General features: G+C 69.8%; 47 protein-coding genes and 6 pseudogenes (1 of these 53 only partly in view). 25 read left to right on the top strand and 28 right to left on the bottom strand.

The genetic code is table 11. From position 1 onward, the window contains the following. Together FNH09_RS01555 and FNH09_RS01560 are read right to left on the bottom strand one after the other, a co-directional pair. Window positions 1-320, bottom strand: partial view of a hypothetical protein gene (locus FNH09_RS01555; protein WP_162467979.1) — the 5' end (the start) only. 1,075 nt of this gene lie to the left of the window's left edge; the window shows 320 of its 1,395 coding nt (coding positions 1-320); it begins with the start codon at window positions 318-320; its stop codon lies beyond the left edge, outside the window. Further along, window positions 317-1,033 carry an FCD domain-containing protein gene (locus tag FNH09_RS01560; protein ID WP_162467980.1) on the bottom strand — a complete coding sequence of 239 codons (717 nt, stop codon included), beginning with the start codon at window positions 1,031-1,033 and terminating at the stop codon, window positions 317-319. Before FNH09_RS01560 ends, FNH09_RS01555 begins: the two co-directional genes overlap by 4 nt. Before the next feature lie 324 nt (window positions 1,034-1,357). Between FNH09_RS01560 and FNH09_RS01565 the strand changes: the two genes are divergently transcribed. After that, on the top strand, window positions 1,358-1,843 hold the full coding sequence (locus FNH09_RS01565; RefSeq protein WP_152884264.1) for a DUF5959 family protein: 486 nt from the start codon (window positions 1,358-1,360) through the stop codon (window positions 1,841-1,843). Between the two features lie 164 nt (window positions 1,844-2,007). On the opposite strand, the gene FNH09_RS01570 is transcribed toward FNH09_RS01565, so the two are convergent. Both FNH09_RS01570 and FNH09_RS01575 read right to left on the bottom strand, forming a co-directional pair. Continuing rightward, a complete protein-coding gene (locus tag FNH09_RS01570; RefSeq protein ID WP_152884266.1) occupies window positions 2,008-3,570 on the bottom strand; it encodes a DUF4139 domain-containing protein in 1,563 nt (520 codons plus the stop codon). Window positions 3,571-3,578: 8 nt separating this feature from the next. After that, entirely contained in the window at window positions 3,579-5,702 is a 2,124-nt protein-coding gene (locus FNH09_RS01575) for a DUF4139 domain-containing protein (RefSeq protein WP_152884268.1), read from the bottom strand. Between the two features lie 345 nt (window positions 5,703-6,047). Between FNH09_RS01575 and FNH09_RS01580 the strand changes: the two genes are divergently transcribed. After that, window positions 6,048-8,861 carry a TIGR03767 family metallophosphoesterase gene (locus FNH09_RS01580; RefSeq protein WP_152884269.1) on the top strand — a complete coding sequence of 938 codons (2,814 nt, stop codon included), beginning with the start codon at window positions 6,048-6,050 and terminating at the stop codon, window positions 8,859-8,861. Window positions 8,862-9,231: 370 nt separating this feature from the next. On the opposite strand, the gene FNH09_RS01585 is transcribed toward FNH09_RS01580, so the two are convergent. Next, window positions 9,232-11,211, bottom strand: a complete 1,980-nt coding sequence (locus FNH09_RS01585) for a hypothetical protein (RefSeq protein WP_202919562.1) — start codon at window positions 11,209-11,211, stop codon at window positions 9,232-9,234. Window positions 11,212-11,505: 294 nt separating this feature from the next. Further along, window positions 11,506-11,943, bottom strand: coding sequence for a VOC family protein (locus tag FNH09_RS01590; protein WP_162467989.1), 438 nt, complete (start codon window positions 11,941-11,943; stop codon window positions 11,506-11,508). A 216-nt stretch (window positions 11,944-12,159) separates the two neighbouring features. Between FNH09_RS01590 and FNH09_RS01595 the strand changes: the two genes are divergently transcribed. The 7 genes and pseudogenes from FNH09_RS01595 (at window position 12,160) to FNH09_RS01625 (ending at window position 18,923) form a co-directional block, all read left to right on the top strand. Further along, window positions 12,160-13,074 carry a LysR substrate-binding domain-containing protein gene (locus tag FNH09_RS01595; RefSeq protein WP_162467981.1) on the top strand — a complete coding sequence of 305 codons (915 nt, stop codon included), beginning with the start codon at window positions 12,160-12,162 and terminating at the stop codon, window positions 13,072-13,074. A gap of 738 nt (window positions 13,075-13,812) precedes the next feature. Next, the gene (locus tag FNH09_RS47500; protein WP_202919563.1) at window positions 13,813-14,106 is read left to right on the top strand and encodes a hypothetical protein; all 294 of its coding nucleotides are present in this window, start codon (window positions 13,813-13,815) and stop codon (window positions 14,104-14,106) included. A 1,037-nt stretch (window positions 14,107-15,143) separates the two neighbouring features. Then, window positions 15,144-15,353, top strand: coding sequence for a hypothetical protein (locus FNH09_RS48065; protein WP_238426369.1), 210 nt, complete (start codon window positions 15,144-15,146; stop codon window positions 15,351-15,353). A gap of 109 nt (window positions 15,354-15,462) precedes the next feature. Then, entirely contained in the window at window positions 15,463-15,759 is a 297-nt protein-coding gene (locus FNH09_RS47505) for a transposase (RefSeq protein ID WP_202919564.1), read from the top strand. 63 nt (window positions 15,760-15,822) lie between these two features. Beyond that, window positions 15,823-16,683 (top strand): annotated as a pseudogene (locus tag FNH09_RS48070) (transposase); the annotation flags it as partial. Between the two features lie 210 nt (window positions 16,684-16,893). Next, window positions 16,894-17,979 carry a hypothetical protein gene (locus FNH09_RS01620; RefSeq protein WP_152884379.1) on the top strand — a complete coding sequence of 362 codons (1,086 nt, stop codon included), beginning with the start codon at window positions 16,894-16,896 and terminating at the stop codon, window positions 17,977-17,979. A 311-nt stretch (window positions 17,980-18,290) separates the two neighbouring features. Next, on the top strand, window positions 18,291-18,923 hold the full coding sequence (locus FNH09_RS01625) for a hypothetical protein (RefSeq protein ID WP_152884271.1): 633 nt from the start codon (window positions 18,291-18,293) through the stop codon (window positions 18,921-18,923). A 40-nt stretch (window positions 18,924-18,963) separates the two neighbouring features. Here the strand turns inward: FNH09_RS01625 and FNH09_RS01630 are convergent, their stop codons facing one another. The 4 genes from FNH09_RS01630 to FNH09_RS01645 form a co-directional block, all read right to left on the bottom strand. Next, entirely contained in the window at window positions 18,964-19,242 is a 279-nt protein-coding gene (locus FNH09_RS01630; RefSeq protein WP_152884273.1) for an SDR family NAD(P)-dependent oxidoreductase, read from the bottom strand. Window positions 19,243-19,285: 43 nt separating this feature from the next. Next, the gene (locus tag FNH09_RS01635) at window positions 19,286-19,720 is read right to left on the bottom strand and encodes a GNAT family N-acetyltransferase (RefSeq protein WP_152884276.1); all 435 of its coding nucleotides are present in this window, start codon (window positions 19,718-19,720) and stop codon (window positions 19,286-19,288) included. Further along, on the bottom strand, window positions 19,717-20,214 hold the full coding sequence (locus FNH09_RS01640) for a YbaK/EbsC family protein (RefSeq protein ID WP_162467982.1): 498 nt from the start codon (window positions 20,212-20,214) through the stop codon (window positions 19,717-19,719). The genes FNH09_RS01635 and FNH09_RS01640 overlap by 4 nt, the downstream gene beginning before the upstream one ends. Window positions 20,215-20,533: 319 nt before the next feature. Further along, window positions 20,534-21,508 (bottom strand): helix-turn-helix transcriptional regulator, encoded by a 975-nt coding sequence (locus tag FNH09_RS01645; RefSeq protein WP_152884280.1) that lies wholly within the window; start codon window positions 21,506-21,508, stop codon window positions 20,534-20,536. Between the two features lie 80 nt (window positions 21,509-21,588). Between FNH09_RS01645 and FNH09_RS48075 the strand changes: the two genes are divergently transcribed. Together FNH09_RS48075 and FNH09_RS48080 are read left to right on the top strand one after the other, a co-directional pair. Further along, window positions 21,589-22,695, top strand: coding sequence for an alpha/beta fold hydrolase (locus FNH09_RS48075; RefSeq protein ID WP_238426370.1), 1,107 nt, complete (start codon window positions 21,589-21,591; stop codon window positions 22,693-22,695). A gap of 7 nt (window positions 22,696-22,702) precedes the next feature. Next, a complete protein-coding gene (locus tag FNH09_RS48080; RefSeq protein WP_238426371.1) occupies window positions 22,703-22,969 on the top strand; it encodes a DNA glycosylase AlkZ-like family protein in 267 nt (88 codons plus the stop codon). Between the two features lie 99 nt (window positions 22,970-23,068). Here FNH09_RS48080 and FNH09_RS01660 read toward each other — a convergent pair whose 3' ends face one another. Beyond that, a complete protein-coding gene (locus FNH09_RS01660) occupies window positions 23,069-23,944 on the bottom strand; it encodes an ion transporter (protein ID WP_152884283.1) in 876 nt (291 codons plus the stop codon). Between the two features lie 108 nt (window positions 23,945-24,052). Between FNH09_RS01660 and FNH09_RS01665 the strand changes: the two genes are divergently transcribed. Then, on the top strand, window positions 24,053-24,313 hold the full coding sequence (locus FNH09_RS01665) for a twin-arginine translocase TatA/TatE family subunit (RefSeq protein WP_238426372.1): 261 nt from the start codon (window positions 24,053-24,055) through the stop codon (window positions 24,311-24,313). A 53-nt stretch (window positions 24,314-24,366) separates the two neighbouring features. On the opposite strand, the gene FNH09_RS01670 is transcribed toward FNH09_RS01665, so the two are convergent. The 4 genes and pseudogenes from FNH09_RS01670 to FNH09_RS49420 form a co-directional block, all read right to left on the bottom strand. After that, complete coding sequence (locus FNH09_RS01670; protein ID WP_152884285.1) at window positions 24,367-24,621, bottom strand: CBS domain-containing protein; 255 nt, start codon at window positions 24,619-24,621, stop codon at window positions 24,367-24,369. Between the two features lie 158 nt (window positions 24,622-24,779). After that, on the bottom strand, window positions 24,780-25,403 hold the full coding sequence (locus FNH09_RS01675) for a histidine phosphatase family protein (RefSeq protein ID WP_152884287.1): 624 nt from the start codon (window positions 25,401-25,403) through the stop codon (window positions 24,780-24,782). 122 nt (window positions 25,404-25,525) lie between these two features. Beyond that, window positions 25,526-25,678 (bottom strand): annotated as a pseudogene (locus FNH09_RS01680) (IS21-like element helper ATPase IstB); the annotation flags it as partial. Window positions 25,679-25,753: 75 nt separating this feature from the next. Next, window positions 25,754-25,882 carry a hypothetical protein gene (locus tag FNH09_RS49420; protein WP_274390192.1) on the bottom strand — a complete coding sequence of 43 codons (129 nt, stop codon included), beginning with the start codon at window positions 25,880-25,882 and terminating at the stop codon, window positions 25,754-25,756. Window positions 25,883-25,982: 100 nt separating this feature from the next. Between FNH09_RS49420 and FNH09_RS01685 the strand changes: the two are divergent. Then, a pseudogene (locus FNH09_RS01685) lies at window positions 25,983-26,318 on the top strand (transposase); the annotation flags it as partial. Between the two features lie 14 nt (window positions 26,319-26,332). On the opposite strand, the pseudogene FNH09_RS48085 reads toward FNH09_RS01685, so the two are convergent. Continuing rightward, window positions 26,333-26,539: pseudogene (locus FNH09_RS48085) on the bottom strand (transposase); the annotation flags it as partial. 62 nt (window positions 26,540-26,601) lie between these two features. Here FNH09_RS48085 and FNH09_RS01695 point away from each other — a divergent pair. Continuing rightward, a complete protein-coding gene (locus FNH09_RS01695; RefSeq protein WP_152884291.1) occupies window positions 26,602-26,961 on the top strand; it encodes a hypothetical protein in 360 nt (119 codons plus the stop codon). A 902-nt stretch (window positions 26,962-27,863) separates the two neighbouring features. Next, window positions 27,864-29,216 (top strand): hypothetical protein, encoded by a 1,353-nt coding sequence (locus tag FNH09_RS01700; RefSeq protein ID WP_152884293.1) that lies wholly within the window; start codon window positions 27,864-27,866, stop codon window positions 29,214-29,216. 392 nt (window positions 29,217-29,608) lie between these two features. Here the strand turns inward: FNH09_RS01700 and FNH09_RS01705 are convergent, their stop codons facing one another. The 3 genes from FNH09_RS01705 to FNH09_RS01715 all read right to left on the bottom strand — a co-directional run bounded on the left by FNH09_RS01705 (window position 29,609) and on the right by FNH09_RS01715 (window position 32,333). Continuing rightward, on the bottom strand, window positions 29,609-30,382 hold the full coding sequence (locus FNH09_RS01705) for a DUF2071 domain-containing protein (protein WP_162467983.1): 774 nt from the start codon (window positions 30,380-30,382) through the stop codon (window positions 29,609-29,611). A gap of 93 nt (window positions 30,383-30,475) precedes the next feature. Beyond that, a complete protein-coding gene (locus FNH09_RS01710) occupies window positions 30,476-31,378 on the bottom strand; it encodes a hypothetical protein (protein WP_152884295.1) in 903 nt (300 codons plus the stop codon). A 337-nt stretch (window positions 31,379-31,715) separates the two neighbouring features. Next, a complete protein-coding gene (locus FNH09_RS01715; protein ID WP_152884297.1) occupies window positions 31,716-32,333 on the bottom strand; it encodes a VOC family protein in 618 nt (205 codons plus the stop codon). A gap of 295 nt (window positions 32,334-32,628) precedes the next feature. Here FNH09_RS01715 and FNH09_RS49705 point away from each other — a divergent pair, with 295 nt between their 5' ends. Further along, on the top strand, window positions 32,629-32,796 hold the full coding sequence (locus FNH09_RS49705) for a hypothetical protein (protein ID WP_338017430.1): 168 nt from the start codon (window positions 32,629-32,631) through the stop codon (window positions 32,794-32,796). Window positions 32,797-33,061: 265 nt separating this feature from the next. Here FNH09_RS49705 and FNH09_RS01725 read toward each other — a convergent pair whose 3' ends face one another. The 4 genes from FNH09_RS01725 to FNH09_RS01745 all read right to left on the bottom strand — a co-directional run bounded on the left by FNH09_RS01725 (window position 33,062) and on the right by FNH09_RS01745 (window position 37,053). Further along, window positions 33,062-34,042, bottom strand: a complete 981-nt coding sequence (locus FNH09_RS01725) for an aldo/keto reductase (protein ID WP_152884299.1) — start codon at window positions 34,040-34,042, stop codon at window positions 33,062-33,064. Window positions 34,043-34,849: 807 nt separating this feature from the next. After that, complete coding sequence (locus tag FNH09_RS01735; RefSeq protein ID WP_152884303.1) at window positions 34,850-35,227, bottom strand: SgcJ/EcaC family oxidoreductase; 378 nt, start codon at window positions 35,225-35,227, stop codon at window positions 34,850-34,852. Window positions 35,228-35,260: 33 nt separating this feature from the next. Continuing rightward, on the bottom strand, window positions 35,261-35,986 hold the full coding sequence (locus FNH09_RS01740; protein WP_152884305.1) for an SDR family NAD(P)-dependent oxidoreductase: 726 nt from the start codon (window positions 35,984-35,986) through the stop codon (window positions 35,261-35,263). A gap of 128 nt (window positions 35,987-36,114) precedes the next feature. After that, a complete protein-coding gene (locus tag FNH09_RS01745) occupies window positions 36,115-37,053 on the bottom strand; it encodes a LysR family transcriptional regulator (RefSeq protein WP_152884307.1) in 939 nt (312 codons plus the stop codon). A 109-nt stretch (window positions 37,054-37,162) separates the two neighbouring features. Here FNH09_RS01745 and FNH09_RS01750 point away from each other — a divergent pair, with 109 nt between their 5' ends. Together FNH09_RS01750 and FNH09_RS01755 are read left to right on the top strand one after the other, a co-directional pair. Continuing rightward, a complete protein-coding gene (locus FNH09_RS01750; RefSeq protein ID WP_152884309.1) occupies window positions 37,163-37,465 on the top strand; it encodes a muconolactone Delta-isomerase family protein in 303 nt (100 codons plus the stop codon). A gap of 56 nt (window positions 37,466-37,521) precedes the next feature. Beyond that, entirely contained in the window at window positions 37,522-38,709 is a 1,188-nt protein-coding gene (locus FNH09_RS01755; RefSeq protein WP_152884384.1) for a YbfB/YjiJ family MFS transporter, read from the top strand. A gap of 631 nt (window positions 38,710-39,340) precedes the next feature. Here FNH09_RS01755 and FNH09_RS01765 read toward each other — a convergent pair. Continuing rightward, complete coding sequence (locus FNH09_RS01765) at window positions 39,341-39,940, bottom strand: TetR family transcriptional regulator (RefSeq protein WP_162467984.1); 600 nt, start codon at window positions 39,938-39,940, stop codon at window positions 39,341-39,343. Between the two features lie 569 nt (window positions 39,941-40,509). Here FNH09_RS01765 and FNH09_RS01770 point away from each other — a divergent pair. The 3 genes and pseudogenes from FNH09_RS01770 (at window position 40,510) to snpA (ending at window position 44,380) form a co-directional block, all read left to right on the top strand. After that, a complete protein-coding gene (locus FNH09_RS01770) occupies window positions 40,510-42,369 on the top strand; it encodes a DUF2029 domain-containing protein (RefSeq protein ID WP_152884311.1) in 1,860 nt (619 codons plus the stop codon). A 412-nt stretch (window positions 42,370-42,781) separates the two neighbouring features. Further along, window positions 42,782-42,959, top strand: a pseudogene (locus tag FNH09_RS01780) (transposase); the annotation flags it as partial. A gap of 656 nt (window positions 42,960-43,615) precedes the next feature. After that, window positions 43,616-44,380 carry a snapalysin gene (snpA, locus tag FNH09_RS01785; protein ID WP_152884315.1) on the top strand — a complete coding sequence of 255 codons (765 nt, stop codon included), beginning with the start codon at window positions 43,616-43,618 and terminating at the stop codon, window positions 44,378-44,380. Between the two features lie 465 nt (window positions 44,381-44,845). Here the strand turns inward: snpA and FNH09_RS01795 are convergent, their stop codons facing one another. Next, window positions 44,846-45,055, bottom strand: a complete 210-nt coding sequence (locus tag FNH09_RS01795) for a hypothetical protein (protein ID WP_152884319.1) — start codon at window positions 45,053-45,055, stop codon at window positions 44,846-44,848. 234 nt (window positions 45,056-45,289) lie between these two features. Here FNH09_RS01795 and FNH09_RS01800 point away from each other — a divergent pair, with 234 nt between their 5' ends. Both FNH09_RS01800 and FNH09_RS01805 read left to right on the top strand, forming a co-directional pair. Then, window positions 45,290-46,570 carry an ATP-binding protein gene (locus tag FNH09_RS01800; RefSeq protein WP_152884321.1) on the top strand — a complete coding sequence of 427 codons (1,281 nt, stop codon included), beginning with the start codon at window positions 45,290-45,292 and terminating at the stop codon, window positions 46,568-46,570. 151 nt (window positions 46,571-46,721) lie between these two features. Further along, the gene (locus FNH09_RS01805) at window positions 46,722-47,120 is read left to right on the top strand and encodes a YunG family protein (RefSeq protein WP_152884323.1); all 399 of its coding nucleotides are present in this window, start codon (window positions 46,722-46,724) and stop codon (window positions 47,118-47,120) included. 13 nt (window positions 47,121-47,133) lie between these two features. Here the strand turns inward: FNH09_RS01805 and FNH09_RS01810 are convergent. After that, a pseudogene (locus FNH09_RS01810) lies at window positions 47,134-47,307 on the bottom strand (ATP-binding protein); the annotation flags it as partial. Window positions 47,308-47,474: 167 nt separating this feature from the next. Between FNH09_RS01810 and FNH09_RS01815 the strand changes: the two are divergent. Then, window positions 47,475-48,254: a VOC family protein gene (locus tag FNH09_RS01815; protein WP_152884325.1), complete on the top strand. Its 780-nt coding sequence runs from the start codon at window positions 47,475-47,477 to the stop codon at window positions 48,252-48,254. 610 nt (window positions 48,255-48,864) lie between these two features. Next, window positions 48,865-52,425, top strand: a complete 3,561-nt coding sequence (locus FNH09_RS01825; protein WP_162467985.1) for a choice-of-anchor D domain-containing protein — start codon at window positions 48,865-48,867, stop codon at window positions 52,423-52,425. Window positions 52,426-52,503: 78 nt separating this feature from the next. Here the strand turns inward: FNH09_RS01825 and FNH09_RS01830 are convergent, their stop codons facing one another. Continuing rightward, window positions 52,504-53,562 carry a LacI family DNA-binding transcriptional regulator gene (locus tag FNH09_RS01830; RefSeq protein WP_152884327.1) on the bottom strand — a complete coding sequence of 353 codons (1,059 nt, stop codon included), beginning with the start codon at window positions 53,560-53,562 and terminating at the stop codon, window positions 52,504-52,506. 119 nt (window positions 53,563-53,681) lie between these two features. Continuing rightward, window positions 53,682-56,615: a CBM35 domain-containing protein gene (locus FNH09_RS01835; RefSeq protein ID WP_338017431.1), complete on the bottom strand. Its 2,934-nt coding sequence runs from the start codon at window positions 56,613-56,615 to the stop codon at window positions 53,682-53,684. Window positions 56,616-57,053: the final 438 nt, after the last annotated feature.

The following is a 57,053-nucleotide window of genomic DNA, read 5'->3' on the forward strand; positions in this document are numbered from 1 at the left end:
GAGGCGAGCGGACGCTTGGGTGACATCGACTTGCAGCCGACCAGAGTGAGGCGCCGGCCTTCCATGACGAAGGTGATCCGGTAGCGGATCCAGTCGCGCGAATGGGGCGCTGTCTCCAGCTCGCCCACGGCTTCGGTGTCGTCGGCGCGTCCCGTCACGCGTACGCGTCCGGTGACGTGCGCCCGCGTCGTGCGGTGGGGCAGTGGCACCGCGTCGGCACGGACCAGCAGGTCCAGCCGGACGGGGTGGTCGCGGTCCTCGCCGGCCAGACGCACCCGGCCCAGCAGGGTCTCTTTGAACACCGTCCCGCGTAAGCTCACCGGGCACCTTCCCGGCGTCGGCGGGAGCGTGCCAGCCCGTCGAGCATCATGCGTTCCGTCGCCGACAGATAGTCGCCCGCGGCGGTGCGAGCCGCCTCCTGGTCGCCGGCGGCCACGGCCTCGACGACCGGAGTCAGACGGTCACGAGCGGCCCGGGGAACCTCGAAGGGCCCGACCAGCGCTCCGCGCACCGGCAGATACGCGTTGAACAGGGTGTTGGTCAGTAGGACGTACACCCGGTTGCCCGTGGCACGGGCAAGAGCACGGTGCACCTCGACGTCCGCCAGCTGCACGGGCTCGCCGCCCGCCGCGTCGCCGACGGCCGCCAGCAGCAGACGCAGTTCGGCGACCTGGGCCGCCGTGGCACGGGTCGCCGCGCGTTCCGCGATCAACATGCCGATGCTGCGGCGGACTTCGAAGATCTCACCGATCCAGTCGGGGCTGTGGAGCACCAGCATCGGCAGGAGGTCCGCCCCGCCCAGGCGCAGGAAATCCCTTACCCGGGTCCCCACTCCGTGGCGTGTCTCCAGCAATCCGGCGTGCGCCAGTCGCTCGAAGGCGTGCTTGAGGGAGGTGCGAGTGACCCCGAATCCGTCGGCGAGTTCACGTTCGGGAGGCAGATAGCTTCCGGCGGGATGACGCTCGGCGAGGATGTCCTCGCGCAGCCGCTTCTCCAGCGCGTCGACGATCGTCTCGCGTGGCAGTGCCTCCACGTCGGCTCCCGGTGATTGAGTGGTTCAGTGGCTGAGCCACTGAACCATCGTTGATGACGCGGCGTCAATAACTCGGGACGGGAGAGCGACGATGCCACGCGCTCGGATGCCGGTTCGTCACGATGCCGCCTCCCGACCGGGCACGGCTCCCAACACCGAGATGTGCCGACGTGCGAGGGCGGCGGTCGTGCAACCGGCGCGTGCGTCGGCGGGCAGAGCGCACCTGGGCGGGCCGCGGACGTCGGTGTCGGTGGCCGGAGCTAGCGTGTCCGGGATCGGGCCGCTCCGAAACCGCGGAGACGGACGTGTCAGAAGTGGGGGACCATGACCGAGCAAGGAGGCGTAGACCTGATTCGCCTCGCCGACGACGAGGGCAACAGCGTCGTCGTACAGGTGACCGGACGGCATAGGCCGGGAGTACTGACGGCTCACGACACCCTGACGGCGAACGTCCTGGTGACGACCGCGTTCGTCAGCGGGCAACTGGACATCTGGATCGCGCCTCGCGACCTGGTCGAATGGGAAACAGCCCTCGACTCCCTGGCGGCGGGGCAGGACATCAGTTGGATGGGAGGCCGTGGCCCCGAGATCAGGATCCAGCTCAGCGGAGAGCGTGGATGCCCCGATGTCATCGTCGATGACATACCGGGTTCCATGGCGACGGTGACAGTGCCCGTGGCCGTCGAAGAAGGCTGGATGGAGGAACAGCGCCGCCGCTTGGACGAGGTTCGCCGACGCTGGCCCCGCGAGGTCGTGGAGTCCTCCTTCGGTGTCTACGAGTGGAGTCCGCACCGGAAGCGACGTCCATAGCCGGGATGTTCCGCTTTGTGGCCGTCATCGGCCCAGGCCTTGGTGATCGGCAGTGGCGTCCGGCGACGCCGGTGAGGAGTCGGGGAGGCAGGAGTCGGGGAGGCACATGCTTCATGCCGGGGTGACGGCTTGCGGGGCCCGGGTTCGGCGGCGCAATGCCGTGCTCACAGGCCGGTGACCTTGGCGCCGGCCGACAGGTCGTAGGCCAGGGTGACCGTGCGGTGGCCGCCGGGCGGGACGGTGACGTCCCAGCGGGCGATGCCTTCGGTGTCGACCACGTCGGGTGCGGGGGAGCAGGCATCCTTGCGCAGGCGTATCTCCACCGCCGAGACCTCGGACACCGGGATGCGCTCGCGGACGACCACTGTCCGTTCGTCGCTCTCCTCGGGCGCGGAGAAGCGGGACAGATGAACCCGGACGGTGCGGGAGATCACGGTTTTCTGGGTCATCCCGACGGAGTCGCGGGACTCCTCGGCATGCCGGACCACCCGGAAGTCGTCGCAGCTGCCGAAGGCAAGCTCCACGGGGGCTCCGGGGGCGGCGAAGTCCACTGTGCCGCGGCCGGTGAATCCGCTGTCGCGGATCAGATCCACGGGCCCGGCCAGCAGCGCATGTCCGGACTCGTTGCCGAACCGGACGAGCCGGGTGACCAGCGGGGACAGTTCGGGGGAGCAGGCGTACTCGCTGCTGGTGGCCGCGGTGAAAGCGGAGACGGGCACCCGGTGCGCACGCCCGTCGCCGGGCACGGAGACCGGCGCGGGGGAGCGCAGCACCCGTGCCTGACCGCCGTCGGCCAGCCCGGGCAGGCCGAGTGTCGGTGCCGGGCCGAGGTCGCCGATCTCCTGCTCGCGCATCTCGACGTTGAGGGTGCGGCGCTCCGCGGCGGAGCGGTCCTTGAGCGTCAACCGGTCCTCGCCCAGCCGCGGGGGTTCGGTGGCCAGCGTCGACCGGGCCGTCGACAACGTCAGCCGTACGTCCGACCAGTCCTCGCCGGTGCGCTGCCAGACCACGGCGTCGGTCTCCAGGGTGAGCGAGTCCCCCACGAGCACGGCCCGGTAGGCGGGCCGCCACAAGGCGCACGGGGTGAGGTGGCTCAGTCGTAGCCCCGCCGGCCCGGCCGCCTCGGCGTCCACGGTCAGCTCGACATGGCCGACCAGTTCGAGGGGCTCATCCTCGGCGAGATCCATGGCCCGCCGGATCTCCCCCTGCTCGCGGGCGACGGCGGTCAGCCGGGCCTCCACGGCGCGCAGGTCCTCGCCGTACGTGTCGCGCTCGCCGTCCACTTGGTCCAGTCCGCGGGTCCAGCGGGGCACCTCGCTCTCCCCGGAGCCGGTCCCCTCGCCGATGTCCCGCAGCAGGTCGGCGGCGAGCCGGGCGAGCAGGTCGAGGCGGGCACGCAGACGATCGCGCCGCTGTTCCAGCGCGACCTGCTCCTCCTCCAGGGCGTGCGCGCGCAGGCGCAGGGCGGAGTCGTCGTCGGGGGACGGCACCGGCCCGCGCGGTGTCCAGCTACGGACGATCCGCACGTCGAGCACGGTCGCCGGGTGATCGGCGCTCAGCTCGGCATGCAGGGTACGGTCGACGGCCAGCGCGCTGACCGGCCCGAGCCGCAGCCGCTGAACTCCGGCCTGTAGATCGACCGCGGCGGTCCGTTCGACCTGGGCGCGATCCTCCAGACAGGTGACGGCCGTGACGGGCAGAGCGATCGGCTTCGGGGTCGTGGACATGGTGGGTGTCAGCTCCTGCGGTTGCCGCCGACCAGGGCCTTGCCGGTCGGGATGCGAATTTCGTAACCGCCTTCGAGGGCGACGGAGCCGCCGGCGGGCAGATCCACCCGCCAGACGCGGATACCGGGAGCATGCTGATCGGGGCCCGTGCCCTCCTCGGGCGCCGTCCAGTCCGCGTGCTCCACGATGCGGACGTCCGCCTCGGCGGTGACGGGTACCCGCTCGCGGACCTCGAGGGTGACGGGCCTGGCGAGATGGCTGGCCAGTTCCACGTGGACACGGTGGTCGAGCACGGTGGTGCTGTTGCGCAGGCCCGCCGTCGACTCGTGCACGTTCGTACGGCGGGCGACGCGGATGTCCTCGGCCGGCCCGAGCCCCACGCGGCGCACACCGCCCGGCGCGAGCGTGGGCAGCGCGGCGGTCGACAGAAAGCCGTCGTCGACGGTGATCTCCACCGGCCCCGCCAGCAGGGCCTGGTCGGTGGCGTTGGAAATCACCAATGTCGCGTACACGGTCTGCTCCACGGCCGGTACGCAGAGGTATTCGGTGCGCAGCCCGACCGGGATCTCGGTGACCGTGACGGTGTGCCAGGTGCCGTCCGACGGCACGTCGGCGCGGGCGGCGGCGTCGAACCGGTGGTCGAAGGAGCCGGCCGACTCGCGGGGCCGTACCGCGTGTCCGGGCAGGGGCAGCGCGGCGACCGCCTCACCGCGGCGGCGGTACTCGGCGGCCACCGGGTCGAAGGACGGGCCGGGGAACAGCCGACCCCTGCGATCGCCCGGGTCGTCGGGGCCGCACAGGACGAGGGACGCGTAGTCGAGTTCGCCGTCGCTCGGCCGCGGCGGACCGGCGGCCGGCGCCGGTGGCGCTCCCGCGGAGAGCGCCGGAGCCGGTGGCGCCACCGCCTGGCCGGGAGCCGGGGCGGCGGGGCCGGCGAAGGAGCTGCTGCGGGCGAGCGGCCGGGCCGGCTGCGCGAGGTCCGCTACCGCGCCCGGGAAGAGCATCGCGGCGCCGCTGGGCGCCTGTGGGGCCGCGGGTACGGTGGGCGGCCCGCCGTAGATCGGTGATCCCGGCGCAACGGGCGCGACCGGACCGGCACCGGCCGTCGGCCTGCCGTAGACCGGTGGAGGCGGGGGCGGCGCAACGGACACGGGCACGGCCGCACCGGCGCCGGCCGCCGCCCCGACAGCCAGGGGAGCCGCGGAGGTCGCGGGACGCGGGCCCGCCGCGTCGTATCCGGTGAAGAGGTCGGCGAGTCCCGCTGGGGGCTCGCGCCAGCCGGAGGGTGCGGGGGCGGGCTGGCGGCGCCCGATGCGGATCGAGCGAAGCTCCGGCAAGTCGGTGCGGCGCCGCAGGTCGGCGGTGGCCAGCGCGATGCGTACGCCGGTCCAGTCCTCTCCGGTGCGCTGAGCGACCGAGGCGCGTAGGACCAGTCGGCCGGTGCCGTCGCCCTGCCGGTACCCGAGACGGTAGGCCGGAACCCAGACGGCACCAGGCACCCCGTACTCGAGTTCGATCTCCGCCTCGCCGGTGCCGTCGAGGGTCAGGGCCGCGCAGACCGTCGTGTCCACGTGCGCCGACGGTGCGTCGGTGGAGGCTCGGGCGAGGTTGTCGACGGCGACCTCGAGCTCGTGCTCGACGCGGCTCAGCGCCTCCTCCAGCTCGACCAGGCGTGCGTGCAGAGTCGTCATCCGCCCGTCGACGAAATCGGCCAGCGTCAGCCAGGCGTCGACCGCGGTGCGGCGGTGCGGATCGTCGCGCCTTCGGGCCGGCGGGACCGGATGCAGGTTCGTGACTTCCTGGATCAGGTTCAACTGCCGGTCTCGGCGGTGCTGCGCCGCCGCGTACTCCTCACGCAGCCGCTCCGTCTCGCGCCGTAGTTCGTCGTGCGAGCCGGTGCCGGACGGCTCGGCGTCGACCTCCACCCGGGCCTCGACCACGCGCAGGCCGTAAGCGCCTTTGACGCGAGCCCGCAGCGAACCCGGGTCCAGGGAGCGCGGCAGCCCCGTCACGCGCACCCGTCCGTTCGACGGCACAGTTCCCCGGGCCAGTCGGTGGCAGAGCGCGCCCTGCGCGTACACCACGACAGCATCGAGGGTCGATCCCCAACTCCGTGCGTTTTCGGCTGCCATGTGCTCCCCCACCGTCTCCGTGCCGGTCACAGCCTACGCCCGGCCGCGCGCGCCCCGCCGAGTACCGATACATCGGGACCGCCCGCAACCGCTGGGGTGACAAGCCCACTTGGTGGGGCACGTGGTTCGCTTCCCCGGTCCGAGCGGAGCCCCCGCCTTCAGTTCCGGCGTCGTGTCCGATGCGCCCACGGACGGCGAGAGCCGACAGGGCGAGCGGCGTGGGAGCCCGTGGAACGAGGCGGAACGGAATGGAACGCCGGGAGAGAGACAAGTTCGACCTCTCCTGGGAGACATGGCGTGGGTATCTCGCGAAGAAGGCTACTGACGGCGACCGGAGCGGGTGTGGTGGCGGCAGCCATCGACGCGGGCGGTTTTCGCGCCGCGGCCGAAGCCGCCACCTCGATGGAGGCCGGCCGGACAGCTGCCACGGCGGCTGCTTCCCCATCGGACGTGCCGGTGGTCACCACGTGGGATCGGACGGTGCAGCGGGCGAGTTACGCCCAGGGCGCGGGCTATCAGCGGCTCGTCGCCGGGCCGGGGGAGCCGCACACCATCCGCACCGACCTCTGGTCCCGCTTCGGCCCTCCGACGATGGCGCTGGCGGCGTTCGCGCAGATGACCGACCTGCACATCGTGGACGACCAGTCGCCGGCCCGCCTGGAGTTCATGGACCGCTACGCCGACGCGGGCGCCCCGCACTACGCCTCGTACCCCACCGACTCGGCCTACCGGGGCCACGAGTTCCTCTCGACGCAGGTCGTCGACGCGATGTGCCAGGCCGTCGCCGGAATCGGCAAGGGCCCGCGAAGCCGGATGCCGCTCCAGTTCACCATCGTCACCGGCGACGCGATCGACAACTGCCAGCACAACGAGAACCGCTGGTACATCGACCTGCTCGACGGCGGCCAGACCATCGTCCCGGACTCCGGCGCCGTCGGCCTGGACCAGAGCTTCGCCGGCGGTGCCCTGACCAGCGGCGGCACCGGGGACAACCACTACTACTACCCGTCCGTGCCACCGCAGCAGGTGCCGGGCAATCGGTACACCGGCACCTCCGGCCTCGGCTTCCCCTACGTTCCCGGGCTGCTGGACGCGAGCGGTGCGGTGGGCGCGGCCCGTCGGCCGTTCGTCTCGCACGGCCTGCGCATGCCCTGGTACGCGGCGTACGGCAACCACGACGGCCTGTGGCAGGGCAACGAGCCCATCGACAACAACCTCGTCGACGTGCAGGGCCTGACGCTCGGCACGTCCAAGACCACCGGCACCTCCGCCGACCTGCCGGACAACTACAGCGACCTCGGCACCTTCGGCAAGCTGATGGTCGCCTGGGAACTGGAGGGAACCCGGGTCGCCGCGGACCCCGACCGGCGGCTGCTGTCCCGCAAGGCCTTCATCCAGGACCACTTCAACACCGCAGGCCTGCCGGTCGGTCACGGATTCCAGGGCGTGGGGATCGACAAGGCCTACTACGCGATCCCGTCCGCCTCCGGCGACCTGATCCGCTACATCACCCTCGACTCCACCAACACCAACACCGACGGATTCGGCTCCGGCGCCGCGGGCGGCTCGATCGACACCGACCAGCTCGAGTGGCTGGAACAGCAGCTCAGGGTCAACAGCTCGCGCTACATCAACACCAGCAACCACATCGTCACGCAGAGCGGTGTGCAGGACAAGATGTACGTGATCTTCTGTCACCACACGCTCAACACCATGGACAACCTGGACGACGGCATCTTCGGCGGCATCTTCGGGGACCGGCACACCGGCGACGAACTCAAGTCACTGCTGCTGCGCTACCCGAACGTGATCGCCATGGTCAACGGCCACACACACGCCAACAAGATCATCCCCCATCCGGCGCCGGCGTCCAGCCCGATCTCCGGCGGCTTCTGGGAGATCTCCACCGCCTCGCACATCGACTGGCCGATCCAGAGCCGCATCATCGAGATCATGGCGAGCCCCGACGCGCAGAACGCGGGGGAGTTCGGCTCCGCCGCCGGGCCCGCCACCCTCTCGATCTTCACCACCATGGTCGACCCCGCCGCGCCCCTCTCCTTCGGGGGCGACACCAGCACTCCCGCGCAACTGGCCTCCCTGGCACGGGAGCTGGCCACCAACGACCCGCAGGAGGTGAGTCGTGGCATCACCAACCGTATGGGCCTCAACCAGGACCGCAACACGCAGCTGCTCCTGCCGGCCCCCTTCCCGCTGCACGCTCCGCACCCGCTCGGTTCCCCGGTCGCCGCGGCCCGCAACCAGGACGGACGCCTGGAGCTGTTCGGCACGGACGCGCAGGGCAACCTGTGGAACACCAGTCAGCTGACCGCCGGCGGCGACCTGAAGCCCTGGACCAAGCTCGCCGGCGGGCCGGGCTGGCAGTCCGTCACCGCCGCCGCCCACCAGGACGGCCGGGTCGAGGTGTTCGCCATCGACCAGAACGGCTTCGTCACCCGTCGCGCGCAGACCGGCGCGGGCAGCAGCACCTACACGGCGCCCCAGCAGTTCGACTCCGCCTTCACGTCGGCGAGCGCGGTCCAGGACCAGTGGGGCGGCATGCAGGTCTACGCGACCCGCAGCGACAACAGCATCCGCCACCGCTGGCAGGACTTCCTCAACGACGACACCGCCTCGAACGGCTGGTTCACTCCCTGGACCCAGCTCGGCGGCACCGCCATCCAGCTGGCCGTCGAGACCGGCTCCGACGGGCGCGCCGTGCTGGTCGCCATCAAGGAGGACGGTCTCCTCATCCAGCGCAAGATGAACGTCGCCAACGCGCAGACGGAGAGCGAGTGGGGCGGGGTACTGCCGCTCGACGGCATCCTCGACTCCATCGACCTGGCCCGCAACCTCGACGGACGCCTGGCGATCTTCGGTACCAACCCTGACGGGATGCTCTGGCGCCGCTTCGAGACCGCCCCGGGCAGCGGGACATGGCAACCCTGGGCTCAGATACCGACGCAGGCCGGTGCCACCGCACTGAGGATGCGTCACGTCTGCGCCGAGCGCAGCGGAACCGGCAGGATCGCACTGTTCGCCGTCGACGGCACGGGCACGCTGTACCACTGCGAGCAGTCCGGTCCCAACAGCACCGACTGGTCCCCCTGGGCGGCCGGCGGCGTCGAACTGCGGGCCACGCACACCTTCGGCGGGCTGTGAAAGTCCCGGCGACGCCCGGTCCGTCCCGGTCCTCCGCCTGAACACAGGCGTCGGTCCCGCCGCTCGGCGGGGCCGACACCCCTACGGCTCTCCGTTTCCCGTACGACCGTCCCGTCACCGGCCACTGCTGCGGCCCTCGCAGGGGTGCCGGACGGGCGAGCCACGGCTGAGCGGCAGAGGAAGCCGTGGCCCGAGGGGAATCGGCACGGCGCTCTCCGGCCGCAGGATGCCGACAGCCGCCGAAGCGGCCGGCCGCGGCCACCTAGGCCGGAAGGCCAGGCACACAGAACGGCCGCGACGGCCCGGAACGGGGAGACCAGCGGACACTGCCGTAGCCCAGGATCACGCCGCAAGCAGGGCAGGGCCGCTGTCAGGCGGGCCAGTACGAGCAGCGCACCCCGGTGTGCACCGCCTGCCGCAGATGCTCACCGATCGCCGGATCGGCTGCCGCGATCCGGTCCAGCGCCCGTCGGACGGCCTTGCTCACCGCCACCCTGGAGCGCTCCTCGCTCTCGGAGAAGCGGCGCGCGCGTCCGCCCAGGCCCGTGGCACCGGCGAGCTGGCTCACCAGCCAGTCGTGTTCGGCCTGGGCCGCAGCGGCCCGCTCCTGGTCGTGGGCCGCCCGGAACGCGTCCAGATCGGTGCGCAGCCGCGCCAGACGGCTGCGGTACTCCTGCATCGCCGCCCGGTCCAGTACCGGCTGTCCGGGCGCAGCCGCGCGCCCGGCGGCCTCGCCGAGGGCGGTCAGCCCCGCCACGAGGTCGGCGGCCCGGATCTCCTGGCGCGGATTGGCGATCAGCACCACCAGGTGCAGCATTCCCACGCTGTGCTCCACCAGGACGCTGCGCCCACGCAGCCCGATCCGCCACTTGCGGCCCAGCCGGGCACACGACACCGTCGGCTGCCCTTGCCCTTGCCCTTGCCCGTCCTCGTCTTGTGGATCTGCGTCGTCACGCCCGGCGGTCCTGGGCAGCGGCTCCGCGGTCTTCTCGGCGGCCGCGGCCATCTCCTGCCGGACGGCGTCGGCCTCTGCGGGCCGCCCGGCTCGTACGAGCGCCACCGCGAGCCGCTCCCAGGAGGCATTGACCGCGGGCCAGTGCGCCAGGGCGAGATTGCGCCGGACCGCCTCCCGCAGATGGCCCACGGCCCGCTCGGCATCGCCCGTGGCCAACGCGGCGACCCCCAGCGCGTGGTGGGCCGAGCCGAAGCAGGCGACGGCCAGACTGCCCACGACCGGCAGGTGGGCGTAGGGGCTCAGCAGCTCGTAGACCCGTGCCGCCGTGGCGGTGTCGTCGAGGAGATAGGCCGCCTCCGCGACACCGTGCATCGTCACCATCCAGCTGCTCGACCGAGGCAGGTCGCCGAGGTCGCGGCCGCACAGCGTGGCCAGCGCGCCGACGGCCTTGCGCCGGTCCCCGGCCGTCACCGCGGCCACCGCCAGCGCGGCCAGCGCGTGATCGTCCACAGCGCTCAGCGTCGGCGAGTTGACCATGTCGCTGAGGAGCGGCACGAGCTCTCCCACTCGGCCCTGATACCAGCGGATGGTCACCAGTTGGGCGGCCTGCCAGACGGTGGCGTTGACGTCCCCGGCGGCGATCCCGCGCTCGGTACAGGCCCTGGCCAGCACCTCGGCCTCGTCGAGGCGGCCCGCGCGGACGGCGAGCATGACCTCCATCGCGCTCACGACGAAACCGACCGCGAGATGATCACGCTCGGCCAGCAGGCCGCGAAGCTCCACCAGGCAGCGTTCCGCGTGCGGGTCGCCGTCCAGGAACATGTCCACCGTCTGCCACAGCAGTCCCATCAACAGATCACTGCGGCGGGACGTGAGAAAGCTCTGCGCGACCAGCTCGCCGGCCAGTTCCAGGCGCAGCGTGCCGTGCTCAGGGCCGACCAGGCAGTGATGAGCCAGGCTCGATGCCTCGGCCCGCGCCAACGGATTCTGCCGTGCCCTTGCCTGTTCGAGGAGCGCGAGTACGGCCGTGTTGTCGCTGCTGCGGTAGTCGCCCTCCCCGGCCAGCCGGATCCGCAGCCGCAGTGCCAGCGAGGACTGGGGGTCCAGGAGTTCCAGGACCCCGCGTATCCGCGATTCCAGGAGAACCGAGCCGGCGACCGTGCGGTGTTCGTGCACCCACAGACCGCCGAAGCCGAGGGCGGCCACCGCCATGGACCGTGTGTCGCCCAACGACTCGGCCATCCGGTAGGCGCGTTCGAAGCGGTCCCGGCCGGCGCGCAGATCGCCGTCGTCGACGACGGCGCGGGTGCCCTCCTCGAGCAGGGTCCGAAGCTCACCGGCCTGCCGGGCGTCCGGTCCGGACGCGTCCCGAACGGGCGCATCGACATTCTTCACGGCTCTGGTTCTCTCCTGGGTGCACTCGACAACGCCAGGTGAAGCCGACCGGACCGCCGTGTCGGTCGTGATCAGTGGCCTTGCCACAGGACGCGGGACGGCGAGTGAGCCTAGCGCAGCGGCCACAGCGGGGGAACAGCCCCAGGTTGTACGGCAGATGGACACCGTTGAAAAGCACTCGCACCGGCCGGTTCGGACCGGGCCGGCAGACGCAGACCGGCCTCCACCCTTACGCGTCGGAGCCCCTCGGCGGCATCGCGGGGAGCCGCCGCGTCGGGAGTCGGCTGCGCCTGTTCAACGACCTTCAGGTTGACGAGGAGCGTGGCCTTGCTCGGCTCGGTCGTCGACGTCCTGGGGATACCAGCGGAGTTCGATTCCGTTGCCGTCCGGATCCTGGATGTAGACCGATGTTGCCGTGCCGCGTGCGCCGAATCGCGGTACGGGCCCTTCGAGAACCGTGCAGGGTGCCGATGCGATGAACTCGTCCCAGTCCAGGGGGTCGACGGTGAGACAGATGTGGTCGACGTTGGCCGATCCCCGGGTGCCGGCGACGAGGTCGATGATGGTCTCCGGGGTGATTCTGACCGACGGAAAGGGCGCCTGTGCCTGTCGCCACTCGTCGACGCGTACCGCCTCCAGCCCCAGGAGGCCGGTGTAGAACGACAGGGAGCGTTCGACGTCGGCGACGTTGAGGACCAGGTGGTCGAAGGCCTTGACCCGGAGGGAGGGCACTCGCGGTGCCTCGCTGCGGGTCTGCGCAGTGCGGTCGTGGCCCCGCGTGGAGGTGTGGGTCTCCGACGGGCCGGTGGTGGCGTTCGGTGTGATCACAGTTCTTCCCTCGATGGTGGAGTCGGTGGGGTTGTCCCAGGATCCGTCGGACCGGATGCGCCATCAAGGCAGCATTGCCATACGATCGTTGAGCCTGACTCAACGAACGGGGAGAGGGACGTGCTGGAGCGTGTGGAGATCGAGACCTTCCTGGCTCTTGCCGAAGAACTCCACTTCGGCCGTACCGCGGAGCGCCTCGGTCTCACGACCGGCCGGGTGAGTCAGGTGATCAGGAAATTGGAGCGGCACATCGGCGGTGCGTTGTTCGAGCGAACCAGCAGGACCGTTCGACTCACCCCGGTCGGCGAGCAGTTGGCCGGTGATCTGGCACCCCTCGTCGCCGCGATGGAGGCCGCACTGCGCAGAGCAGCCGACGCGAGCCGAGGTGTCACGGGCGAACTCCGGGTGGCCTTTCTCGGGGAGGGGACGGCCCCCGCACTGCTCAAGGCGGTCGCGCTGTTCGGCGAACGGCACCCCGACTGCCGGGTCGAGGTCCGGGAAGTGCAGCTGTCCAACTCCCGTGCGAGCCTGGTCGACGGTTCGGTCGACGTCCTCGTCGCCTCGTATCCCTTCGACGGGATGGCTTGCGGTCCGGCGCTGATCACGGAGAAGCGGGTGCTCGCGGTCGCTTCCGGGCATCCCCTCGCGGGTGAGCGTTCGGTGTCGGTGGAGGTGCTCGCGGACCACCCCGTAGTGCAGTACCCGGAGGTCACATCGGTGGGGTTCAAGCGGGACCGCACCCCGGACCGCACCCCGTCGGGCCGACCGATCCCGAAGGGACCGGCCGGAGCCTCGTTCTCCGAGATGCTCACACTCGTCGCTATGGGCAAAGGGGTCCTTCCGGTGGGCGAGCATTCCCGCCTGTACTACCCGCGTCCTGACGTCACCTACGTGCCTCTCCACGATGCACGCCCGATCGAGCGCGGCCCGGTCTGGCGGACGGGGAACACCAACGCGTACGTCGAGGAGTTCGTACGGGCTGTGGCGGATACGGCGAACAGCGTGAGGGTTCCCCGTGATGCGGGGAATGGGTGACAGCAGGTCAGCCGAGACCGAGGCGGACGGGGATGGGGCCGACCGGCTGCGTGCGGCCGTCGCTGCCGCGGCTGTGACGCCTGGGGGAACCGGCTGCCGCGCTCGCGGACGGGGGTGCCGTGCTCACAGGGGAGTCGAGGGAGTCCGTGCGGTGCTGTGGCCGGGCCGCGGGCTTGCGGCTGGGGAAAGGGATGGGAAAGATACGGAAAATTTCCCCAAAGGAATCGGGGTATTTCAGTCAAGAAAGACAGCCTTGTATCTGTGTGTGCTCGGGCGAGCGCAGTGGAAGCGAACCCCGTGCATCTTCCGAAGCCGGTCATTTCACGGCCGGTGAATCAGATGCAGAGCTGCCGTGTGCCGTGGCTGCTGAACTGCCGGAGCCCTGCTCCGCTGGTTTATTTGATCCTCCGGTCGAGTGCATTCGGTGCTTCATTTTCCATGGGGGAGGGGTCTGGAGAAACCCCTTACTAATGTGCTCCGACCTGCCGTTTGACTCCCTTCGGGCACGGGCTGCCCATTCGCCTTGATGAGGCCTGGTCAAATTGGACATCCGAAATTTGTGGGTAGTGTCCGTTGCCCTGACGGAGGTTTCCTTTCGTTTCGAAGGAGGATCGATCAGTGAAGAGTATGGCTGGAACTCTGACTGCCGCAGTTCTGGTGGTCGGGGCCGCTGTTCTGCCGCTTGCCGGAACGGCGGCAGCTGCTGCGGGCCCGAGTGCCGTCACATCCCCTGCGGCTGTGAGTGCGGGTCTCCCCGGTGTCGACCACGGCGGCGACCGTGACCGCGGCGGCGACCATGACCGCGGCGGCGACTGGCGCCGCGGCGGCGACCACGACCGTGACCGGGGCGGCGACCGTGACCGGGGCGGCGACTGGGGCCGCGGCGGCGACCGTGACCGTGACCGGGGCAGGGACTGGGACTGGGGCCGCGGCGGGGACTGGGATGGGCATCGCGACCATGGCCGTCACTGTTACTGGAGTCACCACCACGGCTGGGGCCACTGGGTCTGCCTGGACGGCTGGCGCCGGTAGCTTCGGCCTCTTCAAGCGGGGTGCTGCTCGCCGCCTGACCGCGGGCAGCACCCCGGGGCGGCTGGACCTGGCGAACGGGAGGGAAGGCTGCGCATACCGCTTGGCGCGCGGACTGTCCCGTTCGCCGTTGTGGTGCCCGGGCGGCGGGCTGGGGTGCCGGCCGGGAGCCACTCAATCCAGTGGTCTGCTTCGGACGCGGACCGTGCAGGCAGGCCGTACTGGTCTTCGCCGGCTGTCCCGCCGGATGGGCAGCGAGGAATTGGAGGCCTGGTCTCGCGGATGAAACTCCTGAAAATCGTCAGGGTGACGCCACTCAGTAACATGTGACGTACCTCCAGATTTCGCCGCACCGCACGCTGTCAACCGTTTCCGGAATCGACTCAGCTCGTCCACGCCGAGAACTGCCAGAGTCATGTTCACTACATCGTGCAAGGTGGAGGCTGTCAGCACTCGGAACGTTCGGCGGAGAGCAGCATCAATGGCTCCCCTGTGGTGCCGCGCACAACAGCCGTGGTGGATGATCACTGGACGGCGAAATCCTGGACTTCTCTAGCGGCGTTCCAGCATGCAATCCGCTCGGTTCCGGTGGAACATGAGGATGGCGCTAGAAAGCCTCATCTGCGCTTATTCAGTCGATCCGGAATCCGGGACAAGACCGGTGTCGGCAGCGACCCGATTTTGATCCTGGATCACTGGGACCGCGTTTGAGATCTGCAGCGAGCCAGGCCGGGCGGCACCCGTTCTGTCGTTGTCGACACGTAGGGTGCGGCCATGACCGTGCCTGACCTGATTCCCATTCGGCATGAGCCGGACTACCGAACGTCCACCATCGGGCAGTGGGACGGAGGCCAGTTCTTTGCCCACGTCAGCGGTGTTTTCGCAGGCCGGGACGGCGACGGCCGGGTACTGCGGCGGTGGTACTCCGTGCTGCACGAGTTCGACGCTGCGGGTCAACACCTGGACTCCCGCGTCAGGGCAGCGGGAACGGTCGCCGACGGGCCCGCCAAGGTCTCGGTGGTGGAACCGCGCAGCAACGCATGGGCGGGTGGCTGGACTCGCTGCCTGGCCGGCGGTTCGCAGACATCGCGATTGCCCCGTTCGCCGTGGATGCCGACGGCACGCTGTTCGGCCTGGTCCGCGAGTGCCACGGTGAGTATCCCGACGGAGAGGAGCGGGACGACTGGGCCGAGTTCTACCCGAACCGGCTCGGGTTCAGCGCGCCGTGGGACGGCTCGTACGACACATGAGGGGAGGCACGGTGTGTCAGTCTGCGTTTGAGATCGCCGTGCCCCGTGGCGGAGGTGGTCGTTGAGTCTGCAGTGACCGGTGCTGGGGGGTATCCGTCGGACCTGACCGATGAGCAGGTGGACGTTGGTGGAGCTGCTGCTCCCGCCTCCGCGGACGGGGCCGAAGGGCGGGCGACGCGAGAAGCACCCGCGACGACGGATCGTGGATGCGATCTTCCACGTGGTGCGGACAGGCTGCGCCTGGCGGCAACTGCCGCACGACTTCCCGCCGTGGCGGACCGTGTACTGGTGTTTCGTACGCCGGCACGACGAGGGCACCGTCACCCGCGTCCATGACGCCCTGCGTGCCCAGGTCCGCCGGGCCGAGGGGCGAAGCGAGGAGCCGAGCGCCGGGCTGATCGACTGACAGTCGGTCCGCGCTGCCGACACCGTCCCGGCGGCCACCCGCGGCTTCGATGCAGGCAAGAAGGTCAAGGCCCGCAAGCGGTTCCTGGTCACCGACACTCTTGGTCTCCTGCTGGCCATCCACGTTGTGAGCGCGAGCATCCAGGACCGCGACGGAGCCAAGCGCCCGCTGCTGTGGGCCCGGCTGGACCACTCGTCTGTGCGAAAGGTCTGGGCGGATCAAGGCTTCGCCGGCCGCCTGGTCGTCTGGACCGCCCAGACCCTCAGCCGCGAGCTGGAAATTGTCCGCAAGGAACCCGGCCAGCGGAGTTTCCAGGTCCAGTCCAAGCGGTGGGCGATCGAGCGGACCTCTTCCTGGCTGACCGCCCACCGCCGCCTGGCCCGCGACCATGAGCACCATCCCGCTCACGCCGAGACCGTGATCCGCTGGTCCATGATCAGCGTTATGGTCCGCCGGCTCGCCCGGGGACGCCCAGCCACGCGACCAGGGTCCTCGCCCCTTGCGTCGTACCGCTACGGAGTGACCAGAACCATAGGCGATGATCTCCGCATGGAGCGTGTCGTAGACCTCGATGAAGCCGCTTCCGCCGTCGCGGACCGCCAGCCTGCTTGGCAGGCCGCGGGGCTGCTCGCCGAGCCCGTAACCTGGCGCGACGAGGCGGCTGCCCCGTGGCCCCAGCAACTGACCGCAGAGCGCTCCCAGATCAACGACCCTGACTCGGTGGGCATTCATCTGCGCAGTCTGAATGAAGCCGAACTCCTCGTTGTCCTCTACCGCGGCGGGTGGGCCGACATCGACTACATCGTTGATGCCGACGACGCCGGTGTAATCCCTTCTCCGAAGGTGACTTCCGTTCAGGCGTTCGCCTCCCTACTCGACGCCTGCATCACTCGCGTCTTCGGCATCAGCTACGACGTCAAGTAGAGAGCAGATCTCAAGCGCGGTCTGAGCTTTTTCGGAGTGGCCACTGATCGAGTGATGGCTGGGCCGAAGCACGCTGGTTGTCACATAGCCGGGCGTGCTGTCGCTGTGGCCGGGGCTGCGTGCGTTGGACTTGACCAGCTGAACACCGTTGTCACCGAAGCTGGTTGAGGCAGCCAGGGGTTGTCAGTGGCTGGTGGCAGGATCACCGGCATGGTTTTCGTACGTACTACTCCGCCGCGGCCCGTGGACGTGACCGCGGTCTTTCCCGAGCTGGCGCCGTTGGCACGTCCTGCGATTCGGCTGCACCCTCGTCCCGGGTCGCCTTCGGTCGGGGAGAGCTCGGTCGGGGGGCCGTTGCTGTGGCCGGCCGATGAGCCATGGCCGCACTGCGAAGCCTCGCACCTGCACGTGGACAGCGGGTTTCGCGAGTCACCGGACGACGTGCGGCTCAAGAGGCGCATGCAGGCCCGGTGGCACGGCGATCACGATGGTCCTGGGACAACGTCCGAGGAGGCGGCGAGCAAGGAACGGAACGCCGCGAGACTCGCGGAGCGATTCGCCGCCGGCCCGCCGCCCGCGGACTGCCCGGTCCCCATGCTGCCCGTGGCCCAGCTGTATCTGCGCGACATACCCCTGCTGCGGCCGCCCGGACAGGCCGATCTGCTTCAGGTGCTGTGGTGCCCCTACGACCACGATCCGGATCACAAGCCGTCGACCGCACTGTTCTGGCGGTCCGCCGCCGCGGTTGCCGACATCCTCGCCACACCGCCCGAGCCGTACGAGGTGAACGATGACGGCTATCTGCCGGAGCCGTGCGTGCTGGCACCGGAAGCGGTCACCGAGTACCCCAACAGCCTCGATCTGAGCCCGCAGATGCGGCTGATGGTGGAGGACTGGAGCAGATGGCAGGCGGCCGGCGCCAGCGTGGACAGCTCCGAGCACGCGGACTGTCCGCGGGACTTCTATGACGTCCATCTGGCTGACGTGCCCGGATGGAAGGTCGGCGGCTGGCCTCCGTGGGGCCGCACCGACCCCAACCCCCGGTACTGCACGGTCTGTGAGGTGCAGATGGTTCCGCTGCTGACCATCGCCTCCTACGAATGGGACGGCGGCGAGGGATACAGCTGGGCACCTCAAGAGGACCAGGCCGCCGCCTACGCCGCCAACACCGTCGGCAGCTGCTGTGGCCAGAGCCCCTCACAGCCGACCAAGGTCGAAGTCGGCAGCACCGACAACATGCAGATCTACGTCTGCCCGACCTCTCCCGAGCATCCGCACACCGACCTGATCCAATGAGCTGCCGGGCCTGTCACACACCCTCCGCAGCCGGAGACAGAAGTGCCGCCGCGTCAAGGTGTGTGACAAGCCGTCTGCCTCATGGCGGCGGGACCCACAACGCACGAGGCTCCTGTGCCGCTGCGCAAGCACGACACCCTCGCGCAGATCGCCGCCGGCTTCGGTATCCGAGTGGGGCGAAGAATATCCCTGATGGTTTCAGGGCCCTGTCCGCATTTCCGTGAACGATCTTGAGCTTGATGTAATGCCAGGGTGATGCTGAGCGCCGGGAACTGGGGCGGCTCGGTGTGTAAGGCGGGGACGGTGGAGACATGGCGGCAGCAGAGCTTCGGAGTGCCGTGAAGGTGTCGGCGCGCTTGGACTGGGACCTGATGCCGCTGGAAGGTGTCGGGCCGCTGTGTTTCGGCATGCATGTCGCTGAGGTCGCTGCAGTACTGCCCGGCATGACCGAGCTGCGGCGGTTCCAGGCTGAGCCTTCATTCGGGGAGGCCCTCGGCGTGGAGTTCGGCATGGGACAGGCGAAGCCTGCCGTGTACGCCTACTTCGTCGACGGCCGGTTGTTCTGCGTCGCGGCCGACGCGGTCCACGGCCCTCAGGTGACCCTCTGGGGAAGGGAGTTGACGGCGTGCGTCCCTGCCGATCTGGAACGGTTCCTTTTGCACGCTCACTGGTGTGAGGTGGTCGATGTGTCCTACGGCCCGCGGGGCAACCCTGGAGTCAATGAACTCGGTCTGGTGGTGCGAGTGCAGGAGGTCGCCAGCGGCGTGGTGACCCGGCCGGTGATGGTGGGCCGGACCTGGGCCGACCGGTGCACCGATGACTGGGAAGGCGCGATCCCGGAGTGTGAATGGGTGGGCCGTTCGTGGCCCCGACCAAGTGGAGCGGAGTCCTGGCCCCCGCCCGGCCACAAGACGCACTGGGGCAGCTGGCAACCCCCCTTCTAGCCTGCTCCCTTCCGGCAATGAGCTTCCGGCGCCGGCGGATTCACGGAACTGGTGCGGCCAGCAGGGGGCTGTCGGTCAGGACGCCGGCGTTGTTGACCAGCAAGGTCACGTCGGAGCGCGTCTCGGTTGCCGCGGCTACCTGGGCGGGATCGGTGATGTCGAGGCGAACCGGGATCACGCCGGGCTCGCGGACGGACCGCGGGTCGCGGGCCCCGCCGTGGACGCGGTGTGCGCCGCATTGCAGGAGTGACCGGGCCATCACCTGTCCGAGCCCCGGGTTCGCGCCGGTCACCAGTGCCGTTGCCCCCTGGATCTGCATGGTTTCCCCGTCTCGTCCGGCCGATGGTTCGACAGATTCCCGATCACGCGGTGGGCCATGTGAGATGAACGGCGCTCTCCTGGAACCCCAGAGCGCGATAGAAGGCGGCCGCTCTGCGGGTCGGCACGCTCACCTCGACGTCCTTCGCCACACGGGCCTTCGCCTGTGCGGCCCGGATCAGCGCAGAACCCGTACCGCGACCGCGCAGGGGCTCGGCCACGGTGAGTTCGAGCAGTTCGAGGACGGTGCCACCGGCGAACAGGGTGGGCATGCGGACCGCGAGCAGGTATCCGACCACGCAGGAGTTCTGCTCGGCGACCAGGAACTCGGCGCCGCCCGCCGAGGCGACCTCGATGATCCGGGGGAACGTGGCGTCGTCGAAGACCGCTCGGTCGGGCCGGTAGCTCGTGACGAACCCGCTCAGCAGACGGTAGATGTCATCGGCGTCCGAGGCCGTGCCGTCGCGGATGGTCGTCATGGCGGCCCGTCCGCCGGGAGGGCGGCGATCGGCGCCGTAGTGATCCCCGGGACAGCTGCCGTGAGCTGTGCCGCCTCGATCTCGATGCTGCTTCCGGGTCGGCCGCTGCCGCAGTGCACACGTCCCAGGCCGCTCACCGTCCCGTCGAACACCACCATCGCGGACCGGTCCGCGGACACGGGAGACACCCCGCCCGGCTGCATCCCCGCCCGCGCCAGCCGCCCGGCATCGGCGGGAGACAGGTCGCTTCGGCGGACCCCGGCCGCGCGGGCGAGGGCGCCGTACCGCAGCCGTGCATGACCGGGCACGGCCGCCAGCAGGAGACGGTCCTCGGGGGTGACGAAGGCCAAGGTCTTGACGGTCCGCTCCAGCGGAACACCCAACGCGGCGCACACCTCTACCGGGCTGGTGACGTCAGGGTGTTCGTGCAGACGGAAGGACACACCGAGCGAAGCGAGGATCTCCGGTGGGCCAAGGGGTGAGAGACCATTCACCCCGCCGAGACTACCGCGCGCAGTAGGGGAGTTGATTGCCGTCAGCCGGGCAAAGCCGGCCGCACCGCTCACTCAGCGGTCCGGTTCTACGCGATCAGTGCCGGCAGACGGAATCCCACGCCGATTGCTTCGGGATCCGCCTCGTAGGCGTTGTGGCGCCGGGTGTGGCGGTCCAGGGCGTGGTGGTGGCTGTGGGCGCTGCCGCGGGTGATGTTCCGGTCGGAGCTCCCGCGGCGGTGATCACGCTCGATCGAGCACGCGAGGCTTTTGGGAGGGTGCTGCTGTGACGGTAGACGCTCTGTTGCGGTACATCCGGTATTTACTGCGAAAGTGATCCAGGCTGCCGTTCGGCGGCCTCGGCGAGTCGACCCGCCAGGTCCTTGAGGGTTTGGCGCAGTTCGTCGGGGGTGTGGATGGTGAAGGGCCATTCCAGGGAGGCGAGGAGGTGGGCCATGCCGTCGAGCCGTTCGGCTCGGGCGCGCATCAGGACGCCGCCGGGTTGGGCGGTGAGCGTGGCGACGCCGCTCGGTAGCCGCCGTGCGATCTCACCGAGAGGGCCGTCGATGAGGACTTCGACCTGCCACCGGTAGGGCGCCTGCGCCAGGGTGGCGGTGAGGTGGGTGACCGGGTCGAAACCTGCGGGAAGGGTGAACACCGCGCCGCGGGGGGCGATGGAGGCGATCCGGTCGATGCGGAAGGTGCGCAGGCTGTCGCGGTGGTGGTCGTGGCCGATGACGTACCAGCGCCCGGCATGGAAGACCACGCCGTACGGGTCGAGGTCGCGTTCGCTCTGCTCCTGGCGCCAGGACTGGTAGCGCAGAGCAACGGTGTGGCGGGAGCGGGAGGCCTGGGCCAGGGTCAGCAGAACGCCGGTTTCGGGTGCTTGTGCGTTCACGCTGTCGGCGGTGAAGGAGAGGGTGTCGCGCATGGCGGCGAGCGGTTCCCGCAGGGCCTGTGGCAGCACCCGCTCGATCTTGGCCAGGGCGCCGGCACCGGCCGGTGCGGTGCCGCTCATGCCCAGCCGTTCTCCGGCGAGCAGACCCAGGACGACCGCGAGGGCCTCGTCGTTGGTGAGTACCAGGGGCGGCATCCGGTAGCCACGGGCCAGGCGGTAGCCGCCGTGACGGCCGCGATCGGACTCCACGGGAATGCCCAGCTCCCGCAGGTGCGCCGTGTACCGGCGCACCGTGCGGACGTCGGTACCCAGGCGGTCCGCCAGCTGGGTGCCGGTGAGTCCGGCGTGTGTCTGGAGGAGTTCGAGCAGGGCGAGCACACGTGTCAGAGGGTGAGACATGGGTCACTCGTCATATCAGGGCGGAAGGTGTCCTGTATTGATCCTACGCTCCCTTCGACATCTTCCAGAAGGAGAACTGCATGGCTACCTTCGTACTCGTTCCCGGTGCTTGGCTTGGTGCCTGGGCATGGGAAGACACCGCCCGTGCGCTCCGGGAGCGCGGACATACTGCGCTGCCCGTGACACTGACGGGCCTCGGGGAACGCGCTGGCGAAGCGACCAGGGAGACGGGCCTGGACACCCATGTCGAGGACGTCGTCGCGTTCGTCGAGCAGCATGACCTGCGTGACGTCACCCTGGTGGCCCACAGTTACGCGGCAGCTCCTGTCTCGGGGGCTTCCGGGCGTCTGGGATCGCGGCTGGAGCGTCTGGTCTACCTCGACAGCGCTCCGTTCGCCGAGGGCATGCGGCTGCTGGACCTCATGCCGCCCCAGGCGGCGGAGCAGTTGAGCAAGCAGGTTGCCGAGCAGGGGGAGGGGTGGCGACTGCCGATGCCGTCCTTCGAGGTCCTCGGCTCGTTCGGCAGTATGGAGGGACTCGGTGAGGACCAGCGCGATCTCATGCGCGCGCAGGCGATGCCGCAGCCGTTCGGCACGTACGAGCAGCGGCTCACCGGCTCCGTCGATGTCGGCTCCGGCGTGGACCGTGTCCTGATCGCCTGCAATGACTTCAGGGCGCTGCTGGCGGCACCGGGCATTGGCCCATGCTGTCCGCGCCCGTTGAGCTCGCCGATGTCCTCCATACGGCCGTCTCGTGACGCCGGCAGGCTGGCGGCCTCTCCGACGCTGACCCAGGAAGACATCCGCACAGCGCGGGCCCGCTCGCAGGCCTTGGGCGGCGGGGTTCGGGAGGCCTCCGCCGAGGCGGTCGTGCGCCGGGTCTTCGCCGTCCAGTCGCAGGATGCCGTGGCGGCGGACCTGGGCATCCGGGTGCGCGGACGGGACATCACGGCCGCCGGCATCCGCGCGGCGTACGAGGTTCATCGGAGCAATGTGCGCGGCTGGTTCATGCGGGGCACCCTGCACACCATCCCCAGCGCGGATGCCCGCTGGGTACTGCGGTTGCTCGCTCCCCGCGTCCTCGCCGCAACGAGCCGCCGCCACCACCAGCTCGGCCTGAACGACGGCTTGCGTGAGCGTGCCGACCGAGCACGTGGAACAACTTCGGGACAGCCCCGGCACCCTTGATGTGCGGATGCTGCCTGCCTACGACAACTACCTCGTCGGCTACCGCGGCCGGGAGTCGTCCGTTCCCGCTGCCCGTCATGGCCGGGTCCGGCCGGGTGGCGGCGTCATCCGTCCTACGGTTGTCGTGGATGGCCTGACGGTCGGCACGTGGGCCCGCCGCGATGGCGGCCGAGTTGTTCAGGTGGACGCGTTCGGACCTCTGTCGTCGCAGGTCCAGGCCCTGGTCGATGCGGAATCCTCGGCTGTCACGCGCTTTCTGCATCCTGCCACCTGAACATGCCGGGGCCTCCCGGCAGGAGCAGGTGCGGAGCTGACCCGATGGGTGCCTCTGGTCGAAACCATATCGGCGCGACGGGAACGCCTACGGGCCTGCTCAGGAGATCAGATCGCGTTCGAGGTCGTCCAGAGCCTGCCGGGCCGCCGTGATACGGGCGAGTACTTGGCGACGGTCCTCCGGCTCGGCATCCGGGTGCGGACCCTCCTGTACTGCCTCCTCCTTCTCCATCTCCCGGGCCTCGTCGAGGGAGGTGATGACCACCCCGATCAGGACGTTGACGAGGACGAACGAAGCGAGCAGGACGTAGGAGGCGTAGTAGACGAGGCTCCAGCGGGAGATCTCCAGACCGGCGTGGACGGCCTCGCCGATACCGTCCAGCGTCATCAGCAGGAACAGGGTGAGCACCGCGCGGCCGATGGAGCCGTAGTGCTCGGGATCGTGGCGGCCGAAGAAGACCCAGCCCACCATCGCGTACACGTACAGCAGGAGTGCTCCGACGAGCAGGAAGCTCAGCGTGCCGGGCAGGCTGCGGGCTACCGCGGCGAGCACGATGCGCAATTGGGGGAGGAAGCGGGCTGTGCGGAGCACCCGGGCCAACCGCAGTAGCCGTAGCACCGTGGTGTTCTCGCGCACGACGGGAAGGAATGCGCACAGGACCACGGCCAGGTCGAAGAGGTTCCAGGGATCCTTGAAGAAGTCGCGGGGGCGATCGGCGTGCGCGCCCAGGCGCAGGAGTATCTCCACGGTGAACACGGCCAGGCAGCCGTGCTCGGTCAGCCGTATCCAGCGGTACCACTCTTCGACCAGCCCGGAATAGGTCTCCAGGCCGAGCAATGCCGCGTTGAGGAGGATCACGGCGAAGACGGTCAGGGCGAACCACCTGGCCTCCGTGATGATGCGGCACCGGCGTGCCAGTTGCAGACGAACGGACCGGGACTCGACGTCGCTCGTCTGGTTGTGCTGCTCCGGCATCCTGTTGCCTTGGCTCCTTGTCGTGCGCGGACGCCTCCCGGCCAACTCGGCTGGACGGCCGACTTGTTGAGTGATCGCCTTCCGGGAGAGACTTCTACAGCACTGTAGATGAGTCGGGAGCGACAAGCCCTGATGTTCGGCATGAGTGAACGGGTCGTGATCCTCTTCGTCGCCAGCGTGGTCCACGGGATCAGGAAACCGCCTGAGCTGAAACGTTCGGCAGGCACAGCGGGCCGGATCTTCAAGAGCGAGGTCAAGGCGCTCAAGGAACAGGACTCTCAGGGCTCGGCGGCCGGGTCCGATATGTGGTCCCTGGCACTGGGGTCCGCCGGGACGAAGGATCCCCGCGCTCCTGAAGGCTCGGTGTGAGACAGAACTGCCGGGCACCCAAGGAAGCCGGGCGCCCGGCAGGAGCCTTGCTGTTACGCCGTCTGCGGATGCGGGAGGCGGGCCGGCAGGTTGTCGAGGCTGACCATGCCGATGAGCCTGCCGGTCGCGTCGCGCACCACCGCCAGGGACGTGCGGCGCTGACGCAACAGCTCGATGGAGTGGCTGCTGGTGTGCTGTTCGGTCAGCTCCGGTACGGGGCGCGCCGGGTCGCGGGCCGTCACCGTCTGTCCCCGCGTACGGGCGATCAGCGTGTCGCGGGCGCGGGGACGGCAACTGGCTTCGTTCATCTCCACGGACAGCGTTTGTCGATGAGTTCAAGCAGCGTTGTCGATCAAGGTGTATGGCTTTTGACGGCGGGATTTGACGGCGCCTGGCTGCCCCGTCGGCCGGGCGCCGTCGCTCGATCTTCGTCTGGTGACTGCCGGTTGGTGGAGGTTTGCCGCACTCAGATGTGGAGGTCGGGCGGGAAGCCGGTCCAGCGAAGGTCGGTGGGCAGGTGGCCCATGTCGTTGTAGAACAGCACGGATGGGGGCCGACCGGGTGCATAGCGGATGACGGTCAGCGCGGCGTTGGCGTGGTTGATACCCATCCAGCGCCACTTCGGGGCGTCGAGGGCGGCCCGGACGAGCCAACCGATGAGGAAGTTGTGCGTGACGACGAGTTCGTGGCGTGGCTCGTCACCGGCGACGGGTCCGGTGAACTGCGCGAGAGCCGCCCGGGCCAGGTCCGGCCCTTTTTCGCGCTCCTCGGCTGGGAACTGGGCCAGGTGACCGAGCATGGCATCGGCCGATTCCGACGGCAGTTCCTCGCGCTGCGGCAGGTAGGGGATGTAGTCGCCGGCCAGTTCGGACGGCAGCAGGGGGACACCGTCGAGCTGCTCGCAGACCAGCTGCGCCGTCTGCTCCGCGCGCGCGAGCGGGCCGTGGTGGATTGCCGTGAGGGGGGCCTCACGAAGCCGCTTCCCGAGCAGGACGGCCTGGCGGCGGCCGTTGTCCGCCAACTTGCTCTCGTCCTCGGATGCCTCACCGTGCCGCGTGAGGTAGAGGTAGCGGGACGCTGTTGCCGTCATGGGCGAGTCCTCCGTCAAGGTTCATGATCTTACGAACGTCTGGACGGACGTTGGCATGCGCCGTGCGGTTGCGTCGCCGACAGACGCATCCTGTAGAGGCACCCGTCAACGACGCGCTCTGGTCAGCTGACCTTGGCGGGTTCCTCGGCCCGGGCTCGGGTGCTGGCGAGGCGGTAGGAGTCGGTGCCGGTCTCGATGACGGTGCCGTCGAAGGTGAGCCGGGCGATGATGGCCCCGTAGCGCCGGGGATCGGTGAAGGTCTTGGTCCAGCCGCCGAGCATCGATGGTTTCCGGCGGCGTATCCAGGTGGCTGGTGTAGGCGGGCAGGGCTTCCGGCGCGGCGGTGACGATCACAGCAGACGAATGGCCACGACCACACCTCTGACCAGCAGTGCCGTGACCACGGCTCGTCCCAGGGAGACGGTGCCGATCGCGCCCGCGATGGGGTGTCTGGACGCCCACCAGGACGAATAGGGCATTGTTGAGGATGAAAGTGCTCACCTCCCAGAAGCCGGTGATCTGAACTCTGGCGCCCGCGCTGATCGCATTGGGGCCGGTCTGGCTGCCGATGAGACGGCAGGTGACCACCGCCACCACGCCGGAGACGCCCAGGGCATCCCTCTCGCAGTCTTCCTGACCGGCGGAAACCGCAACGACGTCACCCAGCTCCTGCCTCTGATCGACAAGATCCCGGCCGTTGCCGGCGCCGTCAATCGGCCCGGACACCGACCCGACGCGCTCCTTGGCGACCGCGGCTACGACCACGACAAGTACCGCAGACTGCTCTGGCAGCGCGGCATCCGACCGGTCATCGCCGAACGCGGCGTGGAGCACGGCTCCGGTCGGGGAACATTCCGCTGGGTGGTCGAACGCACCATCGCCTGGCTGCACGGCTTTCGCCGCCTACGCATCCGATGAGAACGGCGGCGCCAGGCCGTGACCCCGGAGCGACCCACCTCCTGACGTGGCACATCGCGCCAGGTCACGCCTGTGCGCAGGACGAAGGTGATGCCTACCAACGCGATGCGGTCGCATGTCCGGTGTCGTCCTGCATACCGATGCCGCCGCTGTGGACGGCGTGGCAGCATCGGGGCGATGCGCGTCCAGAGGTCATCGGGCACGAGATCGCTGTTCATGCCCGGAACCGTGGCGAAAGATCCCGGTTGAGGTGGACCGATGGACCCGGCAAACTCGCCTGATGAGTCAGAGCAGGCAGTCGGGAGCCTGGGACGGCCCCTTCTATCGAGTCCATACAGAGCATTTCGAGGCCGCGTTCCTACCGAATGCCGGTGAGGACCTGGAGTCCGTGGACAACGTCGACGTCTTCGTCGACCTCCCGGACGGCTCGCGATGGACCGCGACCGTCATCACCCTCGCCCAGGTCGAGCTGGTGATGAAGAGATGGGCGGCAAGCGGGGAAGCCCTGGGAGGTCGCTACTTCTGGGTCTCGGACGGTCTCATCGTCCGCGATGCCGGTATCAGCAACATGACCCAAGTACTTGTCGGTCTGGTTGAGAACGATGAGTTCGCGCAGGTCTTTCAGCGACTCGACGGCTGACAGGCACCGGCGTCACGAGAACCTGATTCTGAAGCGATCAGTCGGAAGACCTGCGGTCGCGGGTGCGTCGCAGAAGGTGCCGTGCCAGCAACACCACCCAGGCCGCCAGCATCAGCGTCGCGGCGACCCTCACCCAGGGCGCCGTGCTGCTACTGGCTGCCGTCCACCCAAAGAACAGGATGCTCACACACATCCAAGCGGGGCCATCAAGGAAATCGGTCCTCGGGTTTCGTGACACCCCACGCTCCTCCTGCCCAATACCGCGGCCCGTTCGCCACGGCAGAAGGATATGACAGCGCATCGAGCGATCCCGGATCACGGCCGCACACCTCCACGTCCCCCACGTGCTCCGGCGGTGACTTCATTTCTCGTGAACATCCTTGAGCCTCAAGGTCGCCGACTGCTGCTCAAATCGGTAGACAAGCGCTGCTGCTTGAAGTGAACGAAGCCAATGCGGGTCATTGAGACAATGCGACGACGCTGGGCGTGGCCGGGCAGCACTCCACCGACCGTTGGGTCGCCGCGGTCGCGGTCGGTGCCTTCCTGCTGCTGGTTCCGGTCCTGCGTGTATCGCCGACCTGCCGGCCGGTCGTTTCCTGACCTTGCCGTGCCGAAGTGTCCTGCGACTGTTCAATGAGCGGCGTACGCCGTGTGACCGATGAGCGGCGTACGCCGTCTGATCGACGAGAGAGGCAGCCGAAGTGCCGCAGACCGAGGGTTTGCAGTGGTGGGTACCGCCGTTCTATCTGCATCCGAAGCAGTTCGGTGTCCGGGAGAGGTACGGCCCGACCGTTCCGCCGCACGTGGTGAAGGTGCGCGCCCAGAGCAGCCGGGGGCGTGCGAAAGTCGAGAACTCCGGTGCGGGAACGGGCCCGTGGCGACGGCGGTGGACCGGGAACAGCGTGCCCATTGATGTTCTCGTGGGCCCGGCCGGCGCGGGTAAGACTCTGCTGGCGCTGGACCGGACCAACACCGGTTCCCGCAGCTACTTCGACCCCTACCACTGGAACGAGGGAGCGGACGTCCACTTCGTCAGCGCCCATGACGAGTCGTCGCTCGCGGCAGGTCTCACCGACCTGGCCCGCCGCCTGGCGGCCAAGGAGGCCGCGAGAGACGGGGGCGACCGGTGGCACGGGCGGCGCACCCCGGAGGACCGGGCGCTCAGTGCTCTGATGCAGAGCCCGGGGAACTGGGTGCTGCTGCTGGACGGGCTGGACGACCCGCGGATGGTTGCCCGGGCCTGGACGCCTGCCGGCCTGCTGCGTCGGAATCTCCGCCGGGCATCGCGGAACGGTTTCGGTCAGATCATTGTGACGTCGCGGCTCGGCGACCGCGAGGCATGGCCCCCGTGGGTCACGGTGGCCCCGGTCGGCCCGCTGTCCGCCCCATCCGCGGGCGAGCAGCTACGGCGCCACGGCGGGGCAGCCGCCGGGACCTCGAAGGAGGTCGAGCAACTGGCCGTTCGGCTCGGCGGCCATCCGCTGACGCTGCGTATCGCCGGAAACCACCTCCAGATCGGTTCGACGCGGAAGACGGGGGTGAACGCCGACGCCTACCGCGACTACGAGGCCCTGCTGGATGCCGGTGCAGCACGGCGTGGAGTGCCGGGCCCAGGCACACCGCAACTGGAGACGCTGGCGGCAGTGTGCGAACTGGCCCTCGACCTGGCGGCCCGACGCGGGATACCGCGAGCCCGCCTGATCCTTCGGCTGCTCAGCTGCTTCGCCGCTGCCTCCTTCCCGAGTGAACTGCTCGTTCCCCAGGAGCTGGACCGCCTGATCCCCGGCCTTTGCGGCGACCGTCCCGACGGCGATCAGGCGCCCTCGTTCACCGGCGGCGAGCTTCAGATGACTGTCCAGACGCTCCGGAGCCTGGGCCTGCTGCACACCTTCGGCCCCGACCGGGCCATCGACAGGCAGGACCGCTACCTCGCCCTGGATCCCGCGGTGGCGCAGGCGCAGCGTGACGCCCTGGCCGCAGATCCCGCCCAGGCAGCGGTGTTGAAGGCGGCGGCGGTCGAACTGCTGCACCGCCAGGCGGTGTCAGCCACGTCGGAGCAGTCGCAGGCGTGGTGGTGGCCTGTCCTGCTGCCGCATGTGGAGGCCCTTGGCCGCAATCTGCCCGCCATGGACCGCGCTTGCGCCGAGCGCCTGAGGGACACCGCCGACCGGGTTGCAGCCGGCCTGCGCCACAACGGGCAGGTCCGTGCTGCCGTTCTGCTCCGATCGTCCATCGAGGCCCTGGGCGCAGGCTGAGCCTGTACGCCACGAAACCGGCGGCGGGCGCGCCGGGCTCGGCGGCAGAGAGCCCTTGGCGGATACGGCGCATGCGCGTCTCGGCAGCAGCTGGGCTCCGAGCCGCTGCGGGTGTGGCTGGTGACGGCGCGTGGCCGGCGCGGACAAGTCGGGGCAGGCGCACGGCGAGGGATGCGAAGCGGCAGGCGTCGCAGTCTGCGAGCGCGTTCTGACAACGAGGTGCGCGGTCTGCCGTGATGTCCTCGCCGCTTTCTTCGGCTCGTTGGAAGAAGGCGAACGGGCCACGCTGCTGGGCCTGTTGCGCCGCATCGGCACTCCGGGTGAGGGTCTCCAGGGTCAGCGGCCGTGACCACGCCGCCGCCACCCGTTTCCGCGCGGGACTTCGGCCGGGGTCAGGGGTTTCTCGGCTCCGTCGGCGGAACATGGATCCGGGGTGTCAGGCCGGTGGGCCTGCCGAGGCGTACCGGGACTCCGGGCGAGTACAGGACGCTGACCGGCGGCCCGCCGAGAGCCGGGAGTCCGGCCGCCGCGAGGAGGTTCTCCTCGCAGTCGAGCAGCTCCGCGCGGTGGAGCGGCCAGCGCGGATGGTCGTTGGCCAGGTAGCCGGTACCGCCGGCGAAGGTGTTGTGCATGCCCCAGCGGGCGGTGAGGAAATGCTCCAACTCCGTCGGCTCCGGAATGGGTCGGCCGACCGTGACGACGATCCGGCTTTGCGCCCGGGAGGTTCCGGGCCGGAGCCGGGCACTGCGGTACGTGACGGTGTCGCCGTGCGCTCGTACGTCCATGCGGGACCACAGGTACGGGAGCCGGAAGCCGAGGCGTCCCAGGAGCACCGGCACGAGCCGGGAGGCGTCCATGGACCGGAAGACGACCCCGCGACGGCCGTGCGCGTCGACCGAGTAGAGGCGCACGTTGGTCTCCGGGAAGGAGCCGAAATACGGCACCCCGGGGAGCCGTAGCCAGCCCACCTTCTCCATCCGGAAGGCGACGAGACCGACGTAGGTGACCCCGTCGTACGTGTCCGCGGTGAGCCCGTGCGGCAGCAGCGGTGCGACGTCTGCGGGATCGACGGCCCAGTGGATGAAGGTGAGGTCGAGCCACTGTTGGGTGAGGAGCGGACTGCGCACTGCGTCTGGCGCCTCGGGAGTGATGGGCGTGGGGTGCACCCCACCAGGGTGCCAGATCGCCTGCGGGGGACGGGTGCGTCCGGGGCGGTGCCGACCCGCGGCCACGGCGGCCGTTGACCGAGGGAGTGGGCTTCAGCCGTGCAGCGGGACAGTGCGGCGGCGGGCGGGTGAGGGGGGCCACCGCAGGTGTACGCCGGTCATGCGGGCGATGAGGCGCAGATGGGGGCCCGTGTTGCCGACGTACCAGAGCGGGCGTTCCGCCCTGGTCCAGACGTACGCCGGCACGCCTGCGTCCAGGAGGGTCATCAGGCGGGGCTCTTCGAGCGTCGCGGCCGAGAGTGCGTACAGCGCCGTCACTCTGGGGGCGATCACGCCGTAGTCGAGCATCCGGGCGAGGGCGTGTTCGTCGAGGATGGTGTCCTCGGTGGGCAGCGTGACGGGGTACACCGGCGGGAAGGACCGGCCGAGGTCGAGGAACCACTTCACGGTCGCGTAGCGGGGGTCGACCAGCCGTGGTCCGAACGGGGCCAGCCATCCCAGCATGAGCCGCGGTCGCACCAGCAGGGCGTGGGTGAACAGGACGCGGAGCAGGGCGACGTTCATCATGAACCGCTCCACCTGAGCTTCCGGCGCGGCCAGGTTCTCGTGGCGCAGGTAGCCGGCGACGATGCTGGCGTTGTGGGCGCGGTACCAGGCGGCGGGCGACGGTCTGCGGATGCAGTCCATCCAGTACTCGACGCTTCTGGCGCTCGCCTCCCCCGGGACACCGGCGCACAGCAGACGTGCCTCCACCTTGTCCCGGAGGAGCCCCTCGTTCACTGCACGCCACCATGCGCTGCCAGGGCGCGCACCGGACTCCGTGGCGAGCACTCCGCGTGCGGCGGACCACCGCAGAAAGCTCAGCTCGGCGTGACCGTACCGGCGCAGGGGCTCGCAGGCCTGCGCGTAGAACTCCCGCGCCAGCGCCAGGCGCGCGGCCACATCGTCCCGGACCAGCGCGATCCGCCGCTCGGCTCGGGATGCTGCATCGGACATGAGTTCAGGATCCGTGATCGCGGCGCGTTCGGCTACCGGCTCGAGGACCTCTTCCTCGGCCCGGCACCGCGACGAGACGGACAACGGCATCGTCGCGGTGTCCACGGTGCGGACCGGCCTGCGCGACGAGGCCGCTTCCAGCGCGGTGCAGATGAAGGCCGGCCTCCCGCACCTGCGGGGATGCCCCCGTCAGCATCGTTCGCCAACTGATCCGGGCCACCATCGGCCGGCCGGCGGGCGGTGGCCGCGCCCACACCACTGTCGGCGCCGGTGACCAGCGCGACGGCTCCGGCCGTGCCTTGTCGTGGACGGCTGCCTCACCACCCCGCGCGGGCGGCTACTCGGGCAGTTCCGTGCCGGCCTGTTCGGCGACCATGTAGCGCGCGTACCAGTCGGGCCAGTCCGGGTCCTCGGCGCCGGTGCGTGCCTCGTGCTCGCCGTGCGCGGCCGCGGCCCGGCGCAGGGCGCCCACCAGGTCCTCGGTCGAGGCGAAAGCCGTACTCGCGGGGTCCAGCCGGCCCGGGAGCCGGGTGGTGATCTCCTGCAGGATCCAGCCGTTTCCGTCCGGGTCGCTGAACGACAGGAACGAGCCGTAGCTGCCGCGCTGCGGGTCCGGACCGGGCACCCGGGCATCGGTCCCGGCGTGGTGGAAGACCCCGCCGGCGTCGTGGAAGACCTCGCTGGGCTCGGCGCCGCGCCGCTTCAGTTCGTCGCGGGCGGCGTCGATGTCGTCCACGATCAGGTGCAGCCCCCGTGCCGACCCCGGCGCCTGGTCGGTGACCGAGGTGCCGAAGATGACCGACGCCGGGGAGCCGGGCGGGGTGACCTGGACGACCCGGAAGTCCTCGCCGGTGGTCACGTCCGCGTCGAGCCGCCAGCCCAGCGCCGTGTAGAACTCCTTGGCCCGGTCGACATCGGACACCGGCACCACCACGACCTCGAGTTTCATGTCCATGACTTGTGCCTCCTGTGCGGGAACAACGTGCCTACGCCTACGAGACTCACCGGGCGGCCGCCGCTTCGCACCAGGAGAACTCACGGGTCGGCAGGCGGCCGGGGACACCGGGAGCAGGGCAGGGGCCCGGCAGCGGGTTCCGGGTCTCGGCCCCGAGGACTGCGGAGTGCCGGTGGCCGCGGTCGCTGCTCACCGGGCTTGAGCTGCTGGGCCAGCCCGCCCGCGAGGGCCCCTGCGCGCGCCGCCGCCCCGGTGTGCGTCCTCGGCCGCTGCCGATGGCCGGAGCGCTCCACGCATGGCCGTGGCCGCTGCGACGGGCGTGATGCATCCGGAGGCTTCCGGGATCCCGGACAAGCCCGCCCGGGAGGATGCCGTCGCCTCGCGCGGCCCCTGCTGCGGCATCCCCGCCCGCACCGCTGCGGGGCTCGCCGCCCTGCTGCGCGACCGGCCCTGGGCCACCTGATCCCCGGCCGGGCATGTGGCTCGCGCGATCCTGCGCAGACGGCGTCTTGCCTTGCCAGGAGCAGTGGGAACCCCGGAGAGGCGCGCTCGCTCGAGGTGTCCAGCGGCTTGCGGGCCAACGCCCGCATGGCGCCCTTGAGTGCTGTCCGGGAAGCGGGTCCAGGGAACCGGGAGGTCCGCTTTTCCAGCCGGACACCGTCGGGCGGCACGAGCGCTTTTGCCGGCTTGCTGTGGAGGTGCCACGAAGGATCGCGCTGGAGGGGTGGTCAGTAGCGGGCGCCGGCCGGGGCCGGGATGGCGTCGAGGTCCGCGATGTCCGCGGGGGACAGCCGGACGTCCGCGGCGGCCGCGTTGTCGGCGAGGTATTTCGGTGTCTTGGTGCCCGGGATGGGGACGACGTGCGGGCCCTGGGTGAGGAGCCAGGCGAGGGCGACCTGCGCGGAGGTGGCGCCGATCCGCTCGGCGACCTGGCTGACCTTGGCGGCGATGTCGAGGTTGGCGTGCAGATTCTCTTCCTGGAAGCGCGGCAGACGGCGTCGCTGGTCGTTCTGGGGCAGGTCGTCGAAGGAGGCGAAGCGGCCGACGAGGAAGCCGCGGCCCAGAGGCGAGTAGGCGAGCAGCCCGATGCCGTGCTCTCGGCAGTGGGGCAGCACCTCGGCCTGGACGTCGCGGGTCCACAGGGAGAACTCGGCCTGCACGGTGGCGACCGGATGCACTGCCTGAGCACGCTGGATCTGCTCGACGGTGAGGTTGATCTCGGACAGGCCCAGGTGGCGGGCCTTGCCGGCCGCGACCGCCTCGGCCATGGCGCCCCACGTCTCCTCGATGGGGACCTCGGGATCGACGCGGTGGAGCTGGTAGAGGTCGATGTGGTCGGTGCCCAGGCGGCGCAGGCTGGCGTCGATGGCGGCACGGACGTGTTCGGGCCGGCCGTTGGGCCTGACGATGGGGGAACCGCCCGGGCCGCCGGTGGGATCGACGGCCTCCAGGCCGACCTTGGTGGCGATCACTGCCCGGTCGCGCCGGTCGGCCAGGCCCCGGCCGACGAGTGACTCGTTGGTGTAGGGGCCGTAGACGTCGGCGGTGTCGATCAGGGTCACGCCCAGATCGAGTGCCTGATGGATGACGGAGAGGGAAGTGGCTTCGTCGCGTGGCGTGGCCATGTCGTAGGCGAAGGTCATTCCCATGGCGCCCAGGCCGACGACGCCGACCTCAGGTCCACTGGTGCCCAGTGTGGTGGTACGCATGGTGTTCTTCTCTCGTGTGGGTTCCCGGTGCTCATGGCCCGTGGACGGGAAGTGCCGGGAAGGGTCTGGCCTGACGGCAGGGGAATGCCGGGGCTGTCGGCTGTCGGCTGTCGGCGTGTGGTGGTGGGCCGTGGTTGGCCGAGCTCCTCAGGCGCGGGGCGGCCCTGCTGGTCGGTGCTCTGCGGTGCTCTGCGGTGCTCTGCGGTGCTCTGCGGTGCTCTGCGGTGCCCTGCATTGCTCTGGTGGTGTGCAGGCTTTCTAGGGCGGCGACGCAGATCTGCGGGAACGTGGGGGAGGGCTGGGACGGTGTCGCGCAGTGTGTCCGCGGGGGACGTGGGCGCGATCTCCGCGGTCGCCTGCTGCGCCCCGCGTCCGCTGCGGGACCGAGTGCGTAGTCGTCAGTGAGGACGCGCCCGACACCGAGCATGGTGAGGAAGCCGTCGGAGTGGACGCAGCACGGGTGCAGGTGGCGGTTTCGGCCGTTGCGGAGATCGGGGCGGTTGGGCGGGGCCTTCCCTCACTCGCGCCGACCCAGGACGCCCGCCCCGCGTCGGTGTGGTCCGGAGTCAGGACGAGGACGGCGTCGCGGGCGGCCCGGTTCCGATCCGCCGGGTCCGGGTCGGCCGCGACGGTCCTGCGCGCTCCCCCCGCCGGGCCGGTGGGCGATCCGGCGGGGGGAGCCACGCAGTCCGCAGCCGGGGACACCGAGGCGCGGGACGGTGCTGGGGGCCTTTCCGGAAGGGGGCCGGTCGCCAGGTGCGGTAGGCCCGCCTGCTCCCGAAGGCCGTCACCCCTGCTCGGCCGGAATCACTGGTCCAGGCGCGAGACCTGGTAGTGGGCGATGTACCAGCCGTCCTCCAGGCGCCTCACCAGGACCGCGAGTTTGACGGCCGCCGGAGCCCGGTCGGTGAAGGTGAACACGGCGTCCAGGTAACCGAGTACGAGGTCGTCCGCGAACCGCCGGGTCTCCAGGACGCGGTAGGCGGCCTTCATCCCGAGCGGTTGCGAAGCGTAGTACTCGGCGACACTCGGCCTGCCGACGCCGTAGGGGTGCAGTCCCTGGAACACGGCGTCCTCGGTGAAGCCCGCGGCCACATCGTTCGGCTCGTGGGCGTCGACGGCCGCCTTCCAGCGGTCGAGGACGTCGCGCAGAACCAGTTCGTCGTCCTTCGTCGTGCTGTTCATCACGTCATCCTTGCTCGGTGGTCCGGCGGCTGCTCAGTGACCGGCGCTCATGCCGCCGTCGACGTGCAGGATCTCGCCGGTGACGAACGGAGCCGTCTCCAGGAAGAGCACGGCGTCGACGATGTCCCCGACCTCGCCCATCCGCCCGACCGGGTGCAGGGCGGCGAGGAAGTCGTGGGTCTCCTCGGCGTGCATGGGGGTCTTGATGGTGCCGGGCGACACCGCGTTGACGCGGATGCCGCGGGTGGCGTACTCGATCGCGAGGGACTTGGTGGCGGACTGCAGACCGCCCTTGGTCAGCGACGCCAGCACGGAGGGGACGTTGGAGTCCGCGTTGTCGACCAGGCTGGTCGTGACGTTGACGATGTGACCGCCGTCCTGTGCGAGCAGATGCGGGACGGCGAGCTGCGTGATGTGGAAGAAGCCGGCGACGTTGATGCCCGTCACGGCGGCGTAGTCCTCGGCCGTGTACTGCGTGAACGGCTTGGCGACGAAGATGCCCGCGTTGTTGACCAGGGTGTCGATACGGCCGAACCGCTCGATCGCGGCGGAGATGACGCGCTGCGCGGTTGCCGGGTCGGCGATGTCGCCCTGGACGGTCAGGACGTCGGCGTCGTCGGCGGGCGCGATCGTGCGCGAGGTGGCGACGACGGCGTACCCGAGCTTGCGGTAGCCCTCGACGAGGGCGGCGCCGATGCCCTGGGAGGCGCCGGTGACGATCGCGACCTTCTGGTCGGGCGTCTGGTTCTGAGTGCTCATGGTGACCTTCTCCGAATGGCTGACCGGTACTAGTCGACCGGTCGACTATTTGGAAGGTAGGTCGGGTCGCCCGGCCTACGGAAGGATCGGATTCCTACCGTCTGGGAGGCGCAGGCTCCCAGCGCAGATCAGCCCGGGAGCGCGTACGGATCGCCGGCGGGCAGCCAGGCGTCCGGGTCCCTGATACCGAGGTCGCCGATGCCGTCGCAGAGAGCGTCGACGACGGCGAGGACCCCGGCACGGTTCTCGCTCTCGCGCCAGACCAGGGACCAGGTCCAGTAGGCCTTCGGTGCGACGATCTCGCGGCGGACGAGGTCCGGGGGGAGCGGATTTGTCTGTCCCTTGGGCGAGTTGACGACGGGGCGGGTGCAGCGGCGCACGTGGTCGAAGAAGGCGGGGCCGGTGATCGCTCCGTCCGAGATGTGTACCGTACGGGCGCCTGTGGCCTGTGCGAACTCCTCGCCGTACACGTTCCAGGATGCCCAGGAGGTGACGTCCTCGTCGATGAGGACGTCGGTGTCCCGGGCCGCCACGTCGGGTACGTCGCCGCTGTCACCGCCCCTGGCGACGGCGTAGAGCCGGTCGGCGCCGATCAGACGGGCCCGCAGCCCGAGCCGCTCGAGGTCTTCGCTGCGCACCCAGCACACGGCGAGGTCGAGGCTGCCGTCGGCGACCCGCGCGGCCTGGGTGTGGGAGGGGGCGACCCATGCGTCGAGGTGTACCTGGGCGACCGCGGCCGTACGCGAGGTCAGGTCCGCAGGAAGCCAGTTGACGTAGCCGAGCCGTACGGTCTGGGAGCCGGACAGGCGGCCGGCCCGCTGTTTGAGGTCGTCGGCGCGGTCCAGCAGGGCGCGGGTGTGGGGGAGGAGGGCGGCTCCGGCCGGGGTGAGGGAGACCCTGCGGCGGTCACGGTCGAAGAGCCGGACCCCCAGGTCTCTTTCGAGCGCCTTGATCTGCTGGGAGAGCGAGGGGCCCGCGATGAGGAGCCGCTCGGCGGCCCGGCCGAAGTTCAGTTCCTCGGCGACCGCGACGAAGTACCGGAGCTGACGCAGTTCCACACGCGCCATCGTACGCACGCTGGGAGGCTGCGCCTCTCAGCAGCGAGCAAGTCGGTCGTGGCATCGGTGCAGGTGAACGGCGCACGATGGGCTCACCAACGACGAGGCGGAGTCCATCATGCGAGAGTTCCTGGTCGAGATCACCACCACCGTTCCCGAGGGCACCGGCCAGGCGGAGGTCGACCGACGGCGGGCCGCCGAGGGTGTCCGTGCGAGGGAGCTGGCCGCGACCGGCCACCTGGCCCGACTGTGGCGTCCCGTGGGCGAGTTGCGCAGCATCGGCGTGTGGCGGGCCGCCGACGAGGAGGAGCTCCACGAGAAGGTGCTCGCCACCCTGCCGCTGCGCCCGTGGATGACCCTCACCGTCACCCCGCTCGAGTCGCACCCCAACGACCCCGGCCGCAACGACGGTACGAAGTGAGCACCTTCTCTCCCTGGGCCCATGTCGCCCGGGCAGCTGCCGCGCTCGCGGCGGGCATGGGGGTCGGACGCTTCGTCTACACCCCGATCCTGCCCCTGATGCATACCCAGGCGGGCCTGTCGGCCGGAGCCGGGGCGAGCCTGGCCACCGCCAACTACGTCGGCTATCTCGTCGGCGCACTCACGGGCATCCTGGCCCCCGCACTGGTCCGCTCGCGCACCGTGCTGCGCGGGTCCCTGCTCCTGCTGACCGGCACGCTCGGCGCGATGCCGCTCACCCACAGCACCGCCGTGTGGGGCCTGCTGCGGCTGCTGGCCGGACTGGCGAGCGCCCTGGTGTTCGTCGTCGCGGCCGACTCGCTCCTGCACCATCTGCGGGAACACCCGCCGCACCTGTCCGGCTGGGCGTTCGGCGGGGTGGGCGGCGGCATCGCGCTGTCCGGTCTGCTGGTCCTGGTACTGCGGTCCGTCGCCGACTGGCGGGCCGCCTGGTGGGCCGCGGCCGCGCTCGCCGCGGTACTCGCCGCCGCCTCGTGGCACCTGCCGCCTCAGGACGCGCCCGCCGCCCCCACGGTCAGGAGCAGCGCGAAGCCCCGCACGCACCGCTGGTTCGGTGCGCTGTTCGTGAGCTACACGCTGGAGGGCGTCGGCTACATCGTCGCCGGGACCTTCCTGGTCGCGGCGATCGGACAGGGCTCACCCGGCCGGCTCGGCAGCGGTGCCTGGGTGTTCGTGGGCCTGGCCGCCGTGCCGTCCGCGGCGCTGTGGGCCCGGCTGGGGCGCCGCTGGTCACGTCCCGGACTGCTGCTCACCGCGCTCGTCCTCCAGGCGGTCGGCATCGCCCTGCCCGCCCTGGTCGGCGGTACGGCCGCGGCCCTCGGCTCGGCGGTCCTGTTCGGCGCCACGTTCATCGGCGTCAGCACGCTCGCCCTGGCAGCCGGAGCCCATCTGCGCGTCCCCCGCTCGGTCGCCCTGCTGACCGCCGGATACTCGGTCGGCCAGATCCTCGGCCCGCTGGCCGTCGCGCCGGTCCTGCACCATGGCTACCACCGGGCGCTGTTGCTGGCTTCCCTCGTAGTCCTCGCGGCGGCGGCCGCCGCCGCCGTACTGCGGATCGGCTACCCGCACCACCTGGTCGTAGCAGGACACACAGCACCCGTGGGGCAGCGGGAACCGACCGAGGACGACGTGCCTGCCGCGGCCGGTCCTGACGGCACTCGTGGCGCACTGGGCCGGCTGACGTGACGCCGCTGACGACCACGGCACGTGATCTCGCGATGGTCGCCCTCGATGTGGCGACCGGCAAACCCGTGGAGCAGGGCGATCGGCCGCTCGCCCTCGCGCAAGGCCGAGGGCTCGATCTCATCAAGGCCCGGGCCCTCGTGTTCGACGGGGAGCGCATCCTACCCAGCGCCCCGTCGCCCGCCTGCCGGACGAGGACGCCGCTTCTCCCGTACGGCAGGAGCCGCACGGGCCGGTCGAGGACCGGCCGTGGCACCGGGGCCGCTGGTCGTCCTCGACCTGGAGCGGATCGGGCTGACGGCACGGGCGAGGGGCCGCCGGATCCCGCCGTGGACCGGGCGGACGGAGCCGGTCGACTCGGCGGCCCGGCGGCGGCCCGGCGGCGGCCCGGCGGCGGCCCGGCGGCGGCCCGGCGGCGGGCCGGGAAGCGCCGGGTGGCGGGCGAACCCGTCCTCGCCGCTCCGGCGTTCGCCGCCGGGGTCGGTGACGGGCCTGCCGACGGACCGTGACTGCCCGCCGGTGACACGCTCGCGACCGTACCGGCCGCCCTCAAGGCGGCGTGATGGAGCTGGAGGCCGTACGCCCGCGCAATGCCGTCGAGGGCGCGGCGGTCGTACACGTCTGGCGCGGCTGCTCAGGAGGCGGTGACGCCGAGCAGGGCTCGGCAGTTGTCCCACAGGGGGCTCAGGTGCCGGGTGCTGTTGTAGAGCTTGGCGAACATCACCTGGCCCTCGATCTGGGCCACCACCGCGCGCGCCGCTTCCCGGGTGTCGCCGACGGTGACCTCGCCGCTGTCGCGGGCCTCGGCGACGACCGCCTCGACCATGTCGACCTGCGCGTCGAAGATTTCCTGGAGCCGTCCGCGCACGGGCTCGGTCTGGTTGCTCAGCTCCAGGGTGAGGTTCCCGAACAGGCAGCCCGACACCGTGCCGCAGTCGTCCTGGACGGCGCGCTGGCCGGCCTCGGTCTGTTCGAGGAGCCCGCGCAGCCGCTGCAAGGGGGCCGCGTCACCGCCCAACGCACCTTCCCAGTCGCGCCGTTGGACCGCCCAGTGCTCGTCGACGACGGCAAGCGCGAGGGCCTCCTTGGACTCGAAGAAGTAGTAGAAGCTGCCCTTCGGTACCCCGGCGGCCTTGCAGATCTCGGCCACGCCCAGCGCCGAGTAGCCGCGCCCCTCGATGAGCGAGCGTGCGGCACCGAGAATCTTCTGCCTGGCGTCACTGGTACGTCCCACGCGGCAAGTGTACGAAAGTACTAGACCGGTCGGCTAGTGAGCTGGCCGCCTCCCTCGTCACAGTGGCGGGAGCCGCCGGCCTCCCGGCATTCCAGGCGCGCTCAGCCGGCCATTTACGCACAACGCCGCCGTCGACGTCGGTCTCCTGGGTCGTCGGCAAGTGGCCGGGTTTGTATCCACGCTCCCGCGGCCGGTTGAGGATCTTGAGACCGTTGTAGGCCGGCCGGTGCCTGTCGGTGACAGTCTCCTACGGGGGCGTCGGCGCCGAGGACTTTGCGGGCAGGCTCCCGCGACGCCTGCCGGTCCTCCTTCATCGGCCGCCTCCCTGCATCCGTTGCCTTGTAGACCCGCCTCGTGCGCCCGTCGGCCATGGGCTGCTCGGAGCTGAGCGGCCCGTCGGTCTTCACCCGGCGCGGCGTCGGAAACGGCGTGGCCGGGCTGCGCACACGGTGTAACCGCCACGGCGCGCTTCGACAGTCCGGCGTCGGTCGCCCCCTAGGGTGTCCGACGCCGGACATGGGGGACTAAAACGCCTATGACGGGGCGAAACGACTCGGAGGCAGGAGCCGATGACCACCGTTGAACGACAGCCGGACCACACCTGCGTGGTGACCGCCGAACCCGCCACCACCGCGGGGCAACGACCACCGGGCCGGCTCCGACGCATCGCCGGGCCGATCACCCGTGCCGTCCGGCCCTTCGACATCGCCGTCGTCGCGTTCTTCCTCCTCGCCGCCCAACTCCTCTACGTGAACCTGTGGGCCGACCTGGCTCACCAGTACCTGACCGACTCGGGAGGCGACCAGAACCAGGCCGAGTGGTTCATCGCGATCGCCGCCGAGAACGTCGCGCACCTCCACAACCCGTTCTTCACCACCGTCCAGGGGTTCCCCGATGGGGTGAACCTGATGGCCAACACCGTCATGCTCGGCCTGACCGTGCCGCTCACACCGATCACGCTGGCCTTCGGGCCGACCATGACCTACGCGCTCTTGCTGACTTACGGCCTCGCGGCGACGGGCATCGCGTGGTACTGGGTGCTGCGTCGGTGGTCGGTGCGCAGCCGTCCCGCGGCCGCGATCGGCGCGGCAGTCGCCGCCTTCGCCCCGCCGGTGATCAGTCACGGCAACGCCCACCTCAACTTCACGGCGCTCTTCATGATCCCGCTGATTGTCGACCGGGTGCTCTGCCTGTGCCGGGGTGACCGGGTCGTAAGGGACGGAGTGCTGCTCGGCCTGTTCACCGTCTACCAGATCTTCATCGGCGAGGAGGTGCTGCTGATGGCCGCGGTGGGAATGCTGCTGTTCGCCATCGCGTACGCCCTCGCGGACCGCGGTCGTGTGCGGGATGCCGTGAAGTCCCTCGGAAAGGGTCTGCCGATCGCGCTCGCCGTGGCCCTGCCGCTGGTCGCAGGACCCTTGTACTTCCAGTTCTTCGGACCGGGCAGTTACACGGACGTGCCGCACGGCCCCGTCGTCAACAGCCCGCTCTCCTTCCTTCAGTTCTCCGGACGAGCGCTGGCCGGCGACCAGGCGATCGCGGACCGGTTCGCCGTGAACCGCCTCGAACAGAACGCCTTCTACGGCTGGCCGCTCGCCGCGCTCGCCCTCGCGATCGCCGTCCGCCTGTGGCGGCGGCCGCTGGTCAAGGCACTGGTGTGCACCGCGATCGGTGGGGCGGTGCTCTCCATGGGGTCACGCATCGAGATCCCCGGCACCGGCGTCGTCGTCTCTGGACCGTGGCGGCTGGTCGCCGACCTGCCCCTGTTCGGTTCGGTCATCGAGAGCCGGTTCGGCATGGTCTGTGCACCCGTGCTGGGCGTGCTCGTGGCGCTGGCGGTGGACCGCCTCGCGGCCACGTCCGATCTCCGGCTGAAGATGTGGGGGCTCGCCGCCGTCGCCGCGGCTCTGCTGCCGATCGTGCCCACCTCGTACGCCACGAACGTCCGGCCGCCCGTGCCCGACTTCATCGCCCACGGGACATGGCGCCAGTACGTCGACGAGGGCCAGACACTCGTCCCCGTACCGCTCGCTCACGCGTACACCACCGAGTCGCAGCACTGGCAGTCCGCGACCCGCATGGCCTTCACCATGCCGGGCGGTTACTTCATGGCGCCCAACGGCCCCGAACACACCGGTGGTTACAACCCGGATCCCCGCCCCACCTACCGGCTGCTCGGGACCGTGTACACGAGTGGGAGAGTCCCGGTGATCGGCCCGCAGCAGAAGGCCGAAGCCGAGGAGGACCTGACGTACTGGAAGGCGGGGGTCGTCGTGCTCGCGCCCGGGTTCAACGCTCCGCCGCTCTACGAGACCCTGAAACAGCTCCTGGGCCGGGACGGCACGCAGGTCGGCGGAGTCTGGGTGTGGGACGTGAACTACGGCACGTCCGCCGCTCGGACCAAGGAAGGCGAACGGCTCACCGCCTGAACGGCTCGGTACCGCCTGAACGGCTCGGTGCCGCCTGCAAAGTGCCCGGCTCCGGTCGAATGCCGCACCCGCGCCGGGAACAGTCGGGGGCGTGCCTCGGCGTGCGAGCGCGCTGCACGTGCGGGTGCGGTACTGCCTACTTCGAACTCGACACCAGCGAGGTGGAGCCCGCGCCCGTCGGTCCCGGCATCCTCGTGGCGCCCGAAGCACAGAGGGTCATCGAGACCGGCGAGTACGGACGGTGCTCTGCACTGGTGTGCTGGCGTGGATGCGCTGGGAGTGATCTGCTTGGCGGTCAGCAGAGAGCACATCGCGTCGGCTTCCCTGCCTCGCAGGTGGGCCGACGAGCGGGCCAGGTCGGCGTGGTAGGCGGCCTGCCGCTGTCCCGAAGGGCGATGGCCGGCATCGACCACAGATCTGGACGAACAACCCGCGGGAGCGGCTGAACAGCGAGATTCGGCCTCGCACCGACGTGGTCGGCATTTCCCCCGACCGCACCGCCCTGATCCGCCTCGTCGGAGCGGTCCTGGCCGAGCAGAACGACGAGTGGACCGTGGCCCGCCGCTGCGTGGGGCTTGGCCTGCTCGCGGAGGCCGTCCTCCACCCGATCGAGGCGGAGACCGACGCCGCCACCCTGCTCACCGAACTGACCGTACAGCCTCAGAACGAGATCACCGCGTTGCCGCCAGTACCCCACTTCAGAGGACGTGACCGGCTTCCATCTTGATCAGGGCTGAGCGGCGGCGGCTCGGCGGTGGGGGATGGCGCCCGGCGTCGAGAGTGATTCGACGGCGGACCTCTTGTGGTCGGCGGAGTGCGAAAGCAGCAAAAAGACCATATTCCATGACGTCGGTCACAGGGTTCCGCGAAAGAACTGGCGCGCTTAGTAGATGCGGCACAGCGAAGATCTGCGCCTTTGTCTAGATATGTCCGAATGTGAATAACGCTGAGCATCTCGGAATTCCGCCCGCTGTGCCGCGCGCCCATCGCCCGGCGGCGTAAGGCTTCTGACGCTGCGACAGCTCCTCCTCCTGCCGGCATGTGCGGACCGGAGGCCCGTGCACCGCCCTGGCGAGGCCTTGGAGCCTACGAAGCGTCGTAGTGGTGGGGACCCATTGCGCGTCCTGTCGAGCCGTCCTAAGAATGTCGACCCACAGGACGTCGCTGCAGTTCGGAACCGGTATTCACGCCGAGTCGACCGCGCGCTGTGGTGCTCGGCGTCACCGAGTCAGTAGGAGCCCCCCACATGAATTCATTCCGCATGTCCCCGCGACTCCTCGCCCTCGCTCTCGGCCTGGGTCTCGCCTCCAGCGCGCTGGGGGCCGCGGTGCCGGCGAGCGCCCAGCCGGCCGCTCCTGCGTCCGCTTCCGCTGACACCTTCGCGGCGGGGTACGAGGGGTCGGCGCAGGAGGCTGCGAACAACAAGGCGTTCTTCGAGGCCGTGCTCAAGTCGGCCGCCGCGAAGGACGCCACCCAGCCCAGCGGGCAGGCGGTGACCCTTCACTACGACACCTCCCACGCGCCGAGCTTCCGTTCGCAGATATCGAGCGCGGCCGCGATCTGGAACAGCTCCGAGTCCAACGTCAAGCTCGAAGAGGCTTCGAGCGGGGCTGACTTCTCCTACTACGAGGGCAACGACCCGCGCGGGTCCCACGCCTCTACCGACGGGCACGGAAAAGGCCAGATCTTCCTCGACTACACCCAGACCCAGCAGAACGACTCGATCCGCGTCGTCACCCACGAGACCGGACACGTGCTGGGCCTGCCGGACGACTACAGTGGGCCGTGCAGTGAGCTGATGTCGGGTGGCGGCCCCGGCCCGTCCTGCACCAACCGCTACCCCGATGCCACTGAGCGCGCGCGTGTCGACGCGCTGTGGGCCAGCGGAGGCTCGCAGGCCTCGGGCACGGTGACTCAGCCCGCCGGCGGCCCGAGCGCTGCACCGTCGGCAGGGACCGTGACGCCGAACCACGGTCCGTGGCGTCCGCACCGCCACACGCCCTGGAACTGATCGCGTTCCAGTGGGAAACAGCTCGCTGACGAGGGTGGTTTCCCTCACATGCCCAGGACGGTCGTCCGAGCATTCTCGCGGGACGGCGACACGCGCTGATGCTCATATGGCCGTCCTGGCACGGTGGAGTCGGGGAAGCCGACGGCCCACTGGGTGGTGACCTGCCGCGGACGACGTCACTTTTGCGGCCTCAACTGGAAGCAGCGATTGCCGGCGCAGAGAAGCGGATCCGACGCATGCGTCGCCTGCGGCTCCGGAAGCGACTGCGTCCGCGGCTGGGAGGTCATGTCGTCTGCCGAGGTGTGCTGGCTGAAGAGCGCGAAGCAGGCGTACTGGCGAAGCGGCACTCCGTGGAGGTTAGCGGCGCGGGAGACGGGCCGCCCGTGATTATGCGTGCCCAACAGTGGGGCGGCCTCGGTGACCGGAGGCGTGAGTTCGTATCACCGTCACTCAGGTGATCAGTGGTTACGCGGCGATCGTCTCCCTGGACGCGCTCGGGCTGTCGATCACCGCCTTCGTGCGGATGACGCTTCTCGCCCATACCTCGCAGGTCGTCGACGCCGTCGAAGACAGGCTCCGCTCGATCCGATCTGCCAGGTTCCCGCCGACGTCATCCGGCAGGCTGCCCGTCCGATCGGTAGTGGTCAGCGCCTTGTGTCGACCTTCTTGCAGCACGGGCCTGACTGCACGCCGCGCATTCCGGCTGCGCACCCTCTCGCGGCAGGAGCGAGCAGGCCGCTGCCGCCCAGCGAGGAGAGCCTCACTTCTGAGTCGTAGGGCACTTTGCCGGGATCGGGCATCGCTTCGCAGCGCGCCATCGAATGAGTGGTTGGTGCCGCTCGTGGAGTCCGGGATGAGGCGTTCTGGCCGGTGGCAGGCACACCATGGTTGCAGGACGAGGAGGCGGTCATGCCGGTGTGGCGCTTGCGGGATTTCCATGATGACGACCTGGACCAGGCGATCCAATTGTGGGACCAGGGCCGGCAGGCCGACCTGTCACTGGCCGTGTTCCCGGTCTCCGAGGTCGTGGCAGCGGCCCGTGCGGGCCAGCCCGCCGTGGTCGCGGTGGTGGAGGGAGAGCTGATCGGGATGGCCGTGGCCCGCGCTGAGGGCGAGCGCGGCTGGATCTTGATCACGGCCCTGTCCGGTGCGTGGCGAAACCGCGGACTGGGCAGTGCGCTGATCGCCCAGGTCGAGCAGCGGCTGCGCGAGCGCAGAGTGCGCCGGATCAGCGCGATCCTCACCCCCGGTTCGGCCGGGACCACTGCATTGGAGAACTCCGGCTACCGCCGCCTGGACGGTCAGGTCTACTACGAGAAGCTGGAGCACGCCGGGGCGCAGGACGCGGGACTGCTGGCCCAGCTCGGAGGTCGGGTCCTGCCGCGCGGCCTGTGGGAGCAGCTGGCGGGCATGTTCGAGGCCAAGGACACCATCGACAAGCGCATCGTTCTGCCGCTCGCCGAGCCGGAGGTCGCCGAGCGTTACGGGGTCCGTCCCCCGAAGGCCGTCATCCTGTTCGGGCCGCCCGGCACCGGCAAGACCACCTTCGCCAAGGCGATCGCCTCCCGCCTGGGCTGGCCGTTCGTGGAACTCTTCCCCTCACGTCTGGCCGCCGACTCCGACGGAGCCCTGGCCGCCTCGCTGCGCGACGTGTTCGCGGACCTGGCCGAACTGAACAGCGTCCTGTTGTTCATCGACGAGGTCGAGGAGATCGCAGCCGCCCGCTCCGGCCACGCCGTCGACCCCGGACACGGCGTCACCAACGAGCTCCTCAAACTCATCCCGGCGTTCCGCGACCACGACGACCGACTGCTCGTCTGCGCCACCAACTCCCTGCGCAGTCTGGACCCGGCATTCCTGCGCCCCGGCAGGTTCGACTACATCATCCCGGTAGGCCCGCCCGATGCCGCGGCACGCGAGGCGATCTGGCGCCGCTACCTCGGCCCCACCGCCCCGCTGATCGGGATCGACCAACTGGTCACCGCCAGCGAGATGTTCACTCCCGCCGACATCGAATACGCCGCGCGCAAGGGCGCCCAACACGCCTTCGAACACGAGATCAGCCACCGAACCGGGACCCCGGCCGCCACCGACGACTTCCTCGCGGCGATCGCCGACACGCGTCCCACCGTCACCGAGCAGGCCCTGGACGACTTCCACGAGGACATCGAGCACCACACTCGGACCTGACGCCCACCCGACCTCGTCGCCGTCCCCTCTCCGCGTCGGCGGTGGCCATCGGCCGGCGCTGGGCCGGCCCCGCCGCGCGGACAGCAGCCGTGGCCTCGGCATCCGCTCCTGTGTCATCTGCGATGTCAGTGGTAGCTGTGATGCTGGCGGCATGATCCCTTGGAGCCTGCTCGATCTCGACAGAGCCCTGCGTGCCAGTTGGGCCGCCGACACATGCTCGCCCGATGACCAGGCCGACTGGCAACCCGGCAACCCGGCCTGGGGGCACTGTGACATTACGGCCTTGGTCGTCAACGACGTCTTCGGCGGTGATCTCATAGTCGGTGAGGTGTTCCTCGGCGGGACCCAGCGCGGCTTCCACTGGTGGAACCGGCTGCCCAGCGGTGTTGAACTCGACCTGACGCGGGAGCAGTTCCAGCTCGGGCAGACCGTCGCTGCTGCCCGTGTCGTCGAGCGCCCGCCGGGTCCTCTGCCGCGCCGCTGGGAGGAGTACCTCCTTCTGCGTGAGCGCGTCATCGAGCACCTCGGTCATCTTCCGGAGCCCGTCTGATGGAGGGCCGGGGTCAGCCCGGCTGGCTCAGCGGGACGACGCCCTGACCGCTGGTGGCCTGGGTCAGCCGCAGCGAGGAGCCTTCCGTCAGGACGATGTGCGCATGGTGCAGGAGCCGGTCGACGGCGCCCGTGGCCAGCGTCTTCGGCGTGATCGAATCGAATCCTGAGGGATGGAGGTTCGAGGTCGGAGTTACTTCAAGCCGGTAACACGAAAGCAGGGTGGAAACTATTGCAGAAGCGCCCGAACATGGAAAATCACGGATAATCTGCCACTTCGTGGGGGCGTGTCGGATGGATCGGCGCCGGTCAGTGACGAGAGGGTGGGAGGAGATCCTTTTCCCGAGGGAGAGAGATGCCTGAAGTCACCACTGCGTACGCAACCGGAACGCCTTGCTGGGTCGATCTGATGGCCAAGGATCAGCAGGCCGCGCTGGACTTCTACCGCGACCTGTTGGGCTGGCAGGGGCAGTCGGGCCCTGCGGAGTTCGGCGGGTACGCCGTCTGCGAGCTGAACGGCAAGGCCGCGGCCGGCATCGGACCGGCGATGGCGCCTGAAGGTATGCCGGAGCCGCCGACGGTGTGGACCAGCTACCTGGCCAGCACCGACGCCCAAGCCACCCAGGACGCCATCGTCTCGGCGGGAGGCACTCTCCTTGTGCCGGCGACGGACGTCGGCAACCTCGGCCGGATGCTGATCGCAGCCGATCCGCAGGGTGCGGTGTTCGGTGTCTGGCAGCCCGGCGAGTTCTTTGGCGCCCAGATCGTCAACGAGCCGGGCGCGCTCACCTGGAACGAACTGCACACCAGCGACGTCCCGGCCGCCACCGCGTTCTACGGCGAAGCATTCGGCATCGAGATCCAGCCGCTGGACGGCGCCGACTCCTACTGGGAACTGCGCGTGGGCGGCCGCGCCGTCGGCGGCGTCACCCTGCTCGCCAACGACCCGCCCGGCACCCCTGCGCACTGGCTGACCTACTTCGCGGTCGACGACGTCGACTCCACCGTGGACGCCCTGGTCAAGGCGAACGGCACCGTGCTGGCCCCGCCGTTCGACATGATGGCCGGCCGCATGACCGTGGTCGCCGATCCGCAGGGCGCACCGTTCGCCATGATCAAGCCGACCTCCCTGTGAGGTGCCGAGCCCGTACATAGGCCCGACCTGCCCGCTCGGATTCCGGGCGGGCAGGCGGCTTTGTGCTTTGCGCGAGTGGCCTGGGAAGCCGTTCTTGCTTCCTGCCCGGCGGCTCAGAGCGCTCCTTCGACCGCCTTCCTCCTCATCGTGCTGGGGCAGCGGGGCCCGTGACCGGCCATGGCGCGTGGACGTGTGCGCGCCTGGGGCCGCAAGCCCTGGCTCGTCCCCGCTTTCCCACCCTGTTTGCCGCTCCCTGACCAACCGTTCGCCGCCTGGGGCGCCCGTACCCGGCATCCGACGCTCGGCAGTGGCACCGTCACCACCCGCTTCGCGCTGCCGCCGGACTCCCCGTCCGGCGGCAGCGCCATGTGCGCGGCCCGGTCGCGGAGGCGGCCTCAGGGCGAAACATTAGATCTTGCGGGCTTACATTTTCATTGTTGCAATGTTCTGTCTAGTTCTTGCGGAGTCTTGTCGAGGAGATTACGGTCCCACTCGCGTCATCGGCACCCCCTGCCTTCCCCCTGCCTCCGTCTCCCCGTGTGTCACGTCCCTTCTCCATCGGCGGTATCAGCAGGGCATATCCGGCATGTCCTGATGAAAGGAGTGGTCAGTGTTCCATTCCATCCGAGATCTGAGACGAGCCCTCGTGTGGGTGATCAGCACCGCGATGGTGGCCGCTGTCGGCATCGTCGCTCTGGCCGTCCAACCCGCCTGGGCGGCGGCCTCCGCCACCGGCGGCAGCGGTGCGAGCCTGCCGTACGTCGAGGTGCAGGCGGAGAACTCCGCCACCAACGGCACGACCATCGGCCCGAGTTACACCCAGGGCGAGCTCGCCGACGAGGCGTCGTACCGCAAGGCCACGACCCTCAAGGGCACCGGCCAGTACGTCACTTTCACCACCCCGGTGGCGACCAACTCGATCAACTTCCGCTACAGCATCCCGGACACCTCGGGCGGCTCGGTCTACACAGCCGCGCTGTCCCTCTACATCAACGGCGTGAAGCAGCCCGACTTCACCCTCACCAACGCCTACAGCTGGTACTACGGCAGCTACCCCTTCACCAACACGCCGGGCAGTAACCCGCATCACTTCTACGACGAGGCCCACCGCCTGTTCGCCACCACCTATCCGGCGGGCACGACCTTCAAGCTGCAGGTCGACTCGGGCGACACCGCCTCCTCGTACACGATCGACTTCGCCGATTTCGAGCAGGTCGGCGCCGCCTCGACCGCACCCTCGGGGGCGGTGTCGGTGACCAGCAAGGGCGCCGACTCCACCGGTGCGACCGATGCGACCAGCGCGTTCAACGCTGCGATCAGCGCGGCAGGACCCGGCGGCACCGTGTGGATCCCGCCGGGCACCTACAACGTCCCAGGCCACATCAGCGTCAACAACGTCACCATCGCCGGCGCCGGCATGTGGTACTCGACCGTCACCGGCACGGCCCCCGGCTTCTACGGCAACTCCGCGCCCTCGGCCAGCACCGGCGTGCACCTGCAGAACTTCGCGATCTTCGGCGACGTGCAGGAGCGCAACGACAGCGCCCAGGTCAACGGCGTCGGCGGCGCGATGAGCAACTCGACCGTCTCCAACCTGTGGATCGACCACATGAAGGTCGGCGCCTGGATGGACGGGCCGATGGACGGGCTGACCTTCAGCGGCATGCGCATCCGCGACACCACCGCGGACGGCATCAACTTCCACGGCGCGGTCACCAACTCGAAGGTGACCAACAGCGACATCCGCAACACCGGCGACGACGGCATCGCCACCTGGGCCGACTCCGGCATCGGTGCCGACGCCAACGACACGATCTCCGACAACACCGTCTCCCTGCAGATCCTCGCCAACGGCATCGCGATCTACGGCGGCCACGACAACACCGTCAGCGGCAACCGGGTGGTGGACTCCGGCATCACCCAGGGCGGCGGCATCCACGTGGGACAGCGGTTCTCCTCCACGCCGGTCGGCACCACCACGATCTCCGGCAACACCCTGGTCCGGGACGGCAGCCTCGACCCGAACTGGCAGTTCGGCGTGGGCGCCCTGTGGTTCGACGGCAGCCAGGGCGCGATCACCGGCCCGATCAACGTGACCAACGCCCTGATCCAGCAGAGCCCGTACGAAGCCGTCCAGTGGGTCGAGGGCACCATCAGCGGTGTGAACCTCAACAACGTGACCATCGCCGGGACCGGTACCTTCGCCCTCCAGGAACAGACCGGCGGCGCGGCCAAGTTCACCAACGTCACGGCCACCGGCGTCGGTTACTCCTCACCGGTCTACAGCTGCTCGGTCGGGAGCTTCACGGTGACCGACGGCGGCGGCAACTCCGGCATCAGCGGCACCCCGTACTGCGGAGGGTGGCCGGCTCCGGTCTACCCGCCCTACCCGTCCGAGGGCGTGACGGCCACCCCCGGGGCACTCAACTTCGGTTCGATCCCCACCGGTTCGACCAGTGCCGCGCAGACCGTGACGGTCTCCAACCCGACCGGCAGCGCCGCGCCCGTCTCGTCGATCTCCACCAGCGGCGACTACTCCCAGACCAACACCTGCGGTTCGTCGATCGCCGCGAACGGCTCGTGCACCGTCAGCGTGAAGTTCGCGCCGACGGCGACCGGCAGCCGGGGCGGCACGCTCACCGTCGACGCGGGCGGCACCACGAACACCGTCACCCTTTCCGGCACCGGCACCGCGCCCGGCCCGGTGCTGAACACCGACCCGGCGAGCCTGTCCTTCGCCGCCACGGTGGTCGGCTCCTCGGCGGACACGCAGACGGTCAAGGTGACGAACTCGGGCACCACGTCGGCGACCGTCTCGGGCGTCACGGCCACCGGTGACTTCAGCCAGACCAACAACTGCTCCACCCTCGCGGTTGGCGCCTCCTGCACGGTGACCGTCGGATTCAAGCCCGCCACCGGCGGCGCGCGCACCGGCACCCTGACCGTCAACAGCAACGCCAACAACAGCCCCACCACCGTCGCCCTGACCGGCAGCGGGATCGACAGCAGCACGAACATCGCCGCCGGACGCCCGGCGACGGCGAGTTCGAGCAACAGCCCCTACGTCGCCTCGAACCTCACCGACACGGACGCGTCGACGTACTGGGAGGGCACGAACGGGTCGTTCCCGCAGTGGGCCCAGGTCGACCTCGGCCAGAACTACGGCGTCGGCAAGCTCGTGCTCAAGCTTCCGCCGGCGACGGCGTGGTCGGCCCGCACGCAGACGCTGTCGGTGCAGGCATCCACGGACGGCTCCACCTTCTCCACGATCAGAGCATCGGCCGGCTACACCTTCGACCCGAACGCGAACAACAACACGGTCACCATCACGTTCAACTCCACCACGGCACGCTACGTGCGGGTGAACATCACCGCCAACACGGGCTGGAACGCCGCCCAGTTGTCGGACTTCGAGGTGTTCCCCAGCACCGGCGGCTCCTCGTCGGCGACCCTGTCGGCCGACCCGACGGCGTTGACGTATCCCACCCAGGCGCTCAACACCGCCAGCGGCGCGAAGACGGTCACGGTGACCAACACCGGCACCGCCGCCGCGACGCTCTCCGGCATCACCGTCACGGGCGACTTCTCGCAGACCAACACCTGCGGAACATCGATCGCGGCGGGGGCCTCCTGCACGGTGGCCGTCACGTTCACGCCCACCGCGTCCGGCACCCGCACCGGCGATCTCAGCATCGCCTCCAACGCGTCGAACGGCACGACCACGGTCGCGCTGAGCGGCACCGGCGCCGGGACCGTGAGCAAGAACCTGGCCGCGGGGGCGGCCACCACCGAGTCCAGCCACACCGACGTGTACCCCTCGTCCAACGTGACGGACGGCAACCAGGGCACCTACTGGGAGAGCGCCAACAACGCCTTCCCGCAGTGGGTGCAGGTCGACCTCGGTTCCGCACAGAGCGCGAGCCGCGTCGTCCTCCAGCTGCCCGCGACCTGGGGCGCCCGCAACCAGACGCTGTCCCTGTCGGGCAGCACCGACGGATCGAGCTTCAGCACCGTCAAGTCCTCGGCCACGTACACCTTCGACCCCACCACCAACAACACGGTCACCCTCACGTTCACCGCGACCACCCAGCGGTACTTCCGGGTGAACATCACCGCGAACAACGGCTGGCCGGCAGGTCAGATCTCCGAGTTCCAGGTCTGGAACACCTGATCCGCCGCTGAAGGTGCCGCCGGGCGCGCTCGCACCCGGCGGCACCGACCACCAAAGGCGACTCGACGGAGCCCCCTCCTAGGGAAGTGCCCGCAACGGGCCATGCAGCGGACCCCGTTGGGCCTGTCCGCTCAGCGGCGCGGTGGAGTTCCTGACGACCAGCTCGGGCTCGTGCAGGAGTTCCTTCACGGTCGACGTGACCCCGGTGATCTGGTTGACCAACAGGGTGACCGCGGCGCGGGACATGGCCTCGATGGGCTGGCGCAGTGTGGTCAGCGGCGGGTCGGTGTAGTTCATGAACGCGGAGTCGTCGTAGCCCACGACGGAGATGTCGTGCGGCACGGCGAGCCCCCGGCGGCGGGCCGCGCGCACCGCGCCGAGCGCGAGGATGTCGCTGCCGCAGATGAGCGCCGTCACCCCCTGGTCGTAGAGTTCCGTCGCCGTGGCCTGGCCGCCCTCGAAGGAGAACAGCGCGTGGCCGATGCGGCGGGCGCCGTCCCCGCCCTGGGAACGCGCCGCCAACCTGGTGAACGCCGCCACCTTGCGCCGTGACGGACTGTGGTCCGCCGGGCCCACCAGCAGCCCGATCCGGGTGTGCCCGAGGGCCGTGAGGTGCGCGTACGCCTGCTGGACCGCCGCCGCGTCGTCGGTGGAGACTTGCGGGAAACCCGCCGTCGGGTCGGTCGCGCTGCCGGTGTGGGCGACCGCCGCGTTGAGCAGCACCACGGGCACACCGCGGCGCAGCAGCGCCGCGTACTCCTCCGCGCTCAGTCCGCCGCAGAAGATGACGCCACAGACGTGCTGGTCGAGGAGCATCGAGACGTACTCGGCCTCGGTGAGGCCGCCCGCGGTACGGGTGCACAGCACCGGCGTGTACCCGAGCTGGACCAGCGCGCCGCCCGCGACCTCGGCGAGCGCCGGGAAGATCGGGTTCTGCAGCTCCGGCAGCACCAGCCCCACCAACCGCGCTCGCACACCGCGCAGTTGGGTGGGACGCTCGTAGCCGAGCACGTCCACGGCGGTGAGGACCGCCTGCCGGGTCGCGTCGGACACACCCGGCTTGCCGTTGAGGACCCGGCTGACCGTCGCCTCACTGACACCCACCCGGTGAGCCACTTCTGCGAGTCTGCGCGCCATGCCGGGAGTGTATCCGCAGGTGCCGGGCCGAATTCCGGGCGGGATCGGGCGTCGGCCCCCGCCGGTCGAGGCCGGCGGGGGCTGCGATGCGGCCTGGTTCGGAGTCTGTTGCTCCGGGTTCAGAACCCGCTGTTGCCGCTGCCGCGGGTGATGGTGAAGCCGGGTGCGTTGTTGAGGAGTCCGGCGGTCTTCGCGGTGACGCTGGTGTCGGACACCGTCATCCCGCCGGTCACGTTGTTGAGGTCGAAGCCGTAGGTGCCGGCATCGGTGATGGTGTCGTGGTCGAGGGTGAGGTTGCTGATCTGCTTGGCGTAGCTGAGGAGTACGCCCTGGTAGGTGCTGTCCTTGATGGTGTTCCCGGTGACGGTGACGGGCTGGGTGATGTCGGCGGTGTCGGCGTAGATCCACAACGCGCCGATGTCCGTCGACCAGTTGATGTGGTACGAGCCGCAGCGGGTGAGGAGGTTGTCCCGCACGGCGGTGGCGCCGGAGAAGCCCTGCCCGAAGTAGGTGCTGACGGTGATGCCGGAGCCGAAGGCGACCGTGTCGCTGACGGCGTTGTTCTCCAGGGTGTTGCCGCCTCCTCCGTACACGCCGATGCCGTTGGCCTGGATGGGGAGTTGAACGGTGTTGTGGGAGACGGTGCTGTTGGTGACGTTGCCGCCCTCGGTGTCCAGGGCGATGTTGTCGTCGCCCGTGTTGCGCACATTGGACTGTTCGACGCGGGTGCCGGTGGAGCCGCCGTGGACATGGATGCCGTCGGCGAAGATGTCGCGGGCGCGGACGCCCGAGACGAGCAGGCCCGTGCCCGGGTTGGCCCACAGGCCGACCTTGGTGTGTTCCATCCACACGTTCGAGATCAGGGACCCCGAGGTGAAGGTGCCTTCGATCGCGGCGGCGCCCGAGTCGTTGTTGCGGAAGGTCTGGTCGCCAGAGATCGTCAGGTCGGTGATCTGGTTGCGCCCGCCGTCGGCGAACAGGCCGCCCGAGCCGTTCTCCGCAGTGGAGACGAGCGTCGTGTACCAGGGGCCGGCGCCACGCAGGGAGACGTTCGTGAGGTTCACGCGGCCGGAGATCGTGTAGGTGCCCGACGGCAGCCACAGGCCCTTGCCCGCCGAGGAGGCCGTGCTCAGCGCGGTGTTGAGCGCGCTGGTCACGTCGCCGGCGCCGGGGGTGACGCCGTAGTCGGCGGCGGAGACGTAGCCGGCGGGCATCGTTTGGGCGGAGTCGACGAGTTCGATGTCGATGACGTCGACGGTGTACGAGGCCGCGGTGTCCGCGGCGTCCTTCTGGAGCTTGAGGACGGTACCGGCGGGCCAGGTGGCGGTGTTGAGGTAGCGCACCTCGTCGTAGTAGTGGTGTCCGGCGCTGTCGCCGCTGTAGCCGGGCGTGTTGGTGTCGTAGTAGCCGGGGCCGTAGATCCAGGAGAACTTGTTGGTGGTCTGGAGGTCGGTGACCTTGGTGCCGCCCGCGTAGAGCGACAGGGGCGCGGTGGTGACCGATCCGGACGCCGTGTCGGGGATCGAGTAGCGCACGACGACCGCGTTGGCGGGCTTTGTGAGGGTGATCTGCACGTACTGGCCGGTGGCCGACAGCTTGACCGCGCTGCGGCCGGCGGACTCGGCGGACATGCTCGGGTAGGTGGTGCCGGTCGCGAGGACCGTGCCGGTGGTGGTGGCGTCCGCGGCCCGGTACTCGGTGTACGGCAGGGTGGCGCCCTGGGTCGCGAGGGCGGTGCCGCCGTCGACGGAGACGCTGTCCACCGCCACGTTGCCGGTGTCGCCCGCGTCGGTCTCCAGGCCCACGAGGTTGAGTCCGGTGCGCAGCTTCACGGAGACGGACACGTGTGTCCAGCCGGTGCCGGCGGGCAGGCTGAGCTGCTGCGACTTGACACCGTTGAGGTACAGGGAGAGGGTCTGCGCGGCGCTCGTGGTGTTGCGGTAGGTGACGGCGACGGGATACGTCCCCGCTGACGGAACCGAGGTGTCGACGACCGTCTGTGCGCCCTGGGTGGTGAAGCCGGTGAGGTATCCGGTGCCGGAGTAGCCGGTCAGGGACGTGGCGGTGGCGGGGCCGCCCGTGACGAACGCGGTCTCGGCCTCGTAGGCCTGACCCACTGCGCCGCCCGAGCCGGGGTCGGTGGGGTCGGTCGTGCCGGGTTCCACGGTGATGTCGTCGAGGTTGACGTTGCCACTGTCGGTGCTGTCGAAGCGGTAGGCGACGGTGTTGGTGCCCGACTTCAGGGTCAGGTTCTCGCTGCGGACGGCCCAGGTGTTCCAGTCGGCGGTGGCGGCGAGCGACGTGGTCAGTGCCTTGCTGCCGTTGACGTACACGGAGAGGGTCTGCGCGGAGCCGGTTCCGTTCGAGTAGCGCAGCCCCACCGCCGCCGTGCCGGCGTCCGTGGCAGTGACGGTTAAGGTGGTCGCGGCGGTGCCCTTGTGGGTGTCGGTGTAACCGCCCACGTATCCGGTGCCGTTGTAGCCGGAGTGCTCGGTCTCGGTGACCGCCCCGCCGGAGAGCGCCGCGGTCTCGGCCTCGTACTGGCCGGCCGGAGTCGCGGGCGCGGCGCTCACGGTGATCGCGTCCAGGTTGACGTTGCCGCTGTCGGTGCTGTCGTACTTGTAGGCGACCGTGTTGTCACCTGCGCTCAGGCTCACCGTCGTGCTGACGGTGGCCCAGGTGTTCCAGTCGGCCGTGACGGGCAGTTGGACGGTGGCGGCTTTGGTGCCGCGCACGTACACCGACAGGCTCTGGGCCACACCCGAGCCGTTGGCGTAGCGCAGTGCCGACACGTACGCGCCGGCGCTGGCGGCGTTCACCGTGAAGGTGGTGGCGGCGGTGCCCTTGTGAGTGTCGGTGTAGCCGCCGACGAAGCCGGTGCCGGTGTATCCGGTGTGGTCGCTCTCCGCGACGGCGCCGCCGGACAGGGCCGCCGACTCCGCCTGGTAGGTGGTGGACGTCGCGGCGAACGCGGGCGGGGGCGAGCCGGCCAGTGCGCACAGCAGCGCCATGAGGACGCCCACCGCGACCACGGCCGGTCTGATGTACAACACACGTACGTTGTGCGGGAATTGAGGCATGGGGGTACTCCCACGAGATGGAGAGCGGGGTTGGGTGACGCGCACCGTAGCCCGGCGTCAACCCGCGGGCAATGCATGTCACCGGCGCCCGGAAATGCGCCGACGGCGATCCGACAGCCTTACTCGGCCCTCGTATCCGGAATCACCAGCGCGGATACGACTGTTGGCACCCCTGCGCGCAAGCGGAACTTGCCGCGTGCTCGATGTTTTCTGTCGAAATTTTGCGAGCCGTGTCATGTGCGGTTCGGATTCCTCCTTTGACCTGCCGACCTGTGGCGGCGCGGAGCATACGGGGACACTCCCGAACTCGCCGAGCTGCCCCGGAAATCTGATCCGGAAGGTCGCAGCAAGCAGGCAAATCAGGCATGTCGACTTCTTGCGTCGACTTTCGTCGTTGATTTTCGGGCCAGT

The sequence above is a fragment of the Streptomyces adustus genome, from assembly GCF_009377175.1.
In the GTDB taxonomy this organism is placed as follows: domain Bacteria; phylum Actinomycetota; class Actinomycetes; order Streptomycetales; family Streptomycetaceae; genus Streptomyces; species Streptomyces adustus.

Coding starts and splice junctions, on each gene's coding strand:
- FNH09_RS01565 (WP_152884264.1), top strand. CDS start 1,358: ATGACCGAGCAAGGAGGCGTAGACCTGATTCGCCTCGCCGACGACGAG.
- FNH09_RS01570 (WP_152884266.1), bottom strand. CDS start 3,570: ATGTCCACGACCCCGAAGCCGATCGCTCTGCCCGTCACGGCCGTCACC.
- FNH09_RS01575 (WP_152884268.1), bottom strand. CDS start 5,702: ATGGCAGCCGAAAACGCACGGAGTTGGGGATCGACCCTCGATGCTGTC.
- FNH09_RS48065 (WP_238426369.1), top strand. CDS start 15,144: ATGGGCGGGTGGCTGGACTCGCTGCCTGGCCGGCGGTTCGCAGACATC.
- FNH09_RS47505 (WP_202919564.1), top strand. CDS start 15,463: ATGAGCAGGTGGACGTTGGTGGAGCTGCTGCTCCCGCCTCCGCGGACG.
- FNH09_RS01620 (WP_152884379.1), top strand. CDS start 16,894: ATGGTTTTCGTACGTACTACTCCGCCGCGGCCCGTGGACGTGACCGCG.
- FNH09_RS01625 (WP_152884271.1), top strand. CDS start 18,291: ATGGCGGCAGCAGAGCTTCGGAGTGCCGTGAAGGTGTCGGCGCGCTTG.
- FNH09_RS01630 (WP_152884273.1), bottom strand. CDS start 19,242: ATGCAGATCCAGGGGGCAACGGCACTGGTGACCGGCGCGAACCCGGGG.
- FNH09_RS01635 (WP_152884276.1), bottom strand. CDS start 19,720: ATGACGACCATCCGCGACGGCACGGCCTCGGACGCCGATGACATCTAC.
- FNH09_RS01645 (WP_152884280.1), bottom strand. CDS start 21,508: ATGTCTCACCCTCTGACACGTGTGCTCGCCCTGCTCGAACTCCTCCAG.
- FNH09_RS48075 (WP_238426370.1), top strand. CDS start 21,589: ATGGCTACCTTCGTACTCGTTCCCGGTGCTTGGCTTGGTGCCTGGGCA.
- FNH09_RS48080 (WP_238426371.1), top strand. CDS start 22,703: ATGCTGCCTGCCTACGACAACTACCTCGTCGGCTACCGCGGCCGGGAG.
- FNH09_RS01660 (WP_152884283.1), bottom strand. CDS start 23,944: ATGCCGGAGCAGCACAACCAGACGAGCGACGTCGAGTCCCGGTCCGTT.
- FNH09_RS01665 (WP_238426372.1), top strand. CDS start 24,053: ATGAGTCGGGAGCGACAAGCCCTGATGTTCGGCATGAGTGAACGGGTC.
- FNH09_RS01670 (WP_152884285.1), bottom strand. CDS start 24,621: ATGAACGAAGCCAGTTGCCGTCCCCGCGCCCGCGACACGCTGATCGCC.
- FNH09_RS01675 (WP_152884287.1), bottom strand. CDS start 25,403: ATGACGGCAACAGCGTCCCGCTACCTCTACCTCACGCGGCACGGTGAG.
- FNH09_RS49420 (WP_274390192.1), bottom strand. CDS start 25,882: ATGCCCTATTCGTCCTGGTGGGCGTCCAGACACCCCATCGCGGGCGCG.
- FNH09_RS01695 (WP_152884291.1), top strand. CDS start 26,602: ATGAGTCAGAGCAGGCAGTCGGGAGCCTGGGACGGCCCCTTCTATCGA.
- FNH09_RS01710 (WP_152884295.1), bottom strand. CDS start 31,378: ATGTCCGATGCAGCATCCCGAGCCGAGCGGCGGATCGCGCTGGTCCGG.
- FNH09_RS01715 (WP_152884297.1), bottom strand. CDS start 32,333: ATGGACATGAAACTCGAGGTCGTGGTGGTGCCGGTGTCCGATGTCGAC.
- FNH09_RS49705 (WP_338017430.1), top strand. CDS start 32,629: ATGGCCGTGGCCGCTGCGACGGGCGTGATGCATCCGGAGGCTTCCGGG.
- FNH09_RS01725 (WP_152884299.1), bottom strand. CDS start 34,042: ATGCGTACCACCACACTGGGCACCAGTGGACCTGAGGTCGGCGTCGTC.
- FNH09_RS01735 (WP_152884303.1), bottom strand. CDS start 35,227: ATGAACAGCACGACGAAGGACGACGAACTGGTTCTGCGCGACGTCCTC.
- FNH09_RS01740 (WP_152884305.1), bottom strand. CDS start 35,986: ATGAGCACTCAGAACCAGACGCCCGACCAGAAGGTCGCGATCGTCACC.
- FNH09_RS01745 (WP_152884307.1), bottom strand. CDS start 37,053: ATGGCGCGTGTGGAACTGCGTCAGCTCCGGTACTTCGTCGCGGTCGCC.
- FNH09_RS01750 (WP_152884309.1), top strand. CDS start 37,163: ATGCGAGAGTTCCTGGTCGAGATCACCACCACCGTTCCCGAGGGCACC.
- FNH09_RS01755 (WP_152884384.1), top strand. CDS start 37,522: ATGGGGGTCGGACGCTTCGTCTACACCCCGATCCTGCCCCTGATGCAT.
- FNH09_RS01770 (WP_152884311.1), top strand. CDS start 40,510: ATGACCACCGTTGAACGACAGCCGGACCACACCTGCGTGGTGACCGCC.
- snpA (WP_152884315.1), top strand. CDS start 43,616: ATGAATTCATTCCGCATGTCCCCGCGACTCCTCGCCCTCGCTCTCGGC.
- FNH09_RS01800 (WP_152884321.1), top strand. CDS start 45,290: ATGCCGGTGTGGCGCTTGCGGGATTTCCATGATGACGACCTGGACCAG.
- FNH09_RS01805 (WP_152884323.1), top strand. CDS start 46,722: ATGATCCCTTGGAGCCTGCTCGATCTCGACAGAGCCCTGCGTGCCAGT.
- FNH09_RS01815 (WP_152884325.1), top strand. CDS start 47,475: ATGCCTGAAGTCACCACTGCGTACGCAACCGGAACGCCTTGCTGGGTC.
- FNH09_RS01830 (WP_152884327.1), bottom strand. CDS start 53,562: ATGGCGCGCAGACTCGCAGAAGTGGCTCACCGGGTGGGTGTCAGTGAG.